Genomic DNA, 54,320 nt, shown 5'->3' with positions numbered 1-54,320 from the left:
ACGATCCAGCGCACGGCGCCCGTGCGGTCGACGATGATGCCGCCGACCACTCCGCCGACTGCGGCGACCAGGGCGACGGAGCCGACCACGGCACCGATCACCGGCAGGCTCAGGTGGCTGTTGGCAGAGAGATACAGGGTCAGGAAGGGCGCGGCGGAGAAGAACGCGATCGCGTTCAGCAGGCTCCCGGCCACGAGGATTCGAACCGCACGCTTGTGTGCCGGGTCGGTGATCGGAGCGCTCGAGTCGTTCACCGACTGACCCCCGCGGGAACGCGGCCGATGTCGAGCAACGGCAGGTCCATCGCCCGGTTGCCGTCGGTGATGCCACGGATCTTGCTCTTGTGGTCGACGAAGTCGTCGAGGATCCGTTGGTCGGACGCCGGCGACAGGTGATACATCATGTTCACGTACCAGAGCCAGCCCAGCTCGGTGATCTGGTACTCGGTGTCCTTCTCCACGACCAGCCCCTCACCGATCAGGTCACCGAGCTTCGTCATCACCTCGGCCGGCACCTTGTCCCACTCCACGCGGCCCTTCTCCAGCCACCCGAAGTAGGGCAGCCGGAAGACGATGCCCTTCTCGTAGGGGATGTCGTCGGCGACGGTGACGTTGATCTTGAAGTCGTTGTGGTCCAGGAGCGACCGGGTGTAGGTCGCCCGGTTCTCGTCGTTCATCACCGTGTAGACGCCGGTCTGGGAGATGGCCGAGTTGCCGAAGCCGATCAGGTCGTCGTCGTAGTGCGCCCAGAAGAAGCTGTTGTAGACGTTCGTGTAGTCGCGGGAGACGAAGGTCGACGCGAAGTCCTGACCCTCCGGGACCCGGTAGAAGCCGTTTCCGTTGTGCTGCTGGAATCCGCAGGCACGGATGTACTCGTTGAGATACACCGAGTAGGCCATCTTGGTCATGAAGCTCAACGGCTGCAGGTCGCGCCGCACGTAGCCGTGGTGCAGCGAGGCCTGCGTGACGACGTTGGTGATCGGGTAGAACTCGATGGTCTCGGTGCCGAGGTCCACGGCCCGCTGGATCTCGGTCGAGAGCTGCTCGATCGTCTGACCGTGCATCCCGTAGATGATGTCGAAGCTGGTGTAGTCGAAGTAGCTCTTCAGCAGCTCGGCCGCCTCGTAGGTCTGATCGAGGGTTGCGGTGATGTTGAACAGCTCGCGGTAGACGGGATCGAAGGTCTGCAGACCGAACCGCGCCTTGTTGACCCCGATGTCGCGCATCGCGACGACCTTCTCCTCGTCGATGCTCTTCACCTCCATCTCGAAGGTGAACTCCTCCAGCGCCGACAGGTCGAAGTTGTCGTGGATGGCAGCCCCGATGCGACGGATCTGACCGGCCGTGAGAGTGGTCGGCGTCCCACCGCCGAAGAAGATCGCGGTGATCGGACGGCTCGTGATCGACTCGTAGGCGGCCTTGATCCGGATCTCCTTGATCAACGCCTGGACGTAGAGCTCGATGGCTTCGTCGCCCGGCGCGCCGAGCCCACGATTGAGGGTGCAGAACGTGCAGATCGTCTCGCAGAAGGGGATGTGGAAGTAGAGCGCACGGTTGCGCACCCGGCTGACGTCCACGGCCCCGAACAGCTTCTGATGAGTGATGACGTCCAGGTCCTGACCCTTCATCGGGTAGAGCCAGTTGTAGACCGGGAACTGCTCGTCGAACTTGATGAACGACTTCTTTCCCGAGATGAGGTTAACCATGCGTTGAGATCTCCATTTCGATTGTCTTTCGAACGTTCTCGTGCACCCGTAGAAGGTCCTCGACCGTGTCGGCCGAGACCAGCGCCTTGCCGAACAAGCTGTTCAGATCCGTGGTGACCGGGACTCGGTCGCCGACCTGGTAGTTGAGGTGGAGGGCATCCACCTGGGGAATCCCGGCGACCGCGTCCGCACCGCGCAGGGACTCCAGCCGGCCCTCGAGGCCGTCGTTGCGCAGGCAGCAGATGCCGAGCCTGGCGTCGAAGTGCGGGAGCTTGTCCCTCGTGGTGAGCGAGGCCGGGTCGAGGAAGGCCGACACGGTCTCGTCGTACGCGTCGAACCCGCTGTGCTGCGCCCAGTGATCGGTCATCCGGGCGCCCGGGAGTCGCGCGCCGACCTCGATCAGGCGGACGCCGTCGGCGGTGACCTTGACCTCGGTGTGGCTGGGGCCGATGCAGACCCCGAACTCGGTCAGGATCTGCTGCACGGCTCGTACGACGCCCGCCCAGTCGGCGTCCTCGGCGGTGATCTGGATGAGGTTCCAGTAGGGCTGGTCGTAGGGCCCCTCCACCGGCTGCTGGTACTCCCAGATGTCGAGCACGTGGTGCTCGACCCCGTCACTGAAGCAGTTCACGGCGAGCTCGCGGCCGGACAGGTACTCCTCGACGACCCAGCCACTGATCCGGTGACCGAAGATGTCGCGGCTCTGCGGCGAACCCAGCAGGCGACGGGCGTCGTCCGCGTTCCGCAGAACCTGCACACCGTGCGCGGCCGCACCCGAGGTCGGTTTGATGATCGCCGGGAACCCGATTCGCTGGGCGGCCAGGAACAGCGCGTCGGGCCGGGCGGCTTCGGATCCGCCCGGCACGACCTCGAACCGCGGCACCGGCAGTCCCACGGCGCGGGCGTGGTTGCGCATCGCATCCTTGTAGCGTCGAGCCGGAGCCGTGGCGGGGTCGTTGCCGGGAAGGCCCAGCGCATGCGCCACGCCGTCGGCAAGGGCGACCCCCGGCTCGGTGGCGGCGACGACGGCGTGAACGGGGCGTTCGACCAGGGCAAGGATGTCCGCGACCGAGCTCGCATGCACCACCGCGTGAGTGCCGTTGCGGCGCTCCCGTGCCACGGCGTCGAGGACCTCGGCTCCCAGGGTGTAGACCGCGGTGACGGCGAACCCACGCTGGTGACAGGCGCGAAGGAAGCCGTCCCCCGTGAGCACAGGGTCGATCAGCACGACATGCTGGCGGCCCGAAAACGCCATAACCCTCTCCCCGAGTCTCAGGTCCCCCGATGGACCCGGCACGGGGACGCTAGCGTGCGCCCACAGGGCGACGCAATGGTTCCCGCCCAAGAATTTGTCGCTACATGAGAGTTGTGCCGCAATTCATCTGGCGCAGAGTCCGCGCAGCAATCAGTTCATCCAGCGTTCGCTCCGCGTCGGCCCGCGACCACCTGAGGGCGCGGCCGAGTTCGCGCGCGTTCGTCTCGACCATCGTGTCGACGAACTGGGTGGCGGCGAGCCTCTGCCTGTCCGGCAACGGAGGACCGGCCTGCAGAGAGAAGGCGCGCGTGGTCAGTTCGATGACGCCGCTGGCCCAGCCCGGCCCATCCTGGGCGGTGCCGAAGTTGGTCACCACCAGGGCGCGCCCGAGCTCGGTGAGGATGCGCTGGCTCGCCCGCGAGTCGAGGCCGTGGACCGAGCGCAGGGTGCGCATCGATGTCGGGCCGTGGTCGTGCAGGTGGCGCGCCACCCGGGTTGCGGTGTCGCTGAGCTCCACCGATTCGAAGTCGCTCTCGGCGCCGTCGCCGGGATAGAGGCACTGCAGCATCCGCGGCGACAGCAGGGACTGTCGCCCCATCAGGAATCGGCCGCACCAGGCTGCGCCCTCCACCGGGAACTGGTCCTTCCACGTCCAGACCCGTTCCAGGTCCTCCCCCCAACCCGCCGGCAGCATGGCGGCGTTCTCGTCTCGCGCCACCTCGCGCAATGACGGGAAGCTCGCCTTCGCATCACCGAACAGCAGCAGGATCCCGACGTCGTCCACGTATGCCGCCGCCTCGGCGGCGGTCCGGATGGGTGGTTGGTCCATGCCCCACCGGGCGAGACGCCGGGCCTCCAGCGACGCGTCGCGGTTGCTTGACATGGTGCCGTCGGCCACGGATTCTCCCGATCTTCGAGGATCTGCTGGGTCTCGTCACCAGGTGACGGCCGCATCCTGCCAGAGCTCCGGCGCCGGGATCTCGTCCGAACGATTCCACAACGCCAAGTAGAGCGACACCGGGGATCCGGTCAGCTCGACGTCGCCGTGCGGGTGCGACGTACGTCGGGTGACGGCGGGGTTCGTGCTCACCGCGACCTCCCAGCCGAGCTCCGTCCCCTCGGGACGTACGGCGATCGTCATCGGATCCGGCGAGCGCAGGCGTGACCTCTCGCGAGTCAGGAAACCGGTCAGCAACTCGTCGATCCCGTCGAGCGCGACCTCGTCGCTGATCCACGTGTCGGCGGCCTTCGGATAGCGGCCCAGCGCCGCCGAGAGCGCGTCGACCGCATGGATCGTGGTCTCGTGGCACTGCCGCCGGGCCCAGAACTCGCGCGCGGGCGGGGCGTCGTTGAGGAACACCGGCGCGGCCAGGTCGTCGGCCGCGACGCTGATCGCGGTGACCACCTCGATGGCGCCGTCACGCAGCCAGTCGAGCGGATCGATGGCAGCCTGGCCCTCGCGCTCGTAGCGTTCCGGCTCGGCCGGGTCGCCCCGCACCAACGCCGCGGCCCAGCGGTGCACCATGCCCTGGTGCACGACCAGCTTGCGCACCGTCCAGTCCGGAGTCGTCGGCACCGAGGCACGCAGGCCGGCACGGTCGGCGTACCGCGTGAAGGCGACCAGGGCGGCACGAAGTCCTTCGAGGTGCTGCGCCTGGGTGAGCTCGGTGGCCATGTCATCAGCGTCCCAGTTTCCGAAGGCCGGCGCGCGCGATTATTTCGCACCCGCGCAGCGACGACCCCTGCGTGGTCGTACCTCCCATTCGTCGCGGGCTCAGCGGTCGAGGAGCGCGCGGTACCTCTCGCGGTCGACGTTCATCTGCCAGCCGGGGTCGTCCGACGGCGGCTCCCAACCCCAGTCCTCACCCTGCTCGAACTTCAACGCACCCGATGCGATCTCGCGCAGGGTGGCGGCCAGCCAGGCAAGCTCGGTGGCCACCGAGTCGCGCCAGAGCATGAGCGACCGGAAGGCGTGAGGCGGGCCGTACTCAGGCCCGACGTGGCGCGGAGAAGGGAAGCCGTCGAGGGTCTCCTGGAGCACCCGCTTGCGCACCTCCAGGCTGTGCACGACCTGCGCCCGGTCGAGCAGGGGCAACATGGCGAAGGCGGTGTGGAAGGCGACCCGGTCGTAGGGGTCGACCTCCTCGAGCGCGCGCACCATCAGCTGCAACAGCTCGGCCCGGCCCTTCGTGGTGATCTCGTAGACCGCGACCTCACGGGTGCCGTCGACCAGGTCGTGGCGCTCGAGGTGGCCCTGACGCGCGAGCGTGGTCAGGCCGTTGTAGATCGACCCGGGGTTCACGTGCGCCCACTTGTCGATCTCCCACGAGACCAGCTCTCGGCGGATCTGGTAGCCGTTGATCGGCCCGAACATCGCCACTGCACCCAGCAGCAGCATGCGCGTCTCGGAGCCGGCCATGCGCCCGAGTGTAGGCACTCACCGCGGCCGCGCCACGTGTGCGGTGCCGTGGTCGCTCGCGCGGTGTCACAACGCGTGCGGAGCGACCACAACCCCGCCCTACATCCGGGGAGGGTCAGCTGACCGGCTTGCCGCTGATCGCGGCGGCCACGGCCTTGGGCACGTCGGGGTGGAAGACGCTGGGAATGATGAACGACGGGTGGATCTCCTCGTCGGTGACCACGTGGGCGATCGCCTCGGCCGCGCGCAGCAGCATCTCGGTGGTGACCTCGTCGGCACGGGCGTCGAGCAGCCCCCGGAAGACGCCGGGGAAGGCCAGCACGTTGTTGATCTGGTTCGGGTAGTCCGAGCGGCCCGAGGCCACCACGGCGGCGTACTTGGCGGCCTCGGCCGGGTCGACCTCGGGGTCCGGGTTGGCCAGGGCGAAGACGATCGAGCCCTCGTTCATCGTGCTGATCCACTCGGGCTTCAGCACACCCGGCCCCGAGACGCCGATGAAGACGTCGGCGCCGTCGAGCGCGGCCTGCAGGTCACCGCGCCGCAGGTGCGGGTTGGTGCGCGCGGCCAGATCGGCCTTGGCCGGTGAGAGCGCGGTGTCGTCGCGGCAGAGCAGGCCCTCGCGGTCCCACACGCTGACGTCCTTGGCTCCGCCGGCGAGGAGCAGCGTCACGATGGCCGAGCCGGCCGCGCCACCGCCGGCCACCACGATGCGGATGTCGCCGATCTGCTTGCCGACCACGCGCAGGGCGTTGGTCAACGCGGCGAGTACGACGATCGCGGTGCCGTGCTGGTCGTCGTGGAAGACCGGGATGTCGAGCGACTCGCGCAACCGTGCCTCGATCTCGAAGCACCGCGGGGCGGCGATGTCCTCGAGGTTGATGCCACCGAAGCCCGGGGCGATCATCTCGACCGCACGCACGATCTCGTCGGTGTCCTGGCTGGCCAGGCAGATCGGCCAGGCGTCGATGTTGGCGAACTTCTTGAACAGTGCGGCCTTGCCCTCCATCACCGGCAGGGCCGCGCCGGGCCCGATGTTGCCCAGACCGAGCACAGCGGAGCCGTCGGTGACCACGGCCACCGAGTTGCCCTTGATGGTCAGCCGCGAGACGTCGTCGGGGTTCTCGTAGATCGCCATCGACACCCGACCCACGCCGGGCGTGTAGGCCATCGACAGGTCGTCGCGGGTCTTCAGCGGAACCTTCGAGGTGACCTCGATCTTGCCGCCGAGGTGGATCAGGAAGGTGCGGTCGGAGACCTTGTGCACCTCGACGCCCTCAAGTGCGCGGACCTTCTCGACGAGTTCCTTCGAGTGCGCCTCGTCGCCTGCCGAGCAGGTCACGTCGACGACCAGCCGGTCGTGGCTGGACTCCGCGACGTCGATCGCGGTGACGACGCCGCCCGCCCGGGCGAGCTCGGTCGCGACCGTGCCCACCACTCCGTGGTCGGGCGCGGTGTAGAGGCGCATGGTGATCGAGTACGACGAAGCGGTGGCGGCCATGGGCAAAGAATCCTCCCGGTCGAGGGTTACCGGCAAGTCGCACGCTCACGGGTGGGCGAGGTCACACCACCAATGAATTGCACTCCACCCTCATGAAGTGCAAAACTGCACTTCATGAGCGAAAGTGCAGATCCCGCCGGGGCAACCACCCACGGCCTTGCGCTGCGCAAGATGACCACGGGCCACCGCATCACCGTGTGTGCGCAGCAGCTGACCGACCTCCACGGTTTCGACGGCTTCACGATGGACGAGCTCGCCGAGGCGGCCGGTGTCTCCCGCCGGACCCTGTTCAACTACTTCCCCGGCAAGCTCGACGCCGTGTTGGGCAACATGCCCGACGTCGACGAGGAAGTTCTCGCCGAGTTCACCCGAGGCGGCCCGGAGGGCAACCTGATCGATGACCTGTGCTCGATCCTCGTGCACATGGTCAGCACCAAGGAGTTCACCCGCGATGAAGCCGAGGTGGCCCGGCGGATCGTCAAGGCCAACCACCGTCTGATGGCCGCGGCCCACGAACGCTTCGAGGGTGTGGCCGAGAAGTTCGCCGCGCTGATCCTCGAGCGCGAGGGCAAGGAGTTCGGCGCCCGGCGCGCCCATCTCCTGATCTCGATGCTGGCCTGCCTCTACGGCGTGGCCCTCAACGACGTCCTCGCCAACGAGGACCGCGAGCTCGAGCTCGACGTGGCCTTCGTCGAAGCGCTCACCACCCTGCGCGACCTGCTCGCCTGACCCACCCGCTCCTCTCCCCACGCTGTTACATCCCGCCATCCCACGGGTCACATCCCGCCATCCCACGGGTCACATCCCGCCATCCCACCCACAGGAGCCACCACCATGGCAACGCTGCTCTACCGACTCGGCAAGACCGCCTACCGGCGCTGGCCGATCTTCCTCGCCGCCTGGCTGATCGCCATGGTGGGCGTGGCAGGTGTCGCCGCCACCATGTCCAAGCCGATGACTGACGCCTTCTCGATCCCGGGCATCCCGTCCGAGAAGGCCGCCGACCTGCAGCAGAAGCTGTTCCCCGATTCGGTGGACGCCTTCGACCAGGCCAGCGTCAGCGTCGTCGTCGCTGCACCCGAGGGCCACACCCTCAAGGAGCAGAAGTACGCCGACGCGGTCGACGCCCTGGTCACGGACCTGGCCGACAACCCGCAGATGCCCGACGCGACGAGCCCGACGGCACCGGTGAACCCGGTGGCCGCGATGGACGGCCAGCGCCAGCAGATGATCGACGCTGCCGTCGAGGGCGGCGCGTCGAAGGCGGAGGCCGCCACGAGCACCGACGCCCAGCTCGAGGGCATGGCGACGATGCTGCCGCTCAGCGACGACAGCCGCGTCGGCGTGATCACCTTCGACTTCGACGTCGAGACCCCGATGGACGTCAAGGTCGCCACCCAGGACGCCGTCAAGGACTCGATGGACAAGGCCCGCGACGCCGGCCTCACCGTCGAGGCCAACGGCGCCGGCATGAGCTCGATGGCCCCGCCCGGAGGCGCGTCCGAGCTGATCGGCATCGGCCTGGCCCTGCTCGTCCTGATCCTGACCTTCGGCTCGCTCGTCGGCGCCGGCCTGCCGATCGTCACCGCCATGTGGGGTGTCGGACTCGGGATCACCGGCATCACGGCGATGACCGCCTTCATGGACATCGGCTCCTCGACCCCGATGCTGGCCACGATGATCGGCCTCGCCGTCGGCATCGACTACGCGCTGTTCATCCTGGCCCGCTATCGAACCGAGCTGCACCACACCGAGGACCGTGAGGAAGCGGTCGGCATCTCGGTCGGAACCGCCGGCTCGGCCGTGGTCTTCGCCGGCCTCACCGTGCTGATCGCGCTGGCCGCCCTGGCCGTCGTACGCATCCCGTTCCTGACCGCCATGGGCCTCGCGGCCGCTGCCACGGTCCTGATCGCGGTGCTGGTCGCGCTGACCCTGCTCCCGGCCGTGCTCGGCCTGCTCAAGTCGAAGGCGTTCGGTGGCCGGGTGCGCAAGTACAACCCCAAGCGCGACGCCGACGGCAAGATCGTCAACAACGGTGTGCGCTGGGCCCGGCTCATGGGCAAGCGTCCGGTAGCGGTCGTGCTGCTCGTGGTCGTGGCACTCGGCGCCCTCGCCGTGCCGCTGAAGAACCTGCACCTCGCGTTCCCGACCGACAGCACCTCCTCGACCGACACCACGCAGCGCAAGGCCTCCGACCTGCTCACCGAGAACTTCGGTCCCGGCCGCGAAGCCCCGATGCTGCTCGTCGTCGACGCCACCGACGTCGCCGCCGACGCTCGCCAGCAGACGTTCGGCGACGTCGCCGAGTGGGCCAAGAAGGTCGGTGGCGACGAGGTCGTCAACGCCTCGGTCGCCCAGGTCAACGAGGACGGCACCGGCGCGATGGTCATGGTGATCCCGGCCTCCGGGCCCGACGAGGTTGCCACCGAGGACCTGCTCGCCGATCTGCGTGCCGGTCAGTCCGACATCGAGGAGCAGACCGGCGCGACCACGGGCGTCACCGGCCTGACCGCGATCACCGCAGACGTGTCCGAGCGGCTCGCCGACGCGCTGCCGATCTACCTCTCGGTCGTCATCGGTCTCGCGTTCATCCTGCTGATGCTGGTCTTCCGGTCGATCCTCGTCCCGCTGACCGCCACCCTGGGCTTCCTGCTCTCGGTGCTGGCCACCCTCGGCGCAACGGTCGCGGTCTTCCAGGAGGGCGCCTTCGGCATCATGGAGGGCCAGCCGATCGTGAGCTTCATGCCGATCTTCCTGATCGGAGTGGTCTTCGGGCTCGCGATGGACTACCAGGTCTTCCTGGTCACCCGCATCCGGGAAGCCCACGTGCACGGCGCCGACCCGCGCGAGTCCGTCATCGACGGCTTCCGCAACTCGGCCCGCGTCGTGGCCGCGGCCGCCGTCATCATGACCGCCGTCTTCGCCGCCTTCATGCTGCAGGACGACCCGATCATCAAGTCGATGGGCTTCGCGCTCGCCGTCGCGGTCATCTTCGACGCGTTCGTCGTACGCATGACGCTGATCCCCGCGGTGATGTACCTGCTCGGCGAGAAGGCCTGGTACCTGCCGAGGTGGTTGGACCGCATCCTGCCGAACGTGGACGTCGAGGGCGAGAACCTGCACCGCCCGCACCTGAAGCAGGACGTGCTCGACGGCGGCGACGAGGACCGCGAGCTGGTCAACGCCTGAGCCGGTCAGCGCCTTCCATGACAGGGCCGTTCCCGCACGACGCGGGGGCGGCCCTGTCGCGCGTCTACACCTACCCGCAGGTACGACGCAAAGTGGCGCCGGTCACAGTTCCCTAGCATGCTGGCCTGGATCTCGAGCCACCCATTCGAGCCCGGAAGGAACCGCCAGTGAGCACCCAGTCACCAGCCAGCCAACCCCCGTCAGCTCCGACCCAGCAGGCGATCGAGGCGAAGCGCGGGGCCTTCTCCTCGCGCAAGGTCTTCATCTTCGCCGCGATCGGATCGGCCGTCGGTCTGGGGAACATCTGGCGCTTCCCGATGGAGGCGTACGAGAACGGTGGCGGCGCGTTCATCCTGCCCTACATCATCGCGCTTCTGACCGCCGGAATTCCGTTCCTGCTGCTCGACTACGTGATGGGCCATCGCAGTCGCGGATCCGCACCCCTCGCCTTCGCCCGCACCCACTCCAAGACCGAGTGGCTGGGCTGGTGGCAGGTGGGCATCTGCTTCGTGATCGCGCTCTACTACGCCGCGATCCTCGCCTGGGCGCTTCGCTACACGATCTTCTCCACCAACAAGGGCTGGGGCGACGACCCCGACGCGTTCTTCGGTGGCGACTTCCTCCAGGCATCCGACCCGGCCAAGGGCCTGAGCACCGAGTTCGTGGCCGGCCTGCTGATCCCTCTGGTCATCGTCTGGATCGCGGTCGTGCTGATCATGGCGCTCGGCGTCCAGAAGGGCGTCGGTGCCACCTCGGTGATCTTCATCCCGGTGCTGGTGCTCGCCTTCCTGGCCCTGGTCGTCCGGTCGTTGTTCCTGCCCGGTGCCGGCGACGGCCTGAACGCGCTCTTCACCCCGGACTGGGCCGCACTGAGCGACACGGGCGTGTGGGCGGCGGCCTACTCCCAGATCTTCTTCTCGCTCTCCATCGGCTTCGGCATCATGATCACCTACTCCTCGTACGTCGGCCGCAAGACCGACATGACCGGCTCCGGCCTGGTGGTCGGCTTCGCGAACTCCAGCTTCGAGCTGCTCTGCGGCATCGGCGTCTTCTCAGCCCTCGGCTTCATGGCCCAGGCGCAGGGCGTCGACATCTCCGAGGTCGCCACCGGCGGCCCGGGACTGGCGTTCGTGGCCTTCCCGACGATCATCAACGAGGCGCCCGCCGGCGTCGTGATCGGTCTGCTCTTCTTCCTCTCCCTGATCCTGGCCGGCATCACGTCGCTGGTCAGCATCCTTGAGGTCGTCATCTCGGCCATCCGCGACAAGTTCGAGCTGTCCCGCCTTGGCGCCACCATGGCGGTCTGCGTGCCGGCCACGGTGATCAGCATCTTCTTCTTCTCCACGAAGAGCGCGTTGTCCGTGCTCGACATCGTCGACAACTTCATCAACAAGTTCGGCATCCTGCTGGTGGCCGTGGTGAGCATGGTGGTCCTGATCTGGATCGTCCGGGCACTGCCCGACTTCGTGGAGCACCTCAACGCCCACGGCTCGGTCCCGATCCGTGGCTGGTGGCCCGCGCTGATCGCCGTGATCACCCCGTTGGCACTCGCGTTCGTGCTGATCAATGACTTCACCGACACGGTCAAGACGAAGTACGGACTGCCCGACACCGACTATCCGGACTGGATGGTGGGCACCTTCGGCTGGGGCGTGGTCGCCGCCGTGATCATCAGCGGCGTGGTCGCCTCACTGGTGAAGTGGCGCCCCGAGACCAGCCTCGAGATCCCCGTTGCCGTTGACCAGACCGTGGAGGAGAACCGATGAGCACCGAGGCGATCGTCCTCATGATCCTGGCCATGGCGGTCATCTGGGGCGGTCTGCTCGCCGCCATCATCAACCTGTCCCGCTCCCCTGAGGACCGCAGCGAGCTCTGACCCGGTCATCACCAGTGGGCACCGCCGAAGGTTCGTCGGTGGTGGCCCGCCCCCGGAGGTGGCCGCCTGGGGCATGGCAGGCTCGTGCCATGCCCCAGGTGAACGCACGAGTCGTCGTACCGGTTGCTCCGGCGACGGCCTTCGCGGTGTCACAGACCACCGGCGAGCTGCGCCTGCGCTGGGACCCGTTCATCCGCGAACAGCACTTCCTGCACGGCGCCAACGCTCCCGACAAGGGGGTTCAGACCCTGACCAGGGCGCGGGTCGGGCCGACCATGATCAGCCAGTACGCGTCCTACCGGCCGCCGACCAGCGTCGGCATGACGATGGTGAAGGGTCCGTGGTTCTTCGCCTCGTTCGGCGGTGGCTGGCGGTTCAAGCCGACCGCGGACGGCAGCACCGAGGCGATCTGGAAGTACACCTACTCGGTCCGCCCCACATGGCTGCGTCTCGTCGCCGAGCCGATCGGTCAGTGGCTGCTGGGGCGTGAGATCCGAGCTCGCATCAACGCCTTCGCCAGGGCGTGCTCCGACCCGGAGATCATCGCCGCCGTCGACCACGACTGACGGATCAGCGAGGCGGGACCTTCCGGCCGCGTGCCTCGGCCGGCTGCTGGTGGCCGACCGGATTGGCGAACCCGCAGAGGATGACCCGCACCTTCTTGCCCCGGCAGATCATCAGGATGTCGTCGTCGTTGATCTCCATGACGTCACCACGCACCAGCAGCTGGCCGCCCTCGAGGTCCTCGATGAGGTCCTCCGGCTTGCACCGTACGACGTCCGTGGTGGCAAGCAGCTCGAGCACGTCGTGGCGGCGTACCCAGATCATCAGGGCGAACATCATCAGCACCGCGAGGTCGGCCAGGCCTGTCAGCAGCAGGGCCACGTCGCCCGGCGGCACCTGGCCCACGGTGCGGTTCGCGGACGGTTTGCCGACGAGATAGGTCACCTCGATGGTCTTGGTGTCCTTGGCGCCCAGGAACGTCGAACGGTCGACCTCCTCGGAGTACGTCTGCTCCTCGGGGTCCACGTCGCGGGGCAGGGTGAAGGTCACGAAGTAGCGGACACTGTCGCCGCCGCCGACCTGCTTGGCCTCGTCGACCGCCGCCGTGGTGGTCTGCCCGTCGGTGTCGAGGCGATGACTGGTCCACCACAGGTGACCCAGGGGCAGGTTGATCAGGAACAGGAGGACGACGACCGCGACCAGCGGCCACACCCGTGACGGCTTGGACATCCGGCCAAACTACAGGCCTGCGGCCGCACCCCACGTGCCGGCGAACACGAACTCGGACAGTGGCTTGCGCAGCCGGGGCCGCTGGTCCCGTTCGGCGAGCGACGGATCGGCGGTGGCCGGGTCGCCGTACGCACCGATGGCAACGGCCGTGGTGACCCGCCAGTGCGCAGGGAAGCCGAACTCGAGGGCGACCGCGTCGTGGTCGAAGCCGGCGAACTGGTGCGCGGTCAGGCCGAGCAGACCGGCCTCCACGGTCAGCATCGCCACCGCCTGACCGAGGTCGTACATCGCGTAGTCGGAGTAGGCCGGCGCGTCCTCCTCGGGGCCCGAGGCGACCTGGTGGGCGGTGACCAGGACCGCGCTCGCGGTCGGGACCCAGGAGCGGTTGCCGGCCGACAGATGCGCCACGAAGCGGCCGTGGGTCTGATCTCCGCGGCGGCCCACCAGAAAGCTCCACGGTTGGCTGTTGCCGGCCGACGGTGCCCACTGGGCGGCGCGGAACAGTCGCGCCAGGTCGGCGTCATCGAGGTCGTGGGCCGGATCGAAGACGCGGAGGCTGCGGCGGTTGCGCAGGACGTCGGACAGGTCACCGGTGGTCAGGGTGCTCATGTCGGCACAACCTCGCGACGCCGTGAGTGATTCCGCCGCGGCCACGGCGGGGCGTGGCCGATACAGTCAGCGCGTGTCCTGGCTGCTCACCTCCGTCGTGATGACCCTGCTCCTCGTCATCACCGTTCTCGCCATCGCCGCTGCGGCCTCCTCGCAGCTCAAGCCGCTGGAGCCGATCGCCCGCCACGGCATGACGGTCGGGCAGGTGTGCACCGGCGTGGTGGTGCTCGGCGCGGTGATCGGGCTGCTCAAGGGGCACGACCCCGATGAGCTGTGGATCAGCGTGGGCTACGGGGTGGCCGCTCTCGGCGTACCCGTGATGCTGTTGAACCGGCAGCCGGACGCCTCGGGTGAGCCGGTCGAGCCACCGCATCTCTACGTCGTTGCCGTCGCCGCGTTCGTCGCGATGGTGCTCGTGCTGAGGTTGCAGCAGACATGGTGAGGTCACCCGGGCGCCAGCTGCTGGTCGCCGTTTACGCGGTCTTCGCCGTCGCCGCGGGCGCACGGTCCGCGGTGCAGATCGCCACGAAGTTCGACGAGGCGCCGATCGCCTACACGCTCTCCGCCGTCGCCGCTGCCATCTACGTCATCGCGACTGTCGCCCTGCGCTACCAGGGCGAGCGGGCCACCCAGGTCGCGTTCACGGCCTGCTCGATCGAGCTGGTCGGGGTGCTCGGCGTCGGCGCGGTGACGGTCGCGGACCCGGACGCGTTCCCCGACGCCACCGTCTGGTCGGACTTCGGCATCGGCTACGGCTTCGTGCCGCTGGTGCTGCCGATCATCGGCTTGTGGTGGCTCTGGAAGCACGTCGCTCGCCCCACCACCTGAGCCGCAGGCCGAGGTCGACGCCGATCATCGCTCCCAGGGAGTTGGAGACCAGGTCGGACAGTGTCGCCGAGCGGTCCGGCAGGGCCGCCAGCTGCACGAACTCGATGGTGACGGTCGCGGCGATGCCGAGGAACACCCACTGCAGCGGGTTCACCCGCGGCCACAGCAGGACGCCGAACAGGGTCAGCGGCACGAACAACGCCACGTTGAGCGCGAACTCGATCACGGTTCCGGAGACGAACGTGATGCCGACCGACCCGAGCGCATCCACGAGCTCCTCGACGGCTCCCGAGGGGGTGTCCGGCTGGGGCCAGAACACGAGGTACGCCGCCACCGCCAGGTAGAGCCCGAAGGCGAGGAAGACGAGTCGGCGCACTCGATCCATTCTGCCTTGCGCAGTCCCGTCCGGCTCACGGACGGGGAAGGAAGACCCAGCTCTCGGTGCCGGGGTCGACGTCGGTGGCCCGGGTCAGGTCGCCCGCGGTGTCGAAGAGCAGCACCGCGCCCGGGTGATCCTCCTTGCCGGTTCCGGCGAAGACATGGGCCTCGATCGCCAGCGACGAGTCGTCGTTCCAGAGCACCTCGGTGTAGCCCAGCCCGTGGTCGCCGTGCAGGTCGACGGTGCTCACCACCGAGCCGTCGGACGCGTCGAGGATCGAGATCTTCAGCGGATCGGCCCGACCCGAGAACCCGACGACATACTGCCCGTCGGGACTGAAGGCACCCAGCATCCAGCCGTCCTTGTGCCAGATCTCGTCGCCGCTCCGGGCATCGACGACACGGGCCGTCGTCCCGTCGCCCGGTGCCTGACCGGCGATCCGGTCGTTGATCTGATCGGTGGACACCACCGACATCAACGAGTCGATGTCGCGCACGCTGCCGTTGAGGTCCGTCGCCTTCACAGTGGCGCCGTCTCCCTCGACGGACGCCTGGTAGACCAGCTCACCGGAGCCGACGTACCCGATCGGAACCACCCACGTCGCCTCACCGGTCTCCTGGACCGCACCGTCGCCCTCGCCCATGCCCGCGGCACCGGCCGAGTGCAGCTCGCCCACCTGCTTCTCGACATTCCAGGTCCACCAGGCCAGCTGCGTGCCGTCGTTGCTGATCGCGAACTCGCTGTTGCCGGGCACGGCGGAGACCTCGGCACCGGAACCGTCGTACTGCCGGATCGTCGAGTCGACGTGCTCGTCGGTGGGGTCGCTCTCGGCCACCATCCATCCGCCGTGGTAGCCGGCGAGCGAGGTGACGTCTGCCGTCGTGGCGGGTGCCGGGACCTCGTCCCCCTCGCGCAGGTGGATGGTGTCGCCGACGAGGTACTCGACCGCGAGCGAGTCACCCGTGGGCAGGTTCTCGAGTGCCTGCGTGGCCGCCGCCTTGTCGTCGGCCAGCTGGGTGTCCGGCGCCTTCGTCCGGTCAGGGCCCTGGGTCGTACGTCCGGCCGGGTCGGGTGAGCCGTCGTGCCGGGTGTCGTTGAGGACCAGCGTGGTGGGCACCGCGACGATCGCCAGGACGGCGGCCGCGGCGACGCCGGTGCCGATGCGACGGCGGCGCCGGATGCCCCTGGCCTCGCGCTGCATGGCGTCGAAGTCGAGCTGGGAGCCGGACATGACCTCACCGCGTTGCGACAGCGCGTGGCGCAGCTTGTCGTTGCCGTTGGTGTTCATGACTGCTCCTCGAGCTGGAATGCGGATCCGAGGCGGGTGCGGAGGGTGGCCATCGCACGGCTGGCCTGCGACTTGACCGTGCCGGGGCTGATTTCCAGTGTGGCCGCGATCTCGGCCTCCGAGAGATCCTCGTAGTAGCGCAGCACGATCACCGCCCGTTGCCTGGCCGGCAGTGCCTGCACCGCCTTCCAGAGAGCGGCGGCCTCCGTCGGGTCCGTCTGCGGGTCGACGTACCCGGTCTCGGGAAGCTCCTCGGTGACGTGCTCGCGCTTCTTCCACGGCCGCCGCCACAGCGAGTTGTGCTCGTTGATGATGATGCGGCGCACGTAGGCGTCGACGTTGCCGCGCTCGTGGACGCGGTCCCAGGCCAGGTAGAGCTTGGCGGCGGCGGTCTGGACGAGGTCCTCGGCGGTCTGCTTGTCACCCGAGACGAGGTACGCCGTGCGGAACAGCACGCCCTGGCGCGCGGTCATCCAGGCCGTGAACTCCTCGTCCCGAGACGATGCCACGTGGGTGCCCCCTTGTTGTCGTGCGTGCCTGCTCGGTCGTGCGGGTGTCCGGCCCGCGTGGGCAACGGCCATTGTCGTCTCCATGACTCACCTCCTCCACTCTCCACACGCAGGCAAGCCGAAACAGGTTGCAGCTTCTGCGGCACGCAGTCGATCATGGAGGCAGATCAGGCTCTGCCTGATGTCCTTCAGGGATCGGAGGGGGCGACCTTGATGCAGCCCCGGACGGCCGGCGCACTCGTGCTGGCGGCGGCCCTGCTGGCCGGGTGCAGCGACGGTGAAGCCTCGGACGCCGACTCGTCGCCCACCACCAGTCGACCGGCCGACGCCACGCGTGACGAACCCGGCGTCAGGGTCCCGGCGAGCGTTCCGAAGCGCTGGGCCTCCGCGGCCAACGAGACCGTGGAGGACTCGGTCTACCCGCAGTACGGCGACCCGTTGGTGGACGCGCTGCACTACGACCTCCGACTCACCTGGGCCCCCGACCAGACGACGCTGACCGGCGTCGAGACCCTGACCTTCCGCGCCACGGCAGACGCGTCGAAGGTGACCCTCGACCTCTCGGACGCACTGACGGTCAGCCGCGTCGAGCTCGACGGCAAGCGAGCCGTCGCCAGCCAGCACGGCGACCAGCTGCAGGTCGGTGCCCGTGTCGTCACGGACTCGGTGCACACCCTGCGGATCAGGTACGCCGGCACGCCGCGCAGCGGGGGCTCGACGTTCCGAGGGGACATCGGGGTCCAGCTCGGCCCGGGCAACGAGCTCGGCACCTCCCAGGAGCCGTACGGCGCGTTCACGTGGTACGCCGTCAACGACCAGCCCGGCGACAAGGCGTTCTACGACTTCACCCTCGACGTCCCTGCACCGTGGAGGGGAGTGGCCAACGGAGAACTCGTGCGAACCACCACGACGGACGGGATGACCCGCACCCGCTGGCACCTGGGCTCCCCCGCGTCGTCGTACCTCACCACGTTCGGCTTCGGCGACTACCGGCACAAGCGCCTGGGCCGGGTCGACGGCGTACCGGTCAGCGTGTGGAGCCCCCGCGCCAACGGCAACGAGCAGGCGGGCCTCGACTACGGGGACGACGCACTGCGCTGGGCGGTCGATCGGCTCGGGCCCTACCCGTTCGGCTCGCTGGGGTTCCTGGTCACCACGGGCGTCGAGGCCGGCATGGAGACCCAGACCATGATCACCTTCGGGGACGTCAAGATCGGCGAGGATTTCCGGGCCGTGATCGTGCACGAGGTCGTGCACCAGTGGTACGGCGACCTGGTCACGCCCGCCGACTGGAGCGACGTGTGGATGAACGAGGGGATGGCCTACTACCTGCAGAAGGTGTGGGAGTCCGAGAACGGGGGTGCACCGCTCAACGAGTCGATGGGCTCGATGTTCGCCTCGGCCCAGGAGTCGCGCCGGCAGTCGGGGCCGCCCGGCGACTACAGCCCGGAGCGCTTCGCCGACATCAACGTCTACGACAGCCCGGCGCTGATGTGGCACGCCCTGCGCAGCGAGCTCGGCGACGAGACGTTCTGGCGGCTGGTGCGGGAGTGGCCGCAGCAGCACCGTTTCGCCAGCGTGACTCGTGACGAGCTGGTGAACTGGTGGAGCCAGGAGAGCGGGCAGGACCTCACGTCGTTCTTCGAGGACTGGCTCGAAGATCCCGAGCTGCCTTCCCCCTGATGTCGCGGTGCCCGTCACGCCGAACTGCCCCTCACGCCGAACTGCCCCTCACGCCGAACTGCCGGTGAGACGGGGTCGACCTACGCAGCGTTGCGTACGGCGGTTACGCCTCGACGCTGACGCGTGTCGGGCCTGATCCGGCGAGCCTTGAGGCATCGTCAATCAAGGAGGAACACCATGCTGAACGCACTCGTCATGTCCGCCGACCGCTGGGACGGCGACGCCCCGGCCTTCTGGCCCATCTTCCCGATCTTCTGGTTCCTGATGATCGTCACCTTCGCCTACCTGGTGATCCGCTGGGGTCGCCGCAACCGGGCGCAGTGCGGACCGATGTCGGGCCAGTCGCGCCTCGCCGAGCGGTTCGCGGCCGGCGAGATCGACGAAGAGGAGTACCGCGCGAAGCGGGCCGTGCTGCAGGAGAAGTGAACCGGCGGACCGTGGGACAGGTAAGCACCCGTACGACGGCAGCGACCCACGCTCAACCGGGTAGATTCCAGCGCCACTTACCTGTCCCACGGTCCGTTGCCCTGTCTGGGGCGAGTCCGCAGGTGCCGCCTGCCCGCCGCCCGCCGACCCCGGCTCACGGAGCTGACCGCGCCCGGCGCCGCACCCCGGCGCACTCGGTATGACAGCCCAGAACGATGTCGGAACCAAGATCTAACGTGCCCTGTATGACGATTCTCGGGACCACCCTCATTCGAATGATGTCGCGAGCACGTGGACAACGGAAGGAGTGCCCTGCTCCTTTGATGCCACTGCCACTGCTCACGAGGCGCCTGGTCCACATCTACAGGGGCGACTTCCTCATGGACACCAGTCAACACGCCGGACGGCGGCATCGACCGACCACTGCATGGTTCTTCTACGCCATCAGCGCCGCCGCCGGCGCGATCTGGAGTCTTGCCCACGCCGACAGGTCCACCTATTGGCTCCTCGTCGGGATACCTCTCGCCTCGAGCGCAGCCCTCGCCCTCCTGGCTGCCACCTTCACGATCTTCACCGCCATGAATCGCCTCGATCTCATCGTCAAGCTGGTGCGGTTGGGGCGTAGTGCCACCGCTGTCATCGACTCCGCTGGAAACGCGCTCGCCGCCTTCTCGGCTGCTTGCGGAATCGCCGTTGCCCTCTATGCCACTCATCTCAACGGCACCCACGACACCAGTGCCCTGCGCGCCGCGGCGTTCAGCTTCGCCTACATGGCCGCGGGTGTGAGCCTCGCCACGAACAGCGTCATTGCACGACCTATGTTCAGCGTCGTGCGCGGGCGACCACGCACTGTTGCCCACATCCTTGCCGCTGGCACCCGTGTGCTCATCGTGGTCTCTTTGTTCACCTCAATCACGGTGCTGATCACTCCCGGAACGAGCGCCTGGATCACCATTGCTGCCGGCCTTCTCCTGACCAGCATCGGATGGGAGGTTGCCAGACATGCTGGCGCGGAGCACGCGGTGCGACGATTCCTCGAAGCTGCAACTGCAGTGCAGAGTGCAGCAACGCTGCCTGACGGGGATCTGGTCGGCGCCCTTGCCGCCCTCGAGAACGCGGGCCTCACGCGAGCTCGGGGCCGGGGCCTCGTTGTCGAGTCTGAAGTGATGATGATCGTAAGGACCTGCATCGAGCGGCTCGACCCACATGAACTACGGACCTATCCACCCGGGACGGGTATGGCTGACCTGCAGAAGGCTTTCACACAGCAGGACGAAGAGGGCCTGCGAGACGACATAGGACGGTTCGTCACGTCCCTACGCCAGGCGATAGTGCTGCGGGTGCCCCTTGTCCAGGGGAACATCTGGAACCTCCCTCTCCCACTGTCCTCTGAGGCTTGAATGGAGGGTGGAGCAAGAGTGAATATCCACCATTGTGTTGCTTTCTTGGACCGAATGCAACACAATGGAGGCGGGGATGGTCTTCGACCAGATCGAGTGGGGCGAGCGCAACGTGGACCGCGCGACCAGACGAATCACTGCTCAAGAAGTCGAGCAGGCCATTGGGAACGCAGACCACCTGTTCCCCCACTGTGAGCATGACGACCGAGCACTGATCCGGTCGATGACCGATGGTGGGAAGCCGATCGTGGTCATCGTCCAGGTCCTGGCCCACGGAGTTCGACCGATCACCGGATGGGAGGCATGAGCATGACGAAGAGACTCGGTGAAGCACTGGCACAGCACTACAACAGGACCGAGGACTTGTCCTGCTTCGACGAGGACAACCCGGTTCCCGTCACGGTCACACGCTCGGTCACGATCTCGGTCCGGTTCTCCGCCGAGGAGATCGCCGAGTTGCGGGCCCGCGCAGACGCGGAAGGCACCAAGGTGACTTCCTACATCCGCGACGCCGCCCTCGCGGCCTCACGGCCTGTCGACCTCGATGAACTCGGCGCACTCGCCCGAGGACTGGAGCAGCAGGCCCACCGGGTCTCGCAGATCCTGACGCGCAAGGCTTGACCGTCTGAGTCGTACGTCGACCCCGGCTCACGATCTGACCGCCTTCGGCGCCGCCAACCGGCCGAAATGCGAGAAGGCCCCGGGGAGACCGGGGCCTTCTGTCATCACGTGCGCGAGGGGGGAGTTGAACCCCCACGTCCTTTCGGACACACGGACCTGAACCGTGCGCGTCTGCCTATTCCGCCACTCGCGCGTGAAGCGGGCCAAGGTTATCCCAGCAACGAGGAATCGCCCAAACCGCGGTGCCAATCGTCGGGCCGGTGACCCGCACCCCGATACGATCGGGCGCAGCCGTCAGACTGTGTCATTCACGCGCGCCTGACGACGCACCCGGCCCGCGCCCCACCCGGCGCCCGAACAGCACGACGGAGAGGAGGCACCGATGGGTGGACTGCAGCGCTTCGAGAACAAGCTCGAGCAGATGATCTCCGGTGTCTTCGCGCGGGCCTTCCGCAGTGCCGTGCAGCCGGTCGAGATCTCCGCCGCCCTGCAGCGCGAGGTCGACAACAACGCCCAGATCCTCAGCCGTGACCGGCGCCTGGTGCCCAACAGCTTCCACGTCGAGCTCAGCCCTCCCGACCTGGAGCGGCTCTCGCCCTACGACTCCACCCTGGCCACCGAGCTGACCAACTCCTTGCGCGAGCACGCCGACCACCAGAGCTACGTCTTCCCCGGCCCGGTGAAGATCGAGTTCGAACAGGCCGACGACCTGACCACCGGACGGTTCCGGGTGCGCAGCACGGCGCAGGCCAAGGTCACCACCAATGCCACCGACACCCAGGTCGGGCGCGCCACCGTGGTGATCGAGGTCAACGGCGTGCGTCACCCGCTGAACCCGCCGGGTCTGGTCGTGGGCCGCGGCACCGAGGCCGGCCTGCGGATCAACGATCCCGGCATCAGCCGCCAGCACATCGAGTTCCAGATCAACAGCGGCCGCTTCCAGCGGGGCAGCAGCCCCGAGCTGAGCGTGCGCGACCTCGGCTCGACCAACGGCATGCAGGTCGACGGCCACCAGGTGGGCGAGGCCGCCCTCTACAACGGTTCCACGGTCAAGATCGGCAACACGACGCTGGTGGTCCGGGTCGTCGACGAACAGGAGCAGGCCGTTGAGTGAGTTGACCTTGTTCCTGATCCGCTTCGCCTACCTGGCGATCCTCTGGATCTTCGTCCTCTCCGCGATCAGCGTGATCCGCACCGACATGTTCGGTGCCCGCATGCCCAGTCCCGCGGCGCGTCAGGGCGGTGGCCGGGCACCCAAGGCGCCCAAGGCGCCCCCGCGCCGCCGTGGGTCGCCGACCCACGTCGCAGTCGTCGAGGGCTCCAACGCCGGTGAGCGCGCCGACCTGGCCGAGGCACCCATCCTGATCGGGCGCGGCCCCGACGCGGCGATCCGGCTCGACGACGACTACGTCTCGACCCGCCACGCACGCATCGCGGCCTCCGGCGACGAGTGGTTCGTCGAGGACCTCGGCTCCACCAACGGCACCTACGTCGGCTCGGCGCGCATCACCCAGCCGACGACTCTGGCACTCGGCACACAGGTCCGCATCGGCAAGACGATCCTCGAGTTGAGGAAGTAGACGCGCATGGGCGACGACACGACCGACGACAGGTCCGGTGACACGACCGGCGACTCGACGGGACCCCCGATGCGGCTCGAGTTCGCGGCGCTCTCCGACGTCGGGCGGGTCCGCAAGGACAACCAGGACTCCGGGTACGCCGGCCCCTGGGTGCTGACCGTCTGTGACGGCGTGGGTGGCGCCGCGCGTGGTGACATCGCCTCCGCGACCGCCGTACAACAGCTCCGCAAGCTCGACGAGCGCCCCGGCGGCGACATGCTCGCCCAGGTGGCGGGTGCCCTGCACCGCGCCCACGACCGCATCGCGGAGCTCGTCGAGGAGGACCCGAACCTCAACGGCACCAGCACCACCGCCACCGTGGCCCTCTTCGACGGCACGCGGGTCGCGATCGGCCACGTCGGCGACAGCCGCGCCTACCTCTACCGTGAGGGTGCGCTGAGCCAGCTGACCAAGGACCACACCTTCGTCCAGTCACTGATCGACGAGGGCCGGATCACCGAGGAGGAGTCGCGGGTCCACCCGCACCGCAACCTCATCCTCAAGGCCGTCGACGGCATCCACGAGACCGAGCCCGACCTGTTCTTCGTCGACCTCGCGCCGGGAGACCGGCTGTTCCTGTGCTCCGACGGCGCCTGCGGTGTCCTTGATGACACCCACCTGGCCGACATCCTCTCCACCGGCACCCCCGACTTCGCGGTTGTCGAGCTGGTCCGGGCCAGCCTCGAGGCGGGTAGCAGCGACAACGTCACCTGTCTGGTCGCCGACGTCCTCGAGAGCGACACAGCTGGCGTGGGCGACGCCGTCGCCCCGGACCTGACCCCACTCCTCGTGGGTGCGGCGGCCGACCTGCCCCGGCGCAGCCGCGGTGCGGCCGGAAGCCTGTTCCGCGGTCACCGTTCCGGTGACACCGGCGAGCTCGAGCCGGTGCCGGCCGAGATCCCGGTCGGCGCCCCCGGCTACGCCATCCCGAACGACCCGATCGATCCCGAGGTGGCCCGCTACGCGCCACGCCCGCCCCGACGGTTCGCCTGGCTCAAGCGCCTGGCCGTGCTGGTCGTGCTGATCGGCCTGCTCTGGGCCGCGGCGGGAGCCGCCTACGCCTGGACGCAGCGGCAGTACTACGTCGGCGAGCACGACGGCCACGTCACGATCTATCGCGGCGTCGACGCCAGCCTTCCGGGACTGACCATGAACCGGCCCTACGAGGAGTCCAACATCTCCCTCGACCGGCTGCACGAGATCGACGCCCGGGCCGTGCGCGAGGGCATCGAGTCCAACAGCCTCGATGACGCCCGCCGTACCCTCGCCAAGCTGGGCGAGGAGCAGACCCCCTGCCCCGAGGAGTCCGACGAGGCCCCCACCAAGACCCCGGCACCCACCGAGAAGCCGAGCGCCACACCCCCCGGCGGAGGCGGTGGGGGCACCGGCGGCGGCAGCGAGGGCGAGGTCAGCGGCACCGACAGCGACAGCCGCACCAGCAACGTCACCGGCGGCAGCGTCACCGGCGGTGGGCCCGTCCAGCAGGACTCGGTGATGGATGCGGCCAAGGCCGCCTCGGACTCCGCCGTCCGCGCAGGCGCCAGCGTCGGGTCGACCACCGCCCGGACCGACGTCGGACACAGCGCCGTGCGCGCGGACTGCGACTGAGGCGGGTGCCGATGACGCAGCAGAACAGCTTCCTGGGGTTCGTGCACCGGCGCCGCCGGGGTGCGGAGCTCTTCCTCCTCATCCTCGCGCTCGCCGTGGGCATCGGGGCGTACGCCGCCGTGGGCCTGGGCGTCGAGGGCGAGGTGCCGGCCGACATCATCGGCTACGGCGGATGGCTGGCCGCGCTGACGATCGCCTGCCACGTCGTCGTCCGTCTGACCGCGCCGTACGCCGACCCGGTGCTGCTGCCGGTCGTGGCCGCGCTCAACGGTCTGGGCCTGGCCGTGATCCACCGCCTCGACCTGGCCGACGGCACCACCTTCGCCCGTCAGCAGCTGGTCTGGATGACCATTGGCGTCGCGCTCTTCGCGGCGACCCTGGTCTTCCTGCGCGACCACCGGGTCCTGCAGCGGTTCACCTACACCAGCGGCCTGGCCGCCATCGTCCTGCTGCTGATGCCGATGCTGCCGTTCATCGGCGTGCAGAAGAACGGCGCCCGCATCTGGATCAACCTCGGACCGGTCGGCATGCAACCGGGCGAGATCGCCAAGGTGCTGCTGGTGATCGCCTTCGCCGGCTACCTGGTGCTTCACCGCGACGCCCTGGCCCTGGCCGGCCGACGCCTGGTCTTCGTAGACCTGCCCCGCGGGCGCGACCTCGGCCCGATCCTGGCGATGTGGCTGATCAGCCTCTGCATCCTCGTCTTCCAGCGCGACCTGGGCTCCTCGCTGCTGTTCTTCGGCATCTTCTTGACCATGCTCTACGTCGCCACCGAGCGGCCCGGCTGGCTGGTCGTCGGCGGCACCATGTTCCTGGCCGGCGCGTTCCTCGGGTTCAAGGCGTTCAGCCACGTGCAGGTTCGGGTCGACGCCTGGCTGCACCCCTTCGACGACTTCTACGGGTCGGGCAACCAGATCGGGGAGTCGTTGTTCGGCATGGCCTGGGGCGGCCTGCTCGGCCGCGGCTTCGGTCAGGGCAGCCCCTACCGCATCCCGTTCGCCGAGTCCGACTTCATCATGGGCGCGATCGGCGAAGAGCTCGGCCTGACCGGCGTGATGGCGGTGATCCTCTGCTACGGCCTGATCGTCGAGCGTGGGCTGCGTGCTGCCCTGGTCTGCCGCGACGCCTTCGGAAAGCTGATGGCCTGCGGTCTGGCCTGCGTTCTCGCCCTGCAGGTCTTCGTGGTGATCGGTGGCGTCACCCGCCTCATCCCGTTGACCGGTCTGACCACGCCGTTCCTCTCGTACGGCGGTTCGTCCCTGGTCGCCAACTGGGTGATCATCGCGCTGCTGCTGCGCGTCTCCGACCAGGCCCGGCGCCCGGTGCCCGACCTCTCGAACGACACCGACGAGACCAGTGACGCCGAGACCACCCAGGTGGTGAACCTGCGGTGAACAAGCCGATCCGCACCATGGCGATCTTCTGCATGCTGCTCTTCATGGCCCTGCTGGCCAACGTCACCTACCTGCAGTACATCGCCGCCGACGACCTCAACGACGCCTCGAAGCACCCCGAGAACCGGCGCGTCATCGAGGCTGCGTTCTCCCGCGAGCGCGGCGCCATCCTGGTCGGTCGCAACGCGGTCGCCGAGTCGAAGGCCTCCGACGACAAGTACAAGTTCCAGCGTGCCTACAGCAATCCGTTCATGTATGCCCACGTCACCGGCTGGTTCTCCTACTACTCCCAGTCGGGCATCGAGAACACCCAGAATTCGGTGCTCTCCGGCGACGACTCGCGACTGTTCGTCTCGCGGCTGGTCGACCTGGTCAACAACGCCTCACCCAAGGGCGGCACGGTCGAGCTGACCATCGACCCGGACGCCCAGCAGGCCGCGTTCGACGGCCTCTTCAAGAACCCCGGGCTGGGCAGTGACGTCCAAGGGGCGGTGGTGGCCCTCGAGCCCTCCACCGGCAAGATCCTGGCGATGGTCTCGGCCCCGACGTTCAACCCGAACAAGCTCGCCTCACACGATCTGGACAAGGTGGAGGCGGAGGACAAGAAGCTCAACAAGCGCGAGGACGAGCCCAAGCTGAACCGGGCCATCGCCACCACGCTGCCTCCGGGCTCGGTGTTCAAGCTGGTCACCGCCTCCGCCGCGATCGAGACCGGCGACTACGACGCGGACTCCATGGTTCCCGGCGGGCCGTCGTACACCCTCCCGCACACCTCGACCTCGATCGGCAACGGCGGCCGCTCCTGCGGCACCGACAAGATCACCATGACCCAGGCACTCGAGCAGTCGTGCAACACGACGTTCCTGGCGCTGGCCAACGAGCTGGGCCAGGACAAGATGCTGCGCCAGGCCGAGGCCTACGGGTTCAACGACACCTCCCTCGAGGACCTCAAGGGCCAGGCCGCCAGCGTCTACCCCACCGAGGACCTCGAGGACTCCTACCTCGCCCAGACCGGCATGGGGCAGTACGACGTCCGCGCGACGCCGCTGCAGATGGCGATGGTGGTCTCCGGCATCGTCAACGACGGGGTCGTGATGCGCCCCTACCTGGTCGACGAGGTGCGCTCCCCCGACCTCGACGTCCTGGACAAGACCTCGACCGAGGAGCTGTCCGAGGCGGTCGGGTCCGACACCGCCCACGAGCTGCGCAAGATGATGGTCTCGGTCGTCGAGCACGGCACCGCCGGTGTGGCGCTGATCCCGGGCGCCGAGGTGGGCGCCAAGACCGGCACCGCGGAGAACTGCAGCGAGTGCAACGACTACGCGTGGTTCGTCTCGTATGCCGACAAGGACGACAAGCAGGTCGCCGTTGCCGTGATGCTGCAGAAGGTGCAGCTCAGCAACGCCGAAATCGCCGGCGGCAAGCTAGCCGGACCGATCGCCAAGGCGGTCATGGAAGCCGTGATCGACTGATGACCCCCTCGGACAGGAAGAAGGGCACATGACGAACGAGGAGCCGATGATGGTCGGCGGCCGCTACGAGCTCGGCGAGATGCTGGGTCGCGGTGGCATGGCTGAGGTGCGCAAGGGCACCGACTCCCGCCTCGGACGCGTGGTGGCGGTCAAGCGACTGCGCACGGACCTGGCCAGTGACGCGACCTTCCAGGCTCGGTTCCGTCGCGAGGCGCAGTCCTCGGCGTCCCTGAACCACCCCTCCATCGTCGCGGTCTACGACACCGGCGAGGAGATGGCGGCGGACGGTGTCGCCCAGCCCTACATCGTCATGGAGTACGTCGCCGGGCGCACCCTGCGCGACATCCTCCGTGAGGGGCGCAAGATCCTCCCCGAGCGGGCCCTCGAGATCACCTCCGGTGTGCTCTCGGCCCTCGACTACAGCCACCGCGCCGGCATCATCCACCGCGACATCAAGCCGGCCAACGTGATGCTCACGCCGGGTGGTGACGTGAAGGTGATGGACTTCGGCATCGCCCGCGCGGTCTCCGACGCCTCCTCGACGATGACGCAGACCGCGGCCGTGGTCGGCACCGCCCAGTACCTCTCCCCCGAGCAGGCGCGCGGCGAGACCGTCGACTCCCGCTCCGACGTCTATTCGACCGGCTGCCTGCTCTACGAGCTCCTCACCGGCCGGCCGCCCTTCGTGGGTGAGTCCCCGGTCGCCGTGGCCTACCAGCACGTGCGTGAACCGGCTCAGCCGCCGTCGACGTACGACTCGGAGCTGACGCCCGAGGTCGACGCGATCGTGATGAAGTCACTGGCCAAGCGCCTCGAGGACCGCTACCAGTCCGCCGCGGCGATGCGCTCCGACATCGAGCGCTACCTGGCCGGCCGCCCGGTCCAGGCGCCGTCGGTCGCCGCGGCCGCCGCCGTGCCCGCCGAGTCCACGACTGTCCTGCCCAGCTCCGCCCCCCGTCCGACGACCGCATCCCATGCCGCCGTCCGTGAGGACGACGAGCCGCCCAAGCGCACCGGCCTGTGGATCGTGCTCGGGCTGCTGCTGCTGGCCCTCGTCGCCGGCGCAGCGTGGGCGATCCCGAAGCTGAAGGACGACAACACGGTCACGCAGGTGCAGGTGCCCGACGTCGCCGGCATGGCGCAGCCTCGCGCCGTGAAGGCGATCAAGGACGAGGGGCTCGTGCCCGTCATCGAGGAGGCGGCCTCCGACACGGTGGCCGAGGGCAAGGTGATCGAGACCGACCCGTCCGGTGGCACCGACGTCGACCCCGACAGCGAGGTCACCCTCACGATCTCGACGGGCAAGCCCGACCTGCCGGTGCCGAGCGTGGTGACCCTGACCCGTGACGAGGCCGAGGCCAAGCTCGTCGACCAGGGCTTCAAGGTGACCTTCGAGGAGCGTGACACCGACGACCCGAAGGGTCAGGTGGTCGACCAGAGCCCGGTCGCCGACACCCAGGTCAGCTTCGGCAGCACCGTCACGGTGACCGTCTCCGACGGGCCCGAGGAAGTGCCGTTCGTGGTCGGCGACACCCGTGAGGAGGCGATCAAGAAGCTCGAGGCCGCCGGCTTCAAGGTCTACGTCGACGAGACCGACGAGGAGTCCGACGCCAAGCCGGGCGAGGTGGTCGACCAGAGCACCGCGCGCGGTGAGACCGCCGACCAGGACACGGAGATCCGGATCACCGTCTCGACGTACGTCGCGCCGACCGAGGAGCCGACCGAGTCCGAGACCCCGCCGACCGAGACCCCGCCGACCGAGACTCTGCCGACGGACCCGCTGACTCCCTAGGGGTCATCGCCGGAAGGTCGTCGCGATGAACGGGCGACCGCTCTACGTCAGCGGCTGGGCGTACTCCATGCCGCGCAGACCTTCGTAGGCCGGCACCGTGACGTCGTCCTCCTGATGCATGTCCCAGCCGACCTGGATCGAGGGATCAGCGGCGTCGAGGCGGTAGAGGTTCACGGTGAGGTTCTCGTCGATGCTCTGCTGGATGGCGTCGGCGTCGCCGACCGCGGTGATCACGTAGGGCTGGGGATAGGGGATGCCCTGCAGCTCGACGGAGTTGCCGGCGCACTTGATGCCCGTGGTCGAGATGATCCGCTGACCCTGGATGCTGATGCCGTCCGCACCCGCCTGCCACATGGCGTTGACGACCGCCTGGATGTCCTGCTGGTGCACCACCAGGTCGTTGATGTTCGTGGCGCCCTCGCGCAGGTCGGTGGGGCTGTCCGAGAGCGTGACGGTGACGCCGTCCCCACTGACCGCGGTGAAACCGGCCGGCGACTCCAGCCGGTCGGCGTTGCGCCGGGCCCGGCGTACCTGGTCGTCGTCGATGCGTGCCGAGAGCCGCTCGACGTCGTCGGTCAGGTCGCGTGCCTTCGACTGCTGCGCCTCGAGCTGGTTGCTCTCACTGCGCACCAGTGAGGGCAGGTCCTCCACCCGTCCGGGCCTCAGGTCGGTGCCCTCGCTGCTGGTCGCGCTGACCACGAACAACGCCCCGGTGGCCGCGAACACGATCGGGGTGCTCAGCCGCCAGGCGACGCGTTTGGCACGGTGCTCGTGGGATCGCGGGGTCATGGCGACTACGCTAACCCGGTGCGCCCGGGAGTCCAGCCGCACCTGGTCAGTTATTGAGGAGATGTCGGTGTCCAAGTCCAAAGACAAGCACGAGCTGGTAGACCCCAACGCGGTGAAGGGACCGATCTTCTCGATCCGGTTCCTGATCACGATCCTGTTGGTGGCTGCCGGCATCGCGTACGTCGTGATCTGGACGCTCTACGTCCGTGATGTCCGGGCCTTCGAGACGACCGGCAAGGGCGGTGAGCCCGACACGCTGATCCCCAGCATGGACAAGCTCAAGGACTGGAACTGGGCCGTGGGCTTCGGTCTGATCTTCCTCGGCCTGATCGTCTCCGCGCACCCCAAGACTCCCCTGGGTCGTGGTCGCGGTGTCGTGGTCGGCATGCTCGGCTGCTTCCTGATCGGCCTGATCTGGATCTGCACCTTCTACATCTTCGCCGACCGCCCCGAGGGCGAGATCTGGCTGCTCGGAGACCTGGGTCAGCTCAACCTGGCCGTCGGCATCGGGTTCATGGCCGTGGGCTTCACCTTCGCCACGCGCTGGGAGTGACCTCGCGCGTCTGATCCGCACAGCAGGGCCGGTTCTCCACCGGCCCTGCTGCCATTTCACGCCTCTGACCTGCGGAATCACACGCCTGTAAGTTCTCCACAGGGGTTATCCACAGTGTGCATAACTCATCGCTGAGCGGAGTGGATGGGCATGAGTCCACTCAACGTAGGAGATTCTCCGGCACCGGTGCCGGGGAATCTCCTACGCCGGCGCAACGACCTCGCAGGCGCTCAGACGAGAGCGGTCAGACAAGGACGGCGGTGCGAGCGGCCACGGTGCCGACGACAGCGATCAGCACGAGGCTCACGCCGATCGCCTGCCAGAGGGTACGGCGATCCTTCGGGGCGTAGGCGAGGACGGCCCCCAGGAGAGCCCCGCCGATGAATCCGCCGAGGTGCCCCTGCCACGAGATGTTGGAGCCGCTGATGGTGATGAAGACGTTGAGACCGATCCAGAGCAACAGCTGGCTGACGTTGCCGCCGGTCTTGAGACCGACCACCAGCAGGGCGCCCATCAGGCCGAAGATGGCGCCAGAGGCTCCGAGGGTCTGCTCGCCGGCACCGGAGAGCCAGTAGACCGCAGCCGAGCCGGTCAGGCCGGAGAGCAGGTAGACGACCAGGAAGCGGGTACGGCCCAGGATCATCTCGAGCTGCGGACCGAGGAACCACAGGGCCAGCAGGTTGAAGGCGACGTGCATGAAGTCGACGTGCGCGAACATGCTGGTGACCAGCTGCCACCACTCGCCACCGGCGACCCCGTGTGCCCACTCGGTGGCGTGACCCGGCGCGTTGCCGGCCTTGCACACGGCCTCGGACTCGACACCGGGGTAGTAGGCTCCCGGCTGGTCGGGGGCCAGGCACTTGCCGAGTGGGGTCAGTGCCAGGCGCGAGACCCATTCGCTGCTGTGGCCGCCGGTGCCCCGGATGAACAGGAACACCAGAGCATTCAGCCCGATCAGGACCATCGAGGTCAGTGCCGGGTTGCCCGAGCGCTGCCCGCCGTACGGCGTACGGCCGCTGCGGGTCTGCTTCGCGCCCTGGTGCACGCAGGAGGGGCACTGGAACCCGACGGCGGCCGGGATCATGCAGTCCGGGCAGATCGAGCGCTCGCAGCGCTGGCACCGGATGTAGGCCTCCTTCCCCGGGTGCCGGTAGCACACGGGGAGGGAGGAGTCGGGCGGCGTACTCAAGTCAGGGCCGAACGACCTCGACGGAGTCGATGACGATGTCCTCGACCGGGCGGTCCATGCGACCGGTGGGCGCGGTGGCGATCGCGTCGACGACCTCGCGCGAGGCCTGGTCGGCGACCTCGCCGAAGATGGTGTGCTTGTTGTTCAGGTGCGGGGTCGGGCCCACGGTGATGAAGAACTGCGAGCCGTTGGTGCCCGGGCCGGCGTTGGCCATGGCGAGCAGGTAGGGCTTGTTGAACTGCAGCTCGGGGTGGAACTCGTCCTTGAACTTGTAGCCGGGGCCACCGATGCCCTGGCCGAGCGGGCAACCGCCCTGGATCATGAAGCCGTTGATCACCCGGTGGAAGATCAGGCCGTCGTAGAACTTCTCGCCGGAGCGACCGGCGTCGTCCTTGTAGTCCTTGGTGCCCTCGGCGAGGCCGACGAAGTTCTCCACGGTCTCGGGGGCGTGGTTCGGGAACAGGTTGATGTTGATGTCACCCTTGTTGGTCTTCAGGGTGGCCTGCAGGTCAGCCATGACTGCCTTTCGTGGAGTGCGTGGACGGATAGATCTTCGCAGGCCCGGGCAAGCCTGCGAAGAGCAGGTCGCGGACGCGCTGTTGGTTGCTGCCCACCTGTGGTGTTTGATCGGAAGCAACGAATCGACACGGGAGGCTCCAAGCATGGGCATGCGACGCAAGAAGAACCTGATCGACTCCGCCAACGAGCTGGCCGATGACCTGCGCCCGCGCATCGAATCTGCCATGGAGACCGCGCGCGACGCAGTCGACCAGGCACGCGAAGCCGCCGGTCCGCTGCTCCAGGACGCTCGCGAGAAGGCCGCTCCGCTGATCGCCGACGCGCGTGAGCGCGCTGCCGAAGCTCGCGAGAAGGCCGCCCCCTACATCGCGGAGGGCAGGTCGCTCGCCGCTGAGAAGGCCGGGGAGGCCCGCGAGAAGGCGGTTCCGCTGCTGGCCGAGGGCAGGGCTCTGGCCACCGAGAAGGCGATCACCGGTCGCGACGCGGCGGTGGCCAAGGTCAACGAGCTGCGTGGCATCGAGCCCGAGCCCCAGAAGAAGGGCGGCAAGCTGAAGAAGCTGGTCCTGGTCGGCGTGCTCGCGGGCGTCGGTGGCCTGGTGTTCAAGAAGCTGCGTGGCGGCCAGGGTGCCGGCGACAACTGGCAGTCCAGCTATGTCCCCGCTCCGCCGCCGTCCCCCGCCCAGAAGACTGCTGCCGGTGCCCCGGCCGACCGTGCCGAGGACGACGCGGCTGCGGCCACGCCCGACGAGGCGCTGGCCGACGCTGCCGATGCTCCGCACGCCGACACCACGCCGGACAACCCGGCCGAGGTCGTCGACCTGAAGGCCGTCGCCGACGCGCCCACCGACTCGGCTTCGGCCGGCGAGTCGCCCTACGGTACCGGATCGGCTGCACCGCTGGAGGACGGTTCGGCCCCTGACGCGTCGTACGCCGTCAAGGGAAACGCCGGCTCCATGCTGTTCCACACCACCGAGTCGCCGTCGTTCGAGCGGACCAAGGCCGAGGTGTGGTTCACCGACGCCGCCGCTGCCGAGGCGGCCGGCTTCAAGCCCTGGAACCACAAGCAGCAGCACTGAGTCACTGAGCTCCGTTCAACGAACGGTCGCAGCCACCGCGGAAGGGGCTCGGGTCAGGCGCTGGTCGCCTCGGCCCGGGCCCCTTCGTCGTGCACCCGCTTGGTGGCCCGGTGCTCGGCCCAGAAGCTGAGGATCGGGATCGTGCCGCAGATCAGCGTGACGATCGTGAACGGCAGCTCCCAGCGCTCCTTGCGGGCCAGCAGGAAGGCGGTGACCAGGAAGATCATGTAGAGCCAGCCATGGGCGACGCCGAGGTAGGTCGTGATCCACTCGCCGAGCTGCTGGGCGTCGGTGCCGTCGTCGAGCAGGTACTTCAACGGCACGCCGACAAGGATCAGGACGATCAGCAGGACACCGACGACGGTGGCCATCACGCGGTAGCGGGTCAGGGTGGCGTTGGCGCTCTTCACGCGGCCGACCTTAACCGCTCGGTCTCGTCGCTCACCCAGCGCCACCAGATGAAGCCGGCGAACAGGCCGAAGACCCACCACTCGATGGCGTAGAGCAGGTTGCGCAGGGCCGTCGTACGCCCCACCTCGGGGAGCTGGTCGAGGCTGGCCGCGGCCAGACCCTCGGTGCCGTCGTTGACTGCGGTGTCGCCGTGCGGCCAGTCGCCGTCAGCCACGTCGTTCGCGACGACTGCATAGGCGCCGTACAGGTCCTGGTCGACGTGCTGGAGCGCGTCGGCCATCCGCACCTGGGGCAGCACGTCGTCGTCGGGGTCGTCGTCGACCTGGCCGGTGCCCTCGGTCGGCTGGAGCCAGGCCACGAACGCGGTGGCGCCGCTCGGCGCGGGCGGGGCATCGTCGACGTCGGGGGTCCACCCTCGTACGACGAGCAGCGCCGCGCCGTCCTGGCCGTCGATCGCGACCGGCGTCATCACCCAGTAGCCCTGGTCACCGTCGTGCTCGCGGCCGCTGACGAACAGGGTCGACTGGGGCACCCACGAGCCGCGTACGACGACCGGCTGGCCGACCTTGCGCCCGGGGAACGGGTCGTCGGCGCCGATCACGTCGGTGAGCTGCTCGGGTTCGATGCGGGTCAGGTCACGGGCCTCGGCGGCGCGGTGGGCCTGCCACGCGTTGAGCTGCCAGACACCGAGACCGCAGGCGATCCCGACCAGCACGAGGGCCAGGAGGTGGAACCCCCAGTACTTCGGGCGGAGCAGCGGACTGGCGGGCACGGGCCCACTCTACGGAGCAGGTCGTGGGGATCAGAGGCCGGTCGGCTCGTCCAGCGGGGTCAGCTCGTTGCAGATCGCGAAGGGCAGGTGGTCGCCCAGCACGAGGTTGGCCGCGGCCACCGGATTGCGGACCTTGAAGCCGATCCGCCCGGTCGACGGATCGGCGACGACGAGTCCTTCGAAGGCGTCGCGCCAGGTGATGGTGCCGGTCTCGGGCCACACGTCGATCAGGTCGGCACGGTCGTGCAGGTCGGTGCGGTCCACGTCGGTGCGTGCGGTGGCGACTTGGTCGGTGACATTGACCGAGAAGGCCTCGAGCGGCATCAGGTTCGTGACGTCGAACGCGCTCTCCAGGGCCTCCTGGTCCTCGTACGTCGCGTCGACGCCGAGGGCGTCGTTGACCGGAATGCAGCTCCGGCGCAGGTAGGTCGACTCGGCGTCGGCGTCGACGAGCTCGGGCAGCAGCGGATCGGAGGCCCACACCGGGTCGCCCTCCTCGGCGATGCCGGAGACCAGGAGGTGCTGATCGGCCTCGACCCTCGCGTCCTTGAGCGGAGCAACATCGTCCTTCACCGCCTTGCCCACCTCGGCCATGTCCTGGTCGGGCCGGAAGCCCAGCACGAAGCCCGGTCCGTCGGGTCCGGTGAAGCGGGCCTCCCAGTCGACGTCGTCCTGGGTGAAGCCGTAGTCCAGCCAGAGTCGTGAGTGCTCCTCGCGGAGCAGACCGTCGGTCAGCATCACGCTCTCGCGATCGGCCTGCTCCCAGAACGCCGTACGGTCGGTCATCAGCGAGTGGCTGGTGAGGTCCTCCATGCCCAGGTCGGCGCGGATCGCGTCGTAGTCGGTGATGGTGAGGATCTCCGCGTCGGCCGGCACCAGGGCCAGCACGAGCCGCGGGTCGCGGACCGCCTTGTGCTCCGGGGGCTGCAGGTCCTCCGGGATCGCGGTGGGCGTCGTCTGCTCGGCCTTCGGATCGTCCTTGTGCTTGTCGTCGGAACCGCAGCCAGTGGCCAGGCCGACAACGAGCAGGAGCGAGGCAGCCAGCCGAGTCAGGTCCACGCCGGGATCGTACTCGGAGCCACGCCGGCCCGGCTGCTGCGGCAGATGCAGTCAGGCGAGCAAGGTCTCGGCGAGGTCGCGCGCGGCACGGGCCGGGTGCTGGTCGCCGCGAGTCGAGCCCATCACGAGCGTTCCTTCGATCAGCAGGTGCAGCTGCTCGGCAGCGCGGTCCGGATCGTCGTGGCCCAGGGCCGTGACCTCCCGGGCCAGGAGCGCGCGCAGGCGACGCCGGAAGGAGCGGGTCTCGGCATGGGCGGGGTGCTCGGGGTCGGTGAGCGCGAGGTCGGTCGCGAAGTAGCGACAGCCGCGGAAGTCGGCGTCGGAGACCAGGTCATCCAAGCGGTCGAAGAGCCCGAGCAGGCGGGCCCTCGGTTCGTCGGCACCGGCCAGCGCCTCCTCGTACCACGCGATGTCCTGCTCGGCGGCGCGCCGGATGACGGCCTCGATCAGGCCGTCCTTGCCGCCGAAGTGCTCGTAGAGCGACCGGCGGGCCACGTTGGCCTCCTTGAGCAGAGCGTCGACCCCGACCGAGGCGCCGTGGGAGTAGAAGAGCTCCTGCCCGGCCGGGCGACACCGACGCGATGGCCGCCCTGGTCCACGACGACTGCCTGATGGTGTCGGCACAGCCCGCACCCGACGGCACGGCGTACGCCGGCAAGGACGCGTGTGTCGCGTTCTGGGCAGAGCTGATGGACGACGAGTCGACGACGTTCGAGGTCGAGCACGTGTTCACGGACGGGGAGTGGGCAACGGTGCGGTGGCGCTACCGGTTCGGGCCCACCGACGCGGAGTCGGTCCTGGGCGTGAACGTGACGCGGGTCAGTGAGGGTCGCGTCATCGAGCAGCTCGGCTACACCAAGACCCCGGACAGCTTGCCGCTGCCGGAGTAGGACTCGGTGCCCGCGAGCCTTCCGGCCTCAGCTCGCGTGCACCCGTCGGTTGCGCATCAGCGCTCCACCGCACAGGGTCGAGGCCAGGCCGAGCCAGAGCAGAACCAGTGAGGGACCGCCGGTGTCGGGCAGCGCGACCTTCGGCCCAGCGGCGCCGGCACGGCACGGGTGAAGAACGTGGCCGTGCCCGCCGCGTTCGATGAGATCGCGATCATCGTCGACGACATGCCCGGGGACATCAAGCTCTTCGTCGTGCTTGCTGCCTTCGTCGGCCTCCGCGAAGGCGAGCTGCTCGAGCTACGACGCTCCGACGTCGATGGCGTCACGGGACGCATCAGCGTCACCCGCAAGGTCGACAAGGAGGCGGACCGGTAGGTGCGCGGCGCCTGTCCCGAGTGCGGTCGTCACATCAGCACCCCGAAGACCAGGAGCGGCATCCGCGTGGTGCACGTCCCGCCGCCATTCCTCCCGATGCTCCAGCACCACCTGCTCGAGTTCACGGCCGAGGGCGACAAGGGCCTTCTCTTCCCCGGCGACCGCACCGACCACATGAGCGTCCGCTTCCTGATGGACCGCTACCGACCCGCTCGCGACAGGGCCGGCCGACCGGACCTGACGATCCACCACCTGCGCCACACCACGCTGACCATGGCCGGCCAGCACGGCGCCACCGCGGCCGAGCTCCAGGCGCGCGCCGGCCACGCGTCCCAGGCTGCGATGGCGATCTATCAGCACGCGGACGCTCGACCGCGACCGGCTGCTTGCCGAGAAGATCGGCCAGACGTACGCCGACTGGCAGGCATGGCGGAGGCGCGAGTGAAGCCGATGTCGGTACCACCATGCAAATTGGTGCGTCAGTGTCGCACCAATTCAGAACCACCAAGCCGAGGAGAACATGAGTGAGCTCGTACCTGGCGACGACGTTCCGCAGGACGTAGATGCCTTGCTTCCCTACTTGGTCGAGCTCGTCGAGCGAGGCCAGCGAGTAGCGGCGACTCAGGTCAACGCAACACTCACCATGACGACTGGCTCGTGGGTCGCGCGATCGCCATCAACACCCTCCGCGACGGACGCGCGGACTACGGCAAGAGAATTCTTGGGACGCTGTCCCAGAATTGAGGGCCCGGTTCGGTGCGGGCTTCGACCAGACCAACCTCAGCCGGATGGTCCAGTTCGCGCGCCAGTTCCCTGACCACGCGGAGGTCGCCGAACTGGTCACGCGCGTTTCCTGGTCGCATGTCTACACCTTGCTGGCCATCAAGTCTGACGACGCCCGCGACTTCTACGCTGCGGAGGCCGCTGTCAAGCGCCTGAGCGTGCGCGAGCTCAAGAAGGCGATCTCTCGCAAGGCATACGAGCGACGCAAGATCGCGAACTCCCAGATCCCCGAGGGATCCGCCGTCCCGCGCGACACGTTCCGCGACCCATTGCGACGCCCCCGACCGCGTATCGCCGCCAGCCGTCCGTTCCTTGCGACACACAGCGGACGCTTCTGCGGGACGCGACCGCGACTACCGCTCGGCCAGCTGTGGGTGTTCCGGTAAAGGTTCCGTCTCGAACACCCTCAGCCACTTCGAGCCGCGAGCCGACTGGGATGAGATGACCTCCTGACCCGGGAGTGGGACGGCTACTTGGAGTGGTTCCCGGTGAAGGCGACCGAGACGCCGAGCCCGATCATCGAGACACCGCCGACCGTCCCGAGCAGGCTGCCGCGTCGCGGGGAGCGGCTGAGCCACGTGCGTAGGCGGGCGGCGAGCAGAGCCCACACGGTGTCGGACGCGAGGGCGATCGACACGAGGATGGCGCCGAGCAGAAACACCTGCAGTCCGAACTGTTCGGCGCCCCGGTCAACGAACTGGGGCAGTACAGCGGCGACGAGGATGAACGACTTCGGGTTCGAGACAGCCACGACGAACCCCTGGCGCAGAGACTTGCTCCAAGAGATCGTCGCGGGCTCGGATCCCTGCGAGTCGGCGCCGAAGTCGTGCCGGTGACGGATGGCCTGGATGCCGAGGTAGACCAAGTACCCGGCGCCCAGGGCCTTGATGACCCAGAACAGCATCTCGGATCGGGCCAGCAGCGCTCCCAGGCCGACGGCGACCAAGACGACGAGCAACAGAAGACCGACGGCGTTGCCGACGACGCTCGCCATGGCCGTCCGACGGCCGTGCGCTATTGCCCGGCTGATGGCGAACACGACACTCGGCCCGGGGATGGCGATGATGATCGCGGCAGCAGCCGCGAAGGCCAATGTCTGTTGCAGGTTGAGCATGGGGTCAATCTACGACAGCGAGGTGCCGCTGGGTGGGTGAGAACGCGACGCGGGTGCGCGTTGCCTCCCACGCAGGCGGTGCCGCACCCCCACCTCGCACTGGATCGCGTCCCGCACGAGGATCGTTGTTCGGGACCGCCGGAGATGCGTCTTTCCACCGCCTATGGGGCAATCCTCCGGTAGCCGCTGGGCGGCGGCCTGCCGCAGGCCTACGCTGATGGAATGCTCGACCTGGATGCCATCGATGTCGAGGAGCTCGCCGCGGCACTGACCGACCAGACAGACTACGAGCATCGGTGGTTGATCGACCCGCAGACCGGGGAGCTTGTGTTCTGGACCAGCGACACCGGCATCGACGGCCAGAATTCAGTGGACCTTGAGGAACTCGATCATCTGGTGCTGATCGACCCTCTGCCGTCGTACGTCTGGTATCAGGACATGGTCGACTTCGCCGAGGGCATCAGCGACCGCATCGCGGGCGAACGCCTGAGCCGAACGCTTGAGGGCAAGGGCGCCTTCCGGCGGTTCAAGAACGAGCTCCATCAACGCTGTCCCGACCTGGTCTCCGCTTGGCGCGCCTTCAGTGATGTCCGCGCGAGGGTCCGCGCCGTGCGTTGGCTGGCCGACGAGGGTCTGGTCGACGGCGACTCCGCACAGCTGTTCTCCCGGGACAACCCGGACGTCATTCTTCCCTGACGACGGTTACGGTCGTGACCGCTGGATCGCTGCTCGGGCCACCGCTGCGACGGCGGAGTCGGTGCCCTTGACCTCGCCCCACCGGACGCGGGACGCACCGGCCAACTGCTCGAGGATCTGGAGGGTGGGACTCGTCGGGGGTGGCGGCGTGAACCGGTCGCGGCCGCTGCTCCAGCCCAACGCTTGGAGCAGGTCGGCCGTCTCAGCACGCCACTGCTCGACGGGCGTTCCGCCGCCTGCGACCGCGAGGACCATCCATCCGGCGTGGCGCTCGTAGTCCTTGGTTCCGATCGGCAGGCGGCCCACGATGTGGGCGACCAGGGCCTGCGGATCATTCGAGCAGCGCCGAGCGGCGGCAGTCGGGGCGAGTTGACCCTTGCGCACGCTGACCAAGCCGAGGGCACGCGCGGTGCTGCGGATCTCGGCGACGGGGTGAGTCATGTCCTCGCGGTTGGCCTTGCCGATCCACCACTCGGCGATGCCCGTCCGGGCGGCGATCTCCTCCACCACTGCCGGTCGAAGGTAGCCGGCGGCGGTGAGCGCAACACCGTCGCCAACGATGTCGAGGAACGTCCGGTAGGTCTCGGTAAGGCGAGCCGCCGAGCCATCGCTGAGGTCCACGGGTGCGTGGGAGATCGGGCGCCCCAGCACCTCCCTCAGCGCTTGGATTCCGCGCCGTTCCAACTGGCCGGCCAACTCGGCCAGCTCCCCGGTGACCGCGACGGGTTCGGCGCTCGCGACTGCCAGCGCCTCATTTGTCTCGTCGATGTCGAAGTGGTCGGGGTGCCAGTCAAGGGGCAGCCAGTTTCGGCCGTGCTCCGCGTCCTCGAACGACTGCGGGAGCAGGGTGTCGTCGTACCCACTGCGCACCCATGCGGCCAGTTCCTCGTAGCCGGCGATTCCTCCGCAGTCCTCTGGCGGACAGGCCATTCGCCCGGCGGTGCATCGCACGGTGGCGAGCGGTTCATCGAGGACCGCCTCGACGACGAGCTTGTGGTCCCATCCGTCGCCGAAGTCGCACTCGTACCAGAGTTCGTCGCCCTTCTCGGCGAGGATCTGGTCGAGGCGTACGTCGGACTCGGGTATGCCTTCGTCGCCCTCATCGAGGTCGAACTCGGTCGCGAAGCACGCCGAACGGTGGTCGTTGCCCATGCGGAACCGATGCAGATGCGAGTCGTACCACCCCATCGCGGCTTGGATCGCGACGTGCACCCGTGGGAGGGGCAGGTCGCCGGGAAGCTCGAGGCGGCGCCAGAGGGGCGGCTTGGCGCCGTACAGGTCGAGTCGGACCCGGAACCCGCGGCCCCGCTCCGGGACTGGGAGGAGCTCGGGCCGCTCATCGCTTCAGTTTCTCGAAGATGCTGGTGACCTGGCCGCTCATCAGCGCGTCCAGCAGCGCCATGCCCTCCTCCGCGGTGGCACCTGCCATCAATTGCTTCACCAGGTGCTGGACGTCGGTCTTGTCGGCCACGGTGGACAGTCAAGCACTCGTACCCTGATCCCTTTGTGGGTCATCGGTCGATGGCGCGCTGGAGGCGGCCGAGGTGTTCGTCTGCGTCCTCGACGAGCATGGCTGGCCCGTCCTTGCGGCACAGCGGGATCATCCTGGTCAGGCGCTGGCGGTCCTTCCTCCCCAGCGGAGACTCGCGCAGATCGCGGGCGGCGAGCAGCGAAGCCAGTACTACGAAGTCGACACAGTGACGAGACGCCGCCTTGCCGCCACCGAGTTCGACACGGGCGGCGGCCTTGCCGACGAGGGCGCCAACGAGGTTGGGCCGAAGGATGGTGCCGGTGCGGCCTTCGACGATGACCTCGACCGCCTCCGTGCGCGTGAGGGCCTGGGTCGTGCCGGGGGATGACACCGTTGGTGCTCCTCCGACGCCATGCAGCTTCTCGGCGCGCTCACCGACGCCTTCGGGGATGAGGACGTCGACCTGGGCGAGGCCTTTGAGCCACCGGTGTTGGTGACCGGCGGCGCTCGTGGCGGGGGTGAAGCCGAGTTCGTCGAGGGCCGCCGTGAAGCGGGCGAGCATCCGTTGGTCGGCACGGATGTTCACTACTGCGTCGGCGTCAGTGGTGGGGCGGGTGGAGTAGGAGCTACGTTCGGCGCAGTGCAGGTGCACGAGTTGTCCACCCACGAGCGTCCAGTGCTCGGGGACCTTTGCATAGAGATCCATCATCGCGTTCCAGGAGGCAGCCTGTGCCTCAGTCATGGCAGGGAGGGCGACCGGGTCGCTCACTCACTTCGCCCTTCACTGCGTGACCGACGCGCCTGTGGGCCCCGGATCTGAGCCTGCTGCGCAAGGTCATTGAGCACTTCCATGGCACGGTGACGTTCGCGCGGCCCGTCGTACTCGGAGAGGTCGGCTGCCATCAGCAGGCTGTTCCAGGCGTGGCTGAGGAACGGCAGGATCTCCTCGGCATCGGTTGAGACGACATGGAGGATGACGTTCGCGCGATCGCGATCCATGTCGCGCAGCAGGTAGTCCTGGGTGACGTCGTCGAGATCACCCACCGACACGTAGCCCTCGACGACGTCACCCGACGCGAGACCGGACTCGGGGTGAGATAGCCCGGAGAGCCGGATACGCGGGTCGTTGCGCAGATCGTTGAGGTCGCGACCGGCGGCCAAGTAGCAGCATCGCGCGGCTCGGTTGCGCAGGAACACCGAGAGGAGACGGAGACTCTCCTGGGGGTCGTCGTGCTGCGCGGCGGCGAGTTTGCGGAGACGGGCTCGCGCCCGGGATCGGTCGGGGGCCGAGAGCGAGTGCAGGAGGGCGTCGTTGTCCTCTGCAGCGGCGACCAGCGCCCATGCGGAGCGCTCGGACAGAGGCCGGCCCGGGGCGCTGGAGTCGGCGATCCGAGCGAGGTCCTTCTCATCGATGATCCACTGCCCGCCCACGCGCTCGGCAGGCAGTGAACCGTCCTGGATCCGCTGACGTACCCGCTGCGCAACCACGCCGAGTCGTGCAGCGGCTTCAGGAACGCTGATGCGAGCCATTGCGATATTCCTAGCCTCCAGCAACCGATTGCCGTAATACTAGCGTCGTCACTAGGTTTTCCGAAACTCGCATGTGACCGAACCGGTTGCCGTCCCACTCCGCCGGAGAGAGAGCGTCACCAGTCCAGAAGCGGAACGGCATGGGGACAGACAAGAGTGCGAAGCCACCGCCGACGCCGAGGACCACGATGCCCACAACGACCGATGCGACGACTCTGACATTGCGACGCATCCACTCGTTGCGGCGACGCTTCAGTTCTCGCGCTGGATAGGACGCATTCCTGGCCATCTCGCTCCCCCGTTCCCCATCGAAAGTCAACACCAAGGCTCGCGAACCCGTACGAGATTCGACGGAAGTCGCAAAGGCCAGCCCCAGCCTGCGAGACCCTGGGATGACCCGACCGTGACTCCCGACGAGCGACTACGCGAACTCGCGATCAGACATGCCGCGTTTGCACGGCTCGACCGCCGACGTGACGGGGGCAAAGAGATCTTCAGCCAGGAGGACACCAGCGGTCTCACCTTGGCTGGTGAGACCATCCGGGCTCATGCCTACTCAGGAAGGCACCTGGAAACCGGGACAACTACGGCTGCTCTCTCGGTTCGAACCGTCCACCGTCCGAGGGCACCGACCGCCCCTATGACGATGCCGTTGGCGTCGACGGTTTCTATCGCTACAAAATGCGCGGCGATGATCCGAACCACTATCAGAATCGGGCACTACGCGAAGCGATGACCGAACGTCTCCCGCTGATCTGGTGGCTGGGCGTCCAAGGAGGTGGGTACCAGCGCCCTCTACCCGATCTTTCTGATTGGCGAGGAGCGAGCTGACCTCCAGTACATCGTCGATATCGACGCCGTGCCACGGCCCGACATCCTATGGCCGTCCATCGAGCTGGAGATCGACCCGTCGTACCGCCGGCAGCTCACCGGCCAACGCCCGTTTCGAGCGGCGGTCCTGCGGGCGTATCGGACCTCATGCGCCGTCTGCTCTTTCCGGCACAGTGATCTTCTCGACGCAGCGCACATCCACGAGGACGGGGCCGGCGGGCTCCCGGTCGCCACCAACGGACTCACGCTTTGCAAGATGCACCACGCCACCTACGACCGACGAATCCTTGGCATCACGCCTGACTACGAGGTCCGAATCAATGCCGAGGTCCTACACGAGGTCGATGGGCCGATGCTCCGTCACGGCACCCAGGAATTCCACGGCCAACACCTGATGGTGCTACCCAAGAGCCGGGCGCAACGCCCGGACCGGTCGCTGCTGGAGACCCGATACCAGGCCTTCTTGGACGCGGGCTGATCCAAGCCCAGTTCGGACCTATCAGCATGCGCTACCCCCAACAGTCCCCCAGCGATGCTGGAGCCAGTAGTGGGTTAGCCCGAAAATGCAAAGAAACCGCAGGCTGACCTGCGGTTTCAGTGAGTGGAGCCTAGGGGACTCGAACCCCTAACCCCCTGCTTGCAAAGCGGGGTGATAGCCACCTTCACACTTGGACGGCACCCTTCTGACCCGTGGTTTTGTGGTCACGAGTGGACACGAGTGCCCGTCCATCTGGCACCAATCTGGCACCACTTTGGGCTAGTCTGGCACCACCGAGAGGGGTGGCACGCATGGCGCGCAGGGCAGCGGCGGGAAGTGTCCGCAAGATCCACACGCGCTCATGTAGCCAAAGGCACACCTGCACGTGCGGCGGCCGCGGGGCTCACACGAAGCCGTGCCCGAAGGCCCTGCGTTGTCGGTGCGACGGCCGCTGGCAGGCCCGTGTCACCGCACCCAACGGAACGACGGTCACCGCGCCGTCGACGTTCAGGGCGAAGATCGACGCGGAGGAGTGGGTCAACGCCGAGCGGGCGCTGATGGAGGACCCATCGACGTACGTCACCGCGCAGGCGCGGCTGGAGGCCGCGAAGACGCGAGCCCGTCTCGACGCCGCAAATACCTTCGCTGTGTGCGCCGATCGCTACCTGATCGAGCGGGACCTCAGACCCAACACGGCGCGCGAATACAGACGGATCTTGACAACGGTCCTGAAACCGACGTTCGGCGAGACTCCCCTCAAGAGGATCAGCCGTGAAGATGTGCGCGCTTGGCACGCCAGCCTCCCGAAGGACACTCCGTCTGCAAATGCTGCCGCCTACCGTCTCCTCCGTTCGGTCATGGCCGCCGCCGAGGACGTCGAACTGATCGACCGTAATCCCGTCCGCATCGCCAAGGCTTCTACGGCACGTGTTCAGAAGGATCAGAAGCCCTCGCCGGTGGACGAGATCGCGACGATCGTCGACCACATGGCCGAACGACTCCGACTCTTCATCGTGCTCGCCGCATTCGCCGGGATGCGAGAGGGCGAAATCTTCGAGCTCCGCCGCAGCGATATCGACACTTCCACCGGGGCGATCGCCGTCACCCGCAAAATCGAGAAGGACCGCAACGCGGAAGCCGCCGGGGCCTGCTCTGACTGCGGTCGGGTTATCGGGCCGCCGAAGACGGCGAAGGGCACCCGGGTCGTCCACCTCCCGCCGGCCTTCCTGCCGCTGCTCCGCGTCCACCTGCTCGCCCACACCGCGCCGGGCGCCACCGGCCTCCTCTTCCCGGGCGAACGCAAGGACCACATGAGCGCCCGCTATTTGCTCGACCGGTACGACATCGCACGCAGAGCAGCTGGTCGTCCCGACCTCACCATCCACGGCCTCCGCCACTCCGCGCTCACGCTCGCCGGTCAGCACGGCGCGACGAACGCCGAACTCCAGGCTCGAGCCGGCCACGCGTCAGTCGCCGCGATGGCGATTTACCAGCACGCCACGATCGACCGCGATCGGATGCTGGCCGCGAAACTCGGTGACTCCGTGACCGCATCGAAGGCATGGGCGGACCTACTCGGCGACGCCTGATCCTTGGAGTTGTTCAACTCTCGATGCCCAGCGCAGCTAGGGCTCAGTCGATCGCGGCCCGAGCTGCCCGCAGCCCAGCGGTCACGTCAACGGTACGGGTTGCGGCTCGTTGCACAGCGCGAAGGCGCCGACGCCCTGGCGGGTTCCACCAGGCCGTCGTCGACGAGCAGCTGCTGCGTTTGGCGGATGGTGTTCAGGCCGGGCACGCCGTAACCCGCTTGCAGGGGCTGCGATCGAGGACAGCTGCTGGCCGGGATATAAGACCTCGCCAGCGTCGACGGTGTCGGAGGTCCTCGGCGATCTCGCTTTGTCGAGCCATGCCGTCATTGTGGGACTGAGGCTGCGCCGCGATTCATCTGATGCAGGACGCAGACGAGTAGCTGAGCCGGCGACTGGACCACGACGGTCGGCCGACGTCACGCCACCTCGGCGCCGGCACCCGAAGCAGTGCTGCCGATTACGCTGTCGGCGGACTCGGCCCCGGTCGCGTCGTCGGTCTCCAGCTGACGCAGCCGCCGCACCGTCGCCTGATCGAGCCCAGTCAAATGCACGACATCCTTGACCGCGAGCCGCTCGGCGAGTAGTCGCTCGATCGCGGCCGCGACCTCCGCATCCGCCACCGCCTGCTCGGCCTGCGCTCGTTCCTCCCAGGCGACCTCGACATCCACCGAAGCCTCATCAATGCGCCGCTCCCGGGCCAGCTGGTCCGGATCCATCTTCAGCCGGCGCTCCCGCGCCGCCTCCAGCCGGGCATCCCGAGCCCGGTCCCGACCTGCCTGTGCCTGTGCCCGCTTCCCCACGGGGAACCACCTCTTCCTTGATCTGGTCACGGCACATCCACCGCGATCCCTTCACAAACAAGAAGCAACCTCGACCGACCGAGATCGGACACTCTGCTGGACTCCACTGACCAACCCGCCCGCCACACGGAATGGCCGCCTACAGGTTCGCCATTGCGAACGCGCTGCCCAGAAGCCGAACTGCCTCACCCCGTTACTTCGCGCGGGTCGGCCAGCCAGTCAACTTGGGGACGGATGTCCTGGTTCAGGACATCCCACAACCCGGGGACTGAGATTCGAACCCTGCGACCTCTGGGATACATCCGTAGTGCACTGAGCGACTGCCGTCTCTTGACACTGTTCGACGATTTAGTGGATTCCCTGCGCAGATGCCACGCGTCCGACTTCACCGTTTGACACCGGCTGACCCGGTTCGCGGCCAAATCCGCCCACTTTCCGCCCATCTTCAAGTCTACAGCGCAGGAAGGTCCGATCCTTGACGGAGAGCAGGCACAGGTCCCCGGTCGCGCTCATATCAGCGCCGGGAGGCGGCTGTGTAGCTCGAGTGCCTTCCGCGGGTTGGGTGCGATTGGCGCGCCGAGGTGGGCCTCGTCCGACCTGGCGCCTGCATTCTTGGCAAGCGATCGGCTCAGCGTGATCGTGGCGGCCGGCCCCTCGAGCACGAACGGGCAGATCTCCTGCTCAGTCGTCGCGGTCGTCACATCAGCCCCCGCAGCACGCGGGTGGTCAACAGCTCGACGGCCTCGCGGGGGTCCGGTCCGACCGGCGCACCGACGTACGCCTCGGTGAAACCGGCCCCGCCGGCGTACTCCAGCAGCTCGCCGAGCGCGGAGACGCAGTCGTCGGGCGTGCCCGAGACGACCAGCTGGTCGGCCACTTCCTGCGGGAGGAGCTCCGCCGCCCGTGCCACGCTTTCACCGTCGTGGATGGCCTGTCGGGTCGCCGCGTAGTCGGCTTTCTCGAAACCGACGATCTCAAGGCTCTCATGGGGCTGCTGGCCCACGATCAGGGTCGCCTGACGACGGGCCGCCGCGTTCGCCGCATCGCGGTCGTTCGAGACGGAGATGTTGACTCCGTAGATCCGGGCGAAGTCGGGGCGGTCACTGCGGGTGCGGCCACGGTCGAGACTGTTGAGGTTGCTGACCGCGTCGAATTGGCCGGACCGGAACGCCGCGAGGCTGTGCGCCGGGAAGTCGCTTGCGCAGATCACCCCGTCGGCGAGCTCGCCCGCCATCTCCAGGACCTTGGGTCCGGCGCCGGCGACGACCACGCGCACGTCGGCGTCGTCGACCCAGGGAAACACGGCCTTGCCGTCCTCGCGCATCCGGACCCGGGCGCACGTGAGTGGGTAGTCCCCGAGCCGGACGTACTCGCCACGCCAAAGGGCCCGGCAGAGCTGGATAAGTTCGGCCACCGCTTCCACGGGCCTCTCGCGAGGCATCAGCGCGCTCACCATTCCGCCGCCGGTGCCGATGCCCATGCTGACTTGGCGGCCCGGCGGCATGAACTCGGCGAGCGTGGCCATCGTCGATGCCTGCTCGATCGGGTTGCGGCCGAAGGGAAACGTGACGGCCGTGCCGACACCGGCGCCGGTCCGTGCGGCGACAGCGCCGAGCACCGCCGCCACGCTGCGAGACTGCAACTGGTCGGTCAACCACACCGTCTCGAACTCCTGGGCGGCGAGTTCGGCAACCTCAACCATTTCGGACGCGCGGGCCCACGCGTGCAACTGGATGCCCTTGATCATGAAAACACTCGATTCATATACTGAACTCCGACCATTATCTTGAACGCTAGTGGCCCGCACCCACCCAGGTCAAGAGCTCCGACCTCACCAACGGGCGTAGACAGGGGTCCTGAGGTAGGTCACCGAGATCGACTCGATCAACGGCCCGTCCCGCTCGGTGCGCGCCTTGATATCCAGCCAGCGCGGGTCCTGGCTGCAACGCGCCCAGTGGTCCTTCGCAGCTTCCACGCTGAGGAAGCGGACGATGTAGACGATGCGCCCCGGATCGTCGTCGACGTGCCAGAATCCCCGCACGTCCAGGCCCATCTCCTGCCACAGGTCGAAGGTCATGTCGGCGAAGCGGCGGTGAAGGTCCTCAGCACGCCCGGGACATGCCACGTACTCGCGGAGCTCGTCGATCATCGCTTGATGCCCTGGATCGCGACGCCCGACCGGGTCTTGTAACGCCGGTTGATGTTGATCAGGACCGCGGTCAGCGGCTCGAGCTGCGCGGCGACCCGGAGAGCCCCGCCATCGACCCCCCGGTGACCAGTCACGGCCGCGGCCAGGTCGGCCACCACGTCCTTGGCGTCGCGGTCATCCCCGCAGACGAGGACGTCCTCGTGCTGCAGTTGGTCCTCGCTCTCCCACAGCGTCACTGCCGAGAGGTGATGGAACGCGCCAACCACCCGAGCGGTCGGCACCAGCTGCTGAGTCTGCTGGGCTGCGCTGCCCTCATCGACCAAGAGACCGAAGGCACCGTTCTTGTCAAAGCCGAGCGGGTTCACGCAGCTGACAACGATCTTGCCGGCGAGCCCGGGGGCCAGTGCCTGGACGAGTTCACGATGCCCGTCCCACGGCACGACGACGAGGACGACGTCCGCCGCGGTCGCTGCGGACAGGTTATCGTCGCCGAGGACCTCGACGCCGACCCGTTGGCCGATCGCGCGTGCCGCCTCCTCGGCCCGAGCTGCCGATCGCGAGCCGAGGACGACCTTATGACCGGCGGCGGCCAGCCAGCGCGCGAGGCCGCGGCCCTGCGGTCCGGTGCCGCCGATGACAGCGATGGTGTGGGTGCTCATGGGGTCTCCACCTCTTTCTGGCGTGTGTTCCTGGCATGGCGGCAATGCCCGAAGGCGTCGACGCCCGAAATCCGCGACGGGCGGGTGGTGCTGCCGCTGAGCGGCCGGTCAGCCCCGGACGGAACCGACCGCCGGGTAGTCGGCGGGGAGCTTCCCGCCGCTGCTGGTGGTGATCGCGTGCGCGGCCTCAACGAGGTAGCCAGCCATCCGATCGATAGTCTCGGGAGTGAGGTCCGCCCCGATCCCAACAAGCGTGACGAAGAGGTTCGGCCGGGCGTCGCGGTCGAAGACCGGGAAGCCCACGACGTTCAGCTCGGGACGGTACTCACCCCAGGCCGCGCCGTAGCCCTGCGCACGGATCCGGGCTAGGACCTCCTGCGGCGCCTGGCTCGAGGAGTCGTCGGTCCAGGCAGCCGAGAGCCGCGAGAGCAGCGGCGTCGTCCGCTCGAACCGGGAGCCGACGTCGATGGTGATCTTGATGTCCTTGCGGCTCTCGACCTTTGCGATCGCGGTGAAGTGACCGTCCGGCATCACCTGGATGGCGAGGCAGGCGAGCTGGGTCTGCTCGGCGAGCCGGTCCATGAACGGCCGCGCCTCTGCCACTGCAGTGGTGCGGGTCACCGCGGCGAGGCCGAACTCGACCAGCTGAGTGCCAAGGTTGTAGCGACGGGTCTTCGGCTCATAGGTGACTAAAGCCCCCGCCACCATCGTGCGCAGCAGGTTGGACGCGGTGCTCTTCGCGAGCGAGCACCGCTCCGCCAACTCGGTCAGACTCAAGCCGTCCCGGCAGAGTACCAGCGCCTCAAGGACCGCGATAGCGCGGGCGACCGCAGGCACGGCGGTTCCAGCGTCGCTCCGAACAGCATTACCCTGCAGTTGTTTGATGTCCACGTCCCTGGCCACTCCGCGACCTCCCCGTCCAGCTGCGCCACCTCGGTAGCGCTCACCCGATGAGCTCCACAAAGTGGAACAGCGTTCCGTCCGGGTCCTTGGCGAAAAGGAGCGCCCAGCCCTTGAGTCCGTCCCGGCCCATCACCGTCTGCGGCGGCGACAGGAACTCGACGCCTGCGCCGCTGAGGCGCTCATACTCGCCCTGGATGTCGTCGGTCAGGATCGAGAACCGGCAGAGTCCGGGGTGGATCAGGTCGGCCTGCGCCTCGCCCGAGGCACGGTCGTCGTGCCACTGGATCAGGTCAAGGAGCGCCTCGTCGGCTGAGTCGTTGGGCAGCCGCATGTGCGCGAACCGCAGCTTGCTCGCGCCGTCGAAGAAGAACGCCTTGGCCAGATTGGCGTCGTCGACCTCCTCATCCCCGATGACCTCGAACCCGATCTTCTGGTAAAACTCGATCGTCGCGTCCATGTCGGTGACGTTGATGCCCACGTGCCAGAATCTACGCACGTCGATCACTTCCTTTCTCTCTTGATGAGTCGTGAGCCTGGTGCCGTTCAACTGCTCGCTTGCAGAACGAGCGTGATCGTGATCTCATGCTGGTCTCCTACATATCGATGTTGTTGATCCGGGAAATGGGCCTTCGGATACCGAGCAGCCTTTCAGCGCTCAAGGAATGGTCAGATGTGCGGCACGAGCTCGCGCCGCAGGAGCTTGCCGGTCTCTGTTCGGGGCATCGCCGCGATGGATTCGATGTCCTGCGGGCGAGCGTGCGGCCCCACGGTGCTGGCGACAAGGTCGCGCAGGGCACCCGCGAGCGCGTCGTCGAGCTCGGTGCCGGCGAGCTGGACGTACGCCTTGATCGACTGGCCGAGCTCCGCAGCGCCTGTTCGATCTCACCCGGACCGCAGCGTATAGTTGAGGAACCGCCCAGGAGCCGGCACAGTCCGCCCCTCAATCTTTGTGATCAGGCCGGCGAAGTACTCTAGCGTCTCGATCATCACGGGCAGGTCGATACCGATTGACTCGCGGATGGGCTTCCCCATGTCGCGGGTCTGTAGGAGCGCGAGTTCCTCGGCGTGCTCCTCGACCAGCGCTGCGTAGCGCAACATGAGGCGCGTCCGCTGTGACGGACGGACCCGCTGCCACTTCTTGGCAGCAGCTTGGCTCGACCGCACGGCGCGGTCGACGTCGTCCGCTGTCGCCTCTGCGACTGACGCCAGGACCTCTCCGGTCGCCGGGTTCACGGTGTCGAACCGAGCGCCGGTCGAAGCCTCGGCGAGCTCCCCGTCCAGGACGAGTGAGACCTCGTTCGTAAATGCTTGCATCTGCGTCATCTCCGATCAGGGCAGCTTGTGAGCGGTCGGCAGGACGGCCTCGGCGAGCTCCGAGAGCTCGTCCATAGCTTCGGCGAGGGTCTCGTGTTCGAAGGAGGTGTCGCAGACGAAGTGGGTGACTCCCTGGTCGCCGTATGCCTCGATGGTCTCAGCGTTGTACGGCGCGGTCCGCAACGGCCGGGCAGTCAGGGTGATCTCGCTGATGTCGCGACCTGCGGCCTCGACGTACTCCTTGAGGGTCTTCAGGTAGCCCGCGTAGTCCTCCGGGCCCACCGCGAGGGGATGCCATCCATCACCGATCGCGGCGATGCGACGCAGCGAGGCTTCGCTGTAGCCGGCGAACCAGATCGGGATCGAGCCGCGGACCGGCTTCGGGTACATCTTGAAGTTGTGCAGGTTGTAGAAGTCGCCCGTGAAGTCGACCTCGTCCTCGGCCCACATGTGGCGCATGAACTTGACCATCTCGGTCACCCGGCGGCCGCGGTCCTTGAACGGGGCGTCCAGGACCTCGAACTGCTCCTTCATCCAGCCGACGCCGATGGCGACGGTCAGCCGCCCGCGCGAGAGGACATCGATGCTGACCAAGGTCTTGGACGTCTGGACTAGCGGACGCCACGGAAGGATGAGGCATGACGTGCCCAGCTCCATCTTTTCGGTCGCCGCCGCAGCCCAGGTCAGCGACGTCAGGCAGTCGAGGTAGGGGGTCTCGGGCGCCCAGAGGAACTTGCCGTCCGCGGTGTAGGGATACGGCGTCTCGACCTTGGTCGGCAGCGCGACATGATCGGTCATCCAGAGCGAGTCGAACCCGACCTTTTCAGCGAACTGGGCAACCTCCGTGATCGCGTCCGGGCCTGCCCACGGCCCAGCTCCCGGAATCCTGATTCCGACCTTCACTCAATTCCCTTCCGTTCAGTTCTGCGTTGTCATCGGACGACGGACGCGGCCATCAGCCGAGCGACGTCTTCCTGGGAGTAGCCGAGGTCCCGGAGGACCTCGGCGCTGTTCTCTCCGACGGACGACGGTGGTCGCCGCACGCTGCCGGGCGTTCGCTCAAGCTTCACCGGGATCCCGGGGATCCGGAGCGGCCCGAGCTCGTCGTGCACGATGTCGACCACAAGACCCATGGCGCGAATCTGCGGGTGCTCCACGGCCTCGTCGTAGGCAAGGACGGGCGCACAGATGATGTCGTGGCTCGAGAGCAGGGCCACGATTTCATCGCGGTCGTGCTCAGCGAACCAGGGTGCGATCGCAGCGTCGATCTCCGCTGCGTTCTGCAGTCGGTGCTCCGCCGTGTCGAAGCGCGGGTCCTCGAGCAGCTCGGGCCGCTCGATGGCGTGCACCAGTTTGGCGAAGTGCCGGTCATTGAAGGATACGATGTGGACCTGGCCGGCGTCCCGGGTCCGGTAGGCGTTGTAGGGAGCGTAGAAGTTGCTGCCGTTGCCGGGTCGTTCTTGGACGTAATCCGCGAACAGGTACTGCCCGAACCAGGGAGCCTGAAGGTGGAACAGCGCGCCGACCAGCGAAACGGAGCCAGCCTGCCCCTCGGCCCCCGGCCGCCGGGCGAACAGCGCGACGAGCGCGGCGATCGCGACCAGGTACCCGGCTGAGCTGTCAGCGATCGGCGGCCCCGCCTTGATCGCCTCGCCGCCCCGCCATCCCGTCGCTGCCATGAACCCGGTCATAGCCTGGGCCACCGGGTCCAGGGCTGGGCGCCCAGCGAGCGGGCCATCGTCCCCGTAGCCGCTCACATTCAGGCTGATGAGGTGCGGGTGTCGATCCCTCAACTCTTCGCTGGTGAGCCCGTAACGCCCCCGAACTGCCGGCAGCATGTTCTCGATGAGCACGTCGGCACTCGCGAGCAGGTCGTGGAAGAGCTCGCGACCCTCCTCGGTGCGAAGGTCAAGCGCGATGGCCTTCTTATTCCGGTTCACCCCGGCGAACACGCCGCTCATCCCATCGTGGCCCGGTCCGAAGGTGCGCGACTCGTCCCCGCCGATGGGCTCCACCTTGACGACCTCGGCTCCGAAGTCACCCAAGATTGACGCGCCCAAGGGGCCGGCGACCATGGTCGCTGCGTCAATGACTTTGATGCCTTCTAGCGCCTGCATCGTATTCCCTGTTCGACATGTTGAACCGTCATCAGCATTCGGAACACGATACGATCCCTCAGTAAGGGGTGTCAAGGATCACTTCTCAAGTCCTCGCACAAACTGGCCGACCTCGAGCTGCGTCACCGCCGCCGCGCCCGCTGCGAGGACCGGATCCGTAACGCTAAGGACACCGGCCTGCGCGCAATGCCGCTGCACGACTACGCACAGAACCAGATCTGGTGCGCCATCATCGCCCTGGCCGGCGACATCGATCGCCTGGATGCAGATGCTCGGACTCCACGACGACCCCACACGTCGCTGGGAACCCAAACGGCTCCGGATGCGCCTGTTCACCATCCCCGCGACCCACGCCCGAAGCGGCCGACGCGACATCGTGCACCTGGCCGAGAGAGCGCCCTGGGCGCACCTGGTCCAACAAATCGTCAACCGGCTCAAACACCTGCGACAGCACGGCACCCCACTCGCCGTCCCCGGCTGAGCACCCGGCCCCTGTCCCTACCAGCCAGCACAGCCCTACGGAACCGTGGAACCCGCGCCTACCCGAGCGACACCGGGGCCACTGTCCTACCCCAATGACACAATCAGACCCAGACCGCCCCATCCAGGCGCGCCCAGGGCATCGAAGGCAACCGTGAAACTTCGAGGCTAGTGGCGCGGATTTGAAGTTGTTGGACGGTTGGCCTTCGCGAGGATCTCGTCGGCGGTCTTGGTCCAGATGAAGGGGTGGGATCGGTCGTTCCAGCCGTCGATGAAGGCGCGGATCTTGGTGTTGAGGTCTTTGACGGATTTGAAGACGCCGCGGCGGATGGCTTGGCGTTCGACGATGCCGAACCAGACCTCGACCAGGTTCATCCACGAGGCGTGGGTCGGGGTGAAGTGCACGACGAAGCGCGGGTTGTCAGCGAGCCAGGCGCGGACGTTTGTGCTTGTGGGCGGCGTAGTTGTCCATCACCAGGTGCACCTCAACCGGCTTCCCGTGCTCGTCGACGACGTGGCGGTAGATCCGCTAGATCTGCTTGAGGAGGCCAGGAACTCCTCGTTGCGGTGCCGCCGCTTCAAAGCGGCGGTGACCTGGCCTGTGGCGATCTCAAGTGCAGCAAACAACGTCGAGGTGCCGTGGCGATAGTAGTCGTGCGAGCGCCGCTCGATCCGCCCTCATTGCATCGGCAGGATCGGCACCGTGCGATCCAGGGCCTGGATCTGCGACTTCTCATCAACACACAACACGATCGCGCTGTCAGGTACGTGCTCGTGGACGCCGAGGTACAGCCCGCAGATGTCGGTGACCTTGCCAACCAGCTCGGGATCGGTGGAGAAGCGGAACGACTCCGCCTTCCACGGCTTGATCCCGTAGGCCCGCCACGCCCGCTGAATCGTAGACGGGCTGACCGTGAGTCGGCCGGCCAGCAGCCGGCTCGACCAGTGCGTCACTCCCAGCTTCTTCGGC

At 67.8% G+C, this 54,320-nt stretch carries 60 protein-coding genes, 2 tRNA genes and 4 pseudogenes (1 of these 66 running past the window's edge); 28 read left to right on the top strand and 38 right to left on the bottom strand.

Annotated features, from left to right (window positions below; all coding sequences use genetic code 11):
• The 7 genes from NJ4_RS03480 to NJ4_RS03450 form a co-directional block, all read right to left on the bottom strand.
• On the bottom strand, positions 1-254 hold the start of the coding sequence (locus tag NJ4_RS03480) for an MFS transporter (protein WP_217996734.1). 967 nt of this gene lie to the left of the window's left edge; 254 of the gene's 1,221 nt are visible here — the first part of the coding sequence; its start codon is at positions 252-254; its stop codon lies off the left edge, out of view.
• The gene (locus NJ4_RS03475) at positions 251-1,705 is read right to left on the bottom strand and encodes a coproporphyrinogen-III oxidase family protein (RefSeq protein ID WP_067430239.1); all 1,455 of its coding nucleotides are present in this window, start codon (positions 1,703-1,705) and stop codon (positions 251-253) included. The genes NJ4_RS03480 and NJ4_RS03475 overlap by 4 nt, the downstream gene beginning before the upstream one ends.
• Positions 1,698-2,960, bottom strand: a complete 1,263-nt coding sequence (locus NJ4_RS03470) for an ATP-grasp domain-containing protein (protein ID WP_067430236.1) — start codon at positions 2,958-2,960, stop codon at positions 1,698-1,700. The genes NJ4_RS03475 and NJ4_RS03470 overlap by 8 nt, the downstream gene beginning before the upstream one ends.
• Before the next feature lie 100 nt (positions 2,961-3,060).
• A complete protein-coding gene (locus tag NJ4_RS03465) occupies positions 3,061-3,858 on the bottom strand; it encodes an AlkZ-related protein (protein ID WP_067430233.1) in 798 nt (265 codons plus the stop codon).
• A gap of 36 nt (positions 3,859-3,894) precedes the next feature.
• On the bottom strand, positions 3,895-4,635 hold the full coding sequence (locus NJ4_RS03460) for a maleylpyruvate isomerase family mycothiol-dependent enzyme (RefSeq protein ID WP_067430230.1): 741 nt from the start codon (positions 4,633-4,635) through the stop codon (positions 3,895-3,897).
• Between the two features lie 99 nt (positions 4,636-4,734).
• Positions 4,735-5,379 (bottom strand): PadR family transcriptional regulator, encoded by a 645-nt coding sequence (locus tag NJ4_RS03455; protein ID WP_245644433.1) that lies wholly within the window; start codon positions 5,377-5,379, stop codon positions 4,735-4,737.
• 115 nt (positions 5,380-5,494) lie between these two features.
• Positions 5,495-6,877, bottom strand: a complete 1,383-nt coding sequence (locus NJ4_RS03450; protein WP_067430227.1) for an NAD-dependent malic enzyme — start codon at positions 6,875-6,877, stop codon at positions 5,495-5,497.
• Positions 6,878-6,991: 114 nt separating this feature from the next.
• On the opposite strand from NJ4_RS03450, the gene NJ4_RS03445 reads away from it, so the two are divergent.
• From NJ4_RS03445 to NJ4_RS03430, 5 genes are all read left to right on the top strand, one after another.
• Positions 6,992-7,606: a TetR/AcrR family transcriptional regulator gene (locus NJ4_RS03445; protein ID WP_067430224.1), complete on the top strand. Its 615-nt coding sequence runs from the start codon at positions 6,992-6,994 to the stop codon at positions 7,604-7,606.
• A gap of 105 nt (positions 7,607-7,711) precedes the next feature.
• The gene (locus tag NJ4_RS03440; RefSeq protein WP_067430222.1) at positions 7,712-10,066 is read left to right on the top strand and encodes an MMPL family transporter; all 2,355 of its coding nucleotides are present in this window, start codon (positions 7,712-7,714) and stop codon (positions 10,064-10,066) included.
• A 167-nt stretch (positions 10,067-10,233) separates the two neighbouring features.
• Entirely contained in the window at positions 10,234-11,832 is a 1,599-nt protein-coding gene (locus tag NJ4_RS03435; protein ID WP_082748142.1) for a sodium-dependent transporter, read from the top strand.
• Entirely contained in the window at positions 11,829-11,942 is a 114-nt protein-coding gene (locus NJ4_RS24980) for a methionine/alanine import family NSS transporter small subunit (RefSeq protein WP_082748141.1), read from the top strand. The genes NJ4_RS03435 and NJ4_RS24980 overlap by 4 nt, the downstream gene beginning before the upstream one ends.
• 89 nt (positions 11,943-12,031) lie before the next feature.
• On the top strand, positions 12,032-12,508 hold the full coding sequence (locus tag NJ4_RS03430; protein WP_067430219.1) for an SRPBCC family protein: 477 nt from the start codon (positions 12,032-12,034) through the stop codon (positions 12,506-12,508).
• A gap of 4 nt (positions 12,509-12,512) precedes the next feature.
• On the opposite strand, the gene NJ4_RS03425 is transcribed toward NJ4_RS03430, so the two are convergent.
• Both NJ4_RS03425 and NJ4_RS03420 read right to left on the bottom strand, forming a co-directional pair.
• Positions 12,513-13,175, bottom strand: a complete 663-nt coding sequence (locus tag NJ4_RS03425; RefSeq protein WP_067430216.1) for a hypothetical protein — start codon at positions 13,173-13,175, stop codon at positions 12,513-12,515.
• 9 nt (positions 13,176-13,184) lie between these two features.
• Positions 13,185-13,784: a nitroreductase family protein gene (locus tag NJ4_RS03420; RefSeq protein ID WP_067430212.1), complete on the bottom strand. Its 600-nt coding sequence runs from the start codon at positions 13,782-13,784 to the stop codon at positions 13,185-13,187.
• 73 nt (positions 13,785-13,857) lie between these two features.
• Between NJ4_RS03420 and NJ4_RS03415 the strand changes: the two genes are divergently transcribed.
• Positions 13,858-14,226 carry a hypothetical protein gene (locus tag NJ4_RS03415; RefSeq protein ID WP_067430209.1) on the top strand — a complete coding sequence of 123 codons (369 nt, stop codon included), beginning with the start codon at positions 13,858-13,860 and terminating at the stop codon, positions 14,224-14,226.
• Entirely contained in the window at positions 14,220-14,612 is a 393-nt protein-coding gene (locus tag NJ4_RS03410) for a hypothetical protein (RefSeq protein WP_067430206.1), read from the top strand. Before NJ4_RS03415 ends, NJ4_RS03410 begins: the two co-directional genes overlap by 7 nt.
• Here the strand turns inward: NJ4_RS03410 and NJ4_RS03405 are convergent.
• Genes NJ4_RS03405 through NJ4_RS03395 form a run of 3 tightly spaced genes read right to left on the bottom strand, consistent with a single transcriptional unit; the run spans position 14,563 to position 16,788 of the window.
• A complete protein-coding gene (locus NJ4_RS03405) occupies positions 14,563-14,988 on the bottom strand; it encodes a VanZ family protein (protein WP_169799209.1) in 426 nt (141 codons plus the stop codon). The genes NJ4_RS03410 and NJ4_RS03405 overlap by 50 nt on opposite strands.
• 34 nt (positions 14,989-15,022) lie before the next feature.
• The gene (locus NJ4_RS03400) at positions 15,023-16,279 is read right to left on the bottom strand and encodes a hypothetical protein (RefSeq protein ID WP_067430200.1); all 1,257 of its coding nucleotides are present in this window, start codon (positions 16,277-16,279) and stop codon (positions 15,023-15,025) included.
• Entirely contained in the window at positions 16,276-16,788 is a 513-nt protein-coding gene (locus tag NJ4_RS03395) for a SigE family RNA polymerase sigma factor (RefSeq protein ID WP_245644432.1), read from the bottom strand. Before NJ4_RS03395 ends, NJ4_RS03400 begins: the two co-directional genes overlap by 4 nt.
• Before the next feature lie 213 nt (positions 16,789-17,001).
• Here NJ4_RS03395 and NJ4_RS03390 point away from each other — a divergent pair, with 213 nt between their 5' ends.
• From NJ4_RS03390 to NJ4_RS03370, 5 genes are all read left to right on the top strand, one after another.
• Positions 17,002-18,471: a M1 family metallopeptidase gene (locus NJ4_RS03390; protein WP_067430197.1), complete on the top strand. Its 1,470-nt coding sequence runs from the start codon at positions 17,002-17,004 to the stop codon at positions 18,469-18,471.
• Positions 18,472-18,648: 177 nt separating this feature from the next.
• The gene (locus NJ4_RS03385; RefSeq protein ID WP_067430193.1) at positions 18,649-18,897 is read left to right on the top strand and encodes an SHOCT domain-containing protein; all 249 of its coding nucleotides are present in this window, start codon (positions 18,649-18,651) and stop codon (positions 18,895-18,897) included.
• Between the two features lie 380 nt (positions 18,898-19,277).
• Positions 19,278-20,297, top strand: coding sequence for a hypothetical protein (locus NJ4_RS03380; RefSeq protein ID WP_157550658.1), 1,020 nt, complete (start codon positions 19,278-19,280; stop codon positions 20,295-20,297).
• Positions 20,298-20,373: 76 nt separating this feature from the next.
• On the top strand, positions 20,374-20,604 hold the full coding sequence (locus NJ4_RS03375; RefSeq protein WP_067430187.1) for a hypothetical protein: 231 nt from the start codon (positions 20,374-20,376) through the stop codon (positions 20,602-20,604).
• 2 nt (positions 20,605-20,606) lie between these two features.
• Entirely contained in the window at positions 20,607-20,918 is a 312-nt protein-coding gene (locus tag NJ4_RS03370; RefSeq protein WP_067430184.1) for a plasmid mobilization protein, read from the top strand.
• A gap of 109 nt (positions 20,919-21,027) precedes the next feature.
• Here the strand turns inward: NJ4_RS03370 and NJ4_RS03365 are convergent.
• Positions 21,028-21,111 (bottom strand) — tRNA-Leu (locus NJ4_RS03365).
• A gap of 189 nt (positions 21,112-21,300) precedes the next feature.
• Between NJ4_RS03365 and NJ4_RS03360 the strand changes: the two genes are divergently transcribed.
• The 6 genes from NJ4_RS03360 to pknB are packed head-to-tail and all read left to right on the top strand — an operon-like array spanning position 21,301 to position 28,803.
• Positions 21,301-22,032, top strand: a complete 732-nt coding sequence (locus NJ4_RS03360) for an FhaA domain-containing protein (RefSeq protein WP_067430181.1) — start codon at positions 21,301-21,303, stop codon at positions 22,030-22,032.
• Positions 22,025-22,498 carry an FHA domain-containing protein FhaB/FipA gene (locus tag NJ4_RS03355; protein ID WP_067430179.1) on the top strand — a complete coding sequence of 158 codons (474 nt, stop codon included), beginning with the start codon at positions 22,025-22,027 and terminating at the stop codon, positions 22,496-22,498. The genes NJ4_RS03360 and NJ4_RS03355 overlap by 8 nt, the downstream gene beginning before the upstream one ends.
• 6 nt (positions 22,499-22,504) lie before the next feature.
• A complete protein-coding gene (locus NJ4_RS03350) occupies positions 22,505-24,145 on the top strand; it encodes a PP2C family protein-serine/threonine phosphatase (protein ID WP_082748138.1) in 1,641 nt (546 codons plus the stop codon).
• Between the two features lie 11 nt (positions 24,146-24,156).
• Positions 24,157-25,539, top strand: a complete 1,383-nt coding sequence (locus tag NJ4_RS03345) for an FtsW/RodA/SpoVE family cell cycle protein (RefSeq protein ID WP_067430434.1) — start codon at positions 24,157-24,159, stop codon at positions 25,537-25,539.
• Complete coding sequence (locus tag NJ4_RS03340; protein WP_067430175.1) at positions 25,536-27,011, top strand: peptidoglycan D,D-transpeptidase FtsI family protein; 1,476 nt, start codon at positions 25,536-25,538, stop codon at positions 27,009-27,011. Before NJ4_RS03345 ends, NJ4_RS03340 begins: the two co-directional genes overlap by 4 nt.
• A gap of 28 nt (positions 27,012-27,039) precedes the next feature.
• Entirely contained in the window at positions 27,040-28,803 is a 1,764-nt protein-coding gene (pknB, locus tag NJ4_RS03335; protein ID WP_067430173.1) for a Stk1 family PASTA domain-containing Ser/Thr kinase, read from the top strand.
• A gap of 42 nt (positions 28,804-28,845) precedes the next feature.
• Here the strand turns inward: pknB and NJ4_RS03330 are convergent, their stop codons facing one another.
• Complete coding sequence (locus tag NJ4_RS03330; RefSeq protein ID WP_082748137.1) at positions 28,846-29,592, bottom strand: DUF881 domain-containing protein; 747 nt, start codon at positions 29,590-29,592, stop codon at positions 28,846-28,848.
• A gap of 67 nt (positions 29,593-29,659) precedes the next feature.
• Here NJ4_RS03330 and NJ4_RS03325 point away from each other — a divergent pair, with 67 nt between their 5' ends.
• Positions 29,660-30,145, top strand: a complete 486-nt coding sequence (locus tag NJ4_RS03325) for a cell division protein CrgA (protein WP_245644431.1) — start codon at positions 29,660-29,662, stop codon at positions 30,143-30,145.
• A gap of 244 nt (positions 30,146-30,389) precedes the next feature.
• Here NJ4_RS03325 and NJ4_RS03320 read toward each other — a convergent pair whose 3' ends face one another.
• The gene (locus NJ4_RS03320; protein WP_067430167.1) at positions 30,390-31,334 is read right to left on the bottom strand and encodes a rhomboid family intramembrane serine protease; all 945 of its coding nucleotides are present in this window, start codon (positions 31,332-31,334) and stop codon (positions 30,390-30,392) included.
• A 1-nt stretch (position 31,335) separates the two neighbouring features.
• The gene (locus tag NJ4_RS03315; RefSeq protein ID WP_067430164.1) at positions 31,336-31,851 is read right to left on the bottom strand and encodes a peptidylprolyl isomerase; all 516 of its coding nucleotides are present in this window, start codon (positions 31,849-31,851) and stop codon (positions 31,336-31,338) included.
• A gap of 145 nt (positions 31,852-31,996) precedes the next feature.
• On the opposite strand from NJ4_RS03315, the gene NJ4_RS03310 reads away from it, so the two are divergent.
• Positions 31,997-32,929: a sunset domain-containing protein gene (locus NJ4_RS03310; protein WP_067430161.1), complete on the top strand. Its 933-nt coding sequence runs from the start codon at positions 31,997-31,999 to the stop codon at positions 32,927-32,929.
• 53 nt (positions 32,930-32,982) lie between these two features.
• Here NJ4_RS03310 and NJ4_RS03305 read toward each other — a convergent pair whose 3' ends face one another.
• From NJ4_RS03305 to NJ4_RS03295, 4 genes are read right to left on the bottom strand one after another with little or no spacing between them, the layout of a single operon-like run.
• Positions 32,983-33,339, bottom strand: coding sequence for a DUF3817 domain-containing protein (locus tag NJ4_RS03305; RefSeq protein WP_245644430.1), 357 nt, complete (start codon positions 33,337-33,339; stop codon positions 32,983-32,985).
• Positions 33,336-34,112 carry an SURF1 family protein gene (locus tag NJ4_RS24975; RefSeq protein ID WP_082748136.1) on the bottom strand — a complete coding sequence of 259 codons (777 nt, stop codon included), beginning with the start codon at positions 34,110-34,112 and terminating at the stop codon, positions 33,336-33,338. Before NJ4_RS24975 ends, NJ4_RS03305 begins: the two co-directional genes overlap by 4 nt.
• A gap of 30 nt (positions 34,113-34,142) precedes the next feature.
• Positions 34,143-35,171, bottom strand: a complete 1,029-nt coding sequence (locus tag NJ4_RS03300; RefSeq protein WP_067430159.1) for a hypothetical protein — start codon at positions 35,169-35,171, stop codon at positions 34,143-34,145.
• A 51-nt stretch (positions 35,172-35,222) separates the two neighbouring features.
• Positions 35,223-35,795 carry a TetR/AcrR family transcriptional regulator gene (locus tag NJ4_RS03295; RefSeq protein WP_067430156.1) on the bottom strand — a complete coding sequence of 191 codons (573 nt, stop codon included), beginning with the start codon at positions 35,793-35,795 and terminating at the stop codon, positions 35,223-35,225.
• Here NJ4_RS03295 and NJ4_RS03290 point away from each other — a divergent pair.
• From NJ4_RS03290 to NJ4_RS03275, 4 genes and pseudogenes are all read left to right on the top strand, one after another.
• A pseudogene (locus tag NJ4_RS03290) lies at positions 35,744-36,061 on the top strand (nuclear transport factor 2 family protein); the annotation flags it as partial. The gene NJ4_RS03295 and the pseudogene NJ4_RS03290 sit on opposite strands and share 52 nt — an antisense overlap.
• A gap of 183 nt (positions 36,062-36,244) precedes the next feature.
• Positions 36,245-36,436 (top strand): site-specific integrase, encoded by a 192-nt coding sequence (locus NJ4_RS03285; protein ID WP_157550655.1) that lies wholly within the window; start codon positions 36,245-36,247, stop codon positions 36,434-36,436.
• A complete protein-coding gene (locus NJ4_RS03280; protein ID WP_067430145.1) occupies positions 36,437-36,964 on the top strand; it encodes a tyrosine-type recombinase/integrase in 528 nt (175 codons plus the stop codon). It abuts the gene before it with no gap.
• A 260-nt stretch (positions 36,965-37,224) separates the two neighbouring features.
• Positions 37,225-37,605 (top strand): DUF1016 N-terminal domain-containing protein, encoded by a 381-nt coding sequence (locus NJ4_RS03275; RefSeq protein WP_245644428.1) that lies wholly within the window; start codon positions 37,225-37,227, stop codon positions 37,603-37,605.
• Positions 37,606-37,688: 83 nt separating this feature from the next.
• Here the strand turns inward: NJ4_RS03275 and NJ4_RS03270 are convergent, their stop codons facing one another.
• Positions 37,689-38,333, bottom strand: coding sequence for a LysE family translocator (locus NJ4_RS03270; protein ID WP_067430140.1), 645 nt, complete (start codon positions 38,331-38,333; stop codon positions 37,689-37,691).
• Between the two features lie 222 nt (positions 38,334-38,555).
• On the opposite strand from NJ4_RS03270, the gene NJ4_RS03265 reads away from it, so the two are divergent.
• Positions 38,556-39,029, top strand: coding sequence for a UPF0158 family protein (locus NJ4_RS03265; protein WP_067430137.1), 474 nt, complete (start codon positions 38,556-38,558; stop codon positions 39,027-39,029).
• 6 nt (positions 39,030-39,035) lie between these two features.
• Here the strand turns inward: NJ4_RS03265 and NJ4_RS03260 are convergent, their stop codons facing one another.
• Genes NJ4_RS03260 through NJ4_RS03250 form a run of 4 tightly spaced genes read right to left on the bottom strand, consistent with a single transcriptional unit; the run spans position 39,036 to position 42,030 of the window.
• Positions 39,036-40,307: a plasmid pRiA4b ORF-3 family protein gene (locus tag NJ4_RS03260; protein ID WP_245644436.1), complete on the bottom strand. Its 1,272-nt coding sequence runs from the start codon at positions 40,305-40,307 to the stop codon at positions 39,036-39,038.
• A 58-nt stretch (positions 40,308-40,365) separates the two neighbouring features.
• Positions 40,366-40,500, bottom strand: coding sequence for a hypothetical protein (locus NJ4_RS26860; RefSeq protein WP_281178250.1), 135 nt, complete (start codon positions 40,498-40,500; stop codon positions 40,366-40,368).
• A 40-nt stretch (positions 40,501-40,540) separates the two neighbouring features.
• Entirely contained in the window at positions 40,541-41,242 is a 702-nt protein-coding gene (locus NJ4_RS03255; protein WP_157550652.1) for a hypothetical protein, read from the bottom strand.
• A gap of 23 nt (positions 41,243-41,265) precedes the next feature.
• Positions 41,266-42,030 (bottom strand): helix-turn-helix domain-containing protein, encoded by a 765-nt coding sequence (locus tag NJ4_RS03250; RefSeq protein WP_067430130.1) that lies wholly within the window; start codon positions 42,028-42,030, stop codon positions 41,266-41,268.
• Between the two features lie 778 nt (positions 42,031-42,808).
• Between NJ4_RS03250 and NJ4_RS03245 the strand changes: the two genes are divergently transcribed.
• Positions 42,809-43,339 (top strand): HNH endonuclease, encoded by a 531-nt coding sequence (locus tag NJ4_RS03245; protein ID WP_067430127.1) that lies wholly within the window; start codon positions 42,809-42,811, stop codon positions 43,337-43,339.
• Positions 43,340-43,463: 124 nt separating this feature from the next.
• Here NJ4_RS03245 and NJ4_RS03240 read toward each other — a convergent pair.
• Positions 43,464-43,528: transfer RNA gene (locus tag NJ4_RS03240), tRNA-Ala, on the bottom strand.
• Between the two features lie 122 nt (positions 43,529-43,650).
• Between NJ4_RS03240 and NJ4_RS03235 the strand changes: the two genes are divergently transcribed.
• The gene (locus NJ4_RS03235) at positions 43,651-44,928 is read left to right on the top strand and encodes a tyrosine-type recombinase/integrase (RefSeq protein WP_082748133.1); all 1,278 of its coding nucleotides are present in this window, start codon (positions 43,651-43,653) and stop codon (positions 44,926-44,928) included.
• Between the two features lie 416 nt (positions 44,929-45,344).
• Here NJ4_RS03235 and NJ4_RS03230 read toward each other — a convergent pair whose 3' ends face one another.
• The 10 genes from NJ4_RS03230 to NJ4_RS03185 all read right to left on the bottom strand — a co-directional run bounded on the left by NJ4_RS03230 (position 45,345) and on the right by NJ4_RS03185 (position 52,870).
• Positions 45,345-45,728: a hypothetical protein gene (locus tag NJ4_RS03230; protein WP_067430121.1), complete on the bottom strand. Its 384-nt coding sequence runs from the start codon at positions 45,726-45,728 to the stop codon at positions 45,345-45,347.
• A 697-nt stretch (positions 45,729-46,425) separates the two neighbouring features.
• Complete coding sequence (locus NJ4_RS03220; protein WP_067430115.1) at positions 46,426-47,475, bottom strand: LLM class flavin-dependent oxidoreductase; 1,050 nt, start codon at positions 47,473-47,475, stop codon at positions 46,426-46,428.
• An 84-nt stretch (positions 47,476-47,559) separates the two neighbouring features.
• Positions 47,560-47,877 carry an NIPSNAP family protein gene (locus NJ4_RS03215; protein WP_067430114.1) on the bottom strand — a complete coding sequence of 106 codons (318 nt, stop codon included), beginning with the start codon at positions 47,875-47,877 and terminating at the stop codon, positions 47,560-47,562.
• Complete coding sequence (gene npdG, locus NJ4_RS03210) at positions 47,874-48,536, bottom strand: NADPH-dependent F420 reductase (protein WP_067430112.1); 663 nt, start codon at positions 48,534-48,536, stop codon at positions 47,874-47,876. Before npdG ends, NJ4_RS03215 begins: the two co-directional genes overlap by 4 nt.
• A gap of 108 nt (positions 48,537-48,644) precedes the next feature.
• Positions 48,645-49,373: an IclR family transcriptional regulator gene (locus NJ4_RS03205; RefSeq protein ID WP_217996733.1), complete on the bottom strand. Its 729-nt coding sequence runs from the start codon at positions 49,371-49,373 to the stop codon at positions 48,645-48,647.
• Positions 49,374-49,479: 106 nt separating this feature from the next.
• Positions 49,480-49,917, bottom strand: coding sequence for a VOC family protein (locus NJ4_RS03200; protein ID WP_217996732.1), 438 nt, complete (start codon positions 49,915-49,917; stop codon positions 49,480-49,482).
• Between the two features lie 188 nt (positions 49,918-50,105).
• Entirely contained in the window at positions 50,106-50,288 is a 183-nt protein-coding gene (locus NJ4_RS27115) for an AMP-binding enzyme (RefSeq protein WP_082748132.1), read from the bottom strand.
• Between the two features lie 33 nt (positions 50,289-50,321).
• On the bottom strand, positions 50,322-50,762 hold the full coding sequence (locus NJ4_RS03195; RefSeq protein WP_067430111.1) for an aldehyde dehydrogenase family protein: 441 nt from the start codon (positions 50,760-50,762) through the stop codon (positions 50,322-50,324).
• A gap of 6 nt (positions 50,763-50,768) precedes the next feature.
• Positions 50,769-51,656, bottom strand: a complete 888-nt coding sequence (locus NJ4_RS03190) for an LLM class F420-dependent oxidoreductase (RefSeq protein WP_067430110.1) — start codon at positions 51,654-51,656, stop codon at positions 50,769-50,771.
• 29 nt (positions 51,657-51,685) lie between these two features.
• The gene (locus tag NJ4_RS03185; RefSeq protein WP_067430107.1) at positions 51,686-52,870 is read right to left on the bottom strand and encodes a CaiB/BaiF CoA transferase family protein; all 1,185 of its coding nucleotides are present in this window, start codon (positions 52,868-52,870) and stop codon (positions 51,686-51,688) included.
• Positions 52,871-52,969: 99 nt separating this feature from the next.
• Between NJ4_RS03185 and NJ4_RS24965 the strand changes: the two are divergent.
• Positions 52,970-53,351: pseudogene (locus NJ4_RS24965) on the top strand (transposase); the annotation flags it as partial.
• A 167-nt stretch (positions 53,352-53,518) separates the two neighbouring features.
• Here NJ4_RS24965 and NJ4_RS27110 read toward each other — a convergent pair.
• Positions 53,519-53,788, bottom strand: a pseudogene (locus NJ4_RS27110) (IS630 family transposase); the annotation flags it as partial.
• Positions 53,789-54,028: 240 nt separating this feature from the next.
• Positions 54,029-54,320 (bottom strand): annotated as a pseudogene (locus tag NJ4_RS27105) (IS630 family transposase); the annotation flags it as partial.

The organism is Nocardioides jensenii JCM 1364 = NBRC 14755, from assembly GCF_001552535.1.
GTDB lineage: Bacteria > Actinomycetota > Actinomycetes > Propionibacteriales > Nocardioidaceae > Nocardioides > Nocardioides jensenii.
This window is presented reverse-complemented; position numbering and strand designations above follow the sequence as displayed.

What these genes read in the sequence shown, in the direction of transcription:
- NJ4_RS03475 (WP_067430239.1), bottom strand. Translation starts at nt 1,705, where the DNA reads ATGGTTAACCTCATCTCGGGAAAGAAGTCGTTCATCAAGTTCGACGAG.
- NJ4_RS03470 (WP_067430236.1), bottom strand. Translation starts at nt 2,960, where the DNA reads ATGGCGTTTTCGGGCCGCCAGCATGTCGTGCTGATCGACCCTGTGCTC.
- NJ4_RS03460 (WP_067430230.1), bottom strand. Translation starts at nt 4,635, where the DNA reads ATGGCCACCGAGCTCACCCAGGCGCAGCACCTCGAAGGACTTCGTGCC.
- NJ4_RS03455 (WP_245644433.1), bottom strand. Translation starts at nt 5,379, where the DNA reads ATGGCCGGCTCCGAGACGCGCATGCTGCTGCTGGGTGCAGTGGCGATG.
- NJ4_RS03450 (WP_067430227.1), bottom strand. Translation starts at nt 6,877, where the DNA reads ATGGCCGCCACCGCTTCGTCGTACTCGATCACCATGCGCCTCTACACC.
- NJ4_RS03445 (WP_067430224.1), top strand. Translation starts at nt 6,992, where the DNA reads ATGAGCGAAAGTGCAGATCCCGCCGGGGCAACCACCCACGGCCTTGCG.
- NJ4_RS03440 (WP_067430222.1), top strand. Translation starts at nt 7,712, where the DNA reads ATGGCAACGCTGCTCTACCGACTCGGCAAGACCGCCTACCGGCGCTGG.
- NJ4_RS24980 (WP_082748141.1), top strand. Translation starts at nt 11,829, where the DNA reads ATGAGCACCGAGGCGATCGTCCTCATGATCCTGGCCATGGCGGTCATC.
- NJ4_RS03430 (WP_067430219.1), top strand. Translation starts at nt 12,032, where the DNA reads ATGCCCCAGGTGAACGCACGAGTCGTCGTACCGGTTGCTCCGGCGACG.
- NJ4_RS03425 (WP_067430216.1), bottom strand. Translation starts at nt 13,175, where the DNA reads ATGTCCAAGCCGTCACGGGTGTGGCCGCTGGTCGCGGTCGTCGTCCTC.
- NJ4_RS03420 (WP_067430212.1), bottom strand. Translation starts at nt 13,784, where the DNA reads ATGAGCACCCTGACCACCGGTGACCTGTCCGACGTCCTGCGCAACCGC.
- NJ4_RS03410 (WP_067430206.1), top strand. Translation starts at nt 14,220, where the DNA reads ATGGTGAGGTCACCCGGGCGCCAGCTGCTGGTCGCCGTTTACGCGGTC.
- NJ4_RS03400 (WP_067430200.1), bottom strand. Translation starts at nt 16,279, where the DNA reads ATGAACACCAACGGCAACGACAAGCTGCGCCACGCGCTGTCGCAACGC.
- NJ4_RS03390 (WP_067430197.1), top strand. Translation starts at nt 17,002, where the DNA reads ATGCAGCCCCGGACGGCCGGCGCACTCGTGCTGGCGGCGGCCCTGCTG.
- NJ4_RS03385 (WP_067430193.1), top strand. Translation starts at nt 18,649, where the DNA reads ATGCTGAACGCACTCGTCATGTCCGCCGACCGCTGGGACGGCGACGCC.
- NJ4_RS03380 (WP_157550658.1), top strand. Translation starts at nt 19,278, where the DNA reads ATGGACACCAGTCAACACGCCGGACGGCGGCATCGACCGACCACTGCA.
- NJ4_RS03375 (WP_067430187.1), top strand. Translation starts at nt 20,374, where the DNA reads ATGGTCTTCGACCAGATCGAGTGGGGCGAGCGCAACGTGGACCGCGCG.
- NJ4_RS03370 (WP_067430184.1), top strand. Translation starts at nt 20,607, where the DNA reads ATGACGAAGAGACTCGGTGAAGCACTGGCACAGCACTACAACAGGACC.
- NJ4_RS03360 (WP_067430181.1), top strand. Translation starts at nt 21,301, where the DNA reads ATGGGTGGACTGCAGCGCTTCGAGAACAAGCTCGAGCAGATGATCTCC.
- NJ4_RS03350 (WP_082748138.1), top strand. Translation starts at nt 22,505, where the DNA reads ATGGGCGACGACACGACCGACGACAGGTCCGGTGACACGACCGGCGAC.
- NJ4_RS03345 (WP_067430434.1), top strand. Translation starts at nt 24,157, where the DNA reads ATGACGCAGCAGAACAGCTTCCTGGGGTTCGTGCACCGGCGCCGCCGG.
- pknB (WP_067430173.1), top strand. Translation starts at nt 27,040, where the DNA reads ATGACGAACGAGGAGCCGATGATGGTCGGCGGCCGCTACGAGCTCGGC.
- NJ4_RS03330 (WP_082748137.1), bottom strand. Translation starts at nt 29,592, where the DNA reads ATGACCCCGCGATCCCACGAGCACCGTGCCAAACGCGTCGCCTGGCGG.
- NJ4_RS03315 (WP_067430164.1), bottom strand. Translation starts at nt 31,851, where the DNA reads ATGGCTGACCTGCAGGCCACCCTGAAGACCAACAAGGGTGACATCAAC.
- NJ4_RS03310 (WP_067430161.1), top strand. Translation starts at nt 31,997, where the DNA reads ATGGGCATGCGACGCAAGAAGAACCTGATCGACTCCGCCAACGAGCTG.
- NJ4_RS03275 (WP_245644428.1), top strand. Translation starts at nt 37,225, where the DNA reads ATGGTCCAGTTCGCGCGCCAGTTCCCTGACCACGCGGAGGTCGCCGAA.
- NJ4_RS03270 (WP_067430140.1), bottom strand. Translation starts at nt 38,333, where the DNA reads ATGCTCAACCTGCAACAGACATTGGCCTTCGCGGCTGCTGCCGCGATC.
- NJ4_RS03265 (WP_067430137.1), top strand. Translation starts at nt 38,556, where the DNA reads ATGCTCGACCTGGATGCCATCGATGTCGAGGAGCTCGCCGCGGCACTG.
- NJ4_RS03255 (WP_157550652.1), bottom strand. Translation starts at nt 41,242, where the DNA reads ATGACTGAGGCACAGGCTGCCTCCTGGAACGCGATGATGGATCTCTAT.
- NJ4_RS03250 (WP_067430130.1), bottom strand. Translation starts at nt 42,030, where the DNA reads ATGGCTCGCATCAGCGTTCCTGAAGCCGCTGCACGACTCGGCGTGGTT.
- NJ4_RS03235 (WP_082748133.1), top strand. Translation starts at nt 43,651, where the DNA reads ATGGCGCGCAGGGCAGCGGCGGGAAGTGTCCGCAAGATCCACACGCGC.
- NJ4_RS03220 (WP_067430115.1), bottom strand. Translation starts at nt 47,475, where the DNA reads ATGATCAAGGGCATCCAGTTGCACGCGTGGGCCCGCGCGTCCGAAATG.
- NJ4_RS03215 (WP_067430114.1), bottom strand. Translation starts at nt 47,877, where the DNA reads ATGATCGACGAGCTCCGCGAGTACGTGGCATGTCCCGGGCGTGCTGAG.
- npdG (WP_067430112.1), bottom strand. Translation starts at nt 48,536, where the DNA reads ATGAGCACCCACACCATCGCTGTCATCGGCGGCACCGGACCGCAGGGC.
- NJ4_RS03195 (WP_067430111.1), bottom strand. Translation starts at nt 50,762, where the DNA reads ATGACGCAGATGCAAGCATTTACGAACGAGGTCTCACTCGTCCTGGAC.
- NJ4_RS03185 (WP_067430107.1), bottom strand. Translation starts at nt 52,870, where the DNA reads ATGCAGGCGCTAGAAGGCATCAAAGTCATTGACGCAGCGACCATGGTC.